Source organism: Anaerorudis cellulosivorans, assembly GCF_025943985.1.
Classification (GTDB): domain Bacteria; phylum Bacteroidota; class Bacteroidia; order Bacteroidales; family Dysgonomonadaceae; genus Anaerorudis; species Anaerorudis cellulosivorans.
In genome coordinates this window covers 1-57,671 of sequence record NZ_JAPCWE010000016.1, presented here as the reverse complement: position 1 = coordinate 57,671, position 57,671 = coordinate 1, and the positions used below count along the sequence as shown (strand labels likewise).

Genomic DNA, 57,671 nt, shown 5'->3' with positions numbered 1-57,671 from the left:
ACGCATTGCCATCCTGAAAGATTACCATGCTGCTATTAAAGCCGTGAAACCAAATGCTTACGTCATTTTGGAACATTTCTGTGACGACAGGGAAGAGAAAGAATTGGGCGATGCCGGAATGATGGTATGGCGAAATATGAATTGGAATTATTGTCAGTCCGCAATGGGATGGCAAGATGGCTCCGATTTTTCGGGTGCCTACTACAGTACCTCGTCGCGTCCTGCGAACAGTTTGGTAAGCTATATGGAGAGCCACGACGAAGAACGCGCCGCGTACAAACAAATACAGTGGGGTAACGGAATTCTGAAAACCGACCTCACCGCCCGCATGTCGCAACTCGAAGCCAACGCAGCCTTCTTTTTCACCGTTCCCGGTCCGAAAATGGTATGGCAATTCGGCGAAATGGGTTATGATATATCCATCGACTATAACGGACGCACAGGTAAAAAACCCGTCAAATGGGATTATCTCGAGGTGCCCCAGCGCAAAAAATTGCATGACACGTACGCCAAACTGATCCAATTCCGAAATGACAACCCCGAACTGTTCAATTCGACGGCAACCATGAGTTGGAAAGTATCCGAATCGGATTGGGAAAAAGGGCGATTCCTGACACTGTCGTCGTTTGGCAATGCCAAACAAATAGTGGTGATCGGCAATTTCACGAATGAAGCTATCACTACCTCAACTACATTCCCCAAAACCGGGACCTGGCACAATTACATGAATCCGTCGGAAAGCCTCAACGTATCATCCACAACAATGGATATCACGCTGCCGGCAAACAATTTCAAAATGTTTAGCACATTTCAACCCTGATAGTTTTTTAAAATAGTATAGTGCAATGAAAAAAATCGTACATCTTTTTATTCTTTTATTTTTAATTGCCTTAGGGCTTAATGCACAAACCCTTCAATCGCCGAACGGCCAATTGAAAGCTACGTTCAATATCGACAACGGAATTCCTACCTATCAATTGGTTTACAAGGATAAGCAAGTATTAAAACCCGGCAAAATGGGGTTGGAACTCTTCAACGAGAAGGATTTAATTCACAATTTCTCGGTGATCGATACAAAGACCTTATCCTTTGACGAAACTTGGCAACCTGTTTGGGGTGAAGAAAAAGAAATACGGAATCATTACAACGAAATGGAAATCACCCTCCTGCAAAAAGAAACCGAGCGAAAAATGATCATCCGTTTTCGTCTTTTTGACGACGGATTGGGATTTCGTTATGAATTTCCCGAACAAGCCAATCTTACCCACTTTGTAGTGAAAGAAGAACGAACCCAGTTTGCCATGACCGGAGACCATACCGCTTTCTGGATACCGGGAGATTACGATACGCAGGAATATGACTATACTACATCCAAATTGTCAGAAATCCGAGGGTTAATGAAACAGGCCATTACGCCAAATGCATCACAGACCCCTTTTTCCGACACCGGCGTACAAACAGCGTTGATGATGAAAACCGATGACGGCTTGTACATTAACTTACACGAAGCTGCACTGGTAGAGTACTCGTGCATGCACCTTAATTTAAACGATACAACATTTGTTTTTGAATCACATCTCACTCCCGATACTCAGGGCAGAAAAGGTTATTTACAAACACCTTGTGTATCTCCTTGGCGGACAATCATCGTGAGCGACGATGCTCGGGACATCCTGCTTTCGCGTATCACCTTGAATCTCAACGAGCCCTGCAAATTGGAAGATACCTCCTGGATTAAACCCGTGAAATACGTTGGCGTATGGTGGGAAATGATCACCGGAAAAAGTACGTGGGCATACTGCGATCTTCCCAGCGTTAAACTCGGCATTACCGATTACAGCAAAGTCAAGCCAAACGGTAAACACGGTGCAAATAACGAAAATGTAAAAAAACACATCGACTTCGCTGCAAAACATGGTTTCGACCAAGTTTTGGTAGAAGGATGGAATATCGGGTGGGAAGATTGGTTCGGTAAATCAAAAGATTATGTCTTCGATTTTCTGACTCCTTATCCCGACTTTGACATCGACATGCTGAACGACTATGCACACAGCAAAGGGGTGAAACTGCTGATGCATCACGAAACATCAAGTTCCGTCCGCAATTACGAACGTCACATGGAAAAAGCGTACAACCTCATGAATCAATATGGGTATACTGCGGTGAAAAGTGGTTATGTAGGCAATATTCTCCCTCGTGGCGAATACCATTACGGACAATGGCTGGTAAATCATTATTTATACGCCATAAAACAAGCAGCCGAACACCACATCATGGTCAATGCACACGAAGCCGTACGCCCGACCGGATTATGTCGTACCTACCCAAACTTGATTGGCAACGAATCGGCTCGCGGAACAGAATATCAAGCCTTTGGCGGGAGTAAACCGAATCATACAACCATTCTTCCCTTTACGCGTTTAATTGGCGGTCCAATGGATTATACGCCGGGGATCTTTGAAATGGATATTGAAAAAATAAACCCCGATAACAAATCACATGTTAATGCTACCCTTGCCAATCAGCTGGCTTTATATGTAACCATGTACAGTCCGCTGCAAATGGCGGCCGATTTGCCGGAAAATTACGCCCGATTCCCTGATGCTTTTCAATTCATTAAAGATGTCGCCATCGACTGGGATGAGACAAAAGTGTTGGAAGCCGAACCGGGAGAATACATTACTTATGCCCGAAAAGCCAAAGGAAAAAACGAATGGTTTGTTGGGTGCACAAATGGTTATGACAGACGGGAATCAAAAATAGCGTTCGACTTTCTGGAAAAAGGGAAAAAATATGAGGCTACGATCTATTCAGATACCAAAGCCTCGCATTATAAAACCAATCCGCAGGCCTATCAAATCAGAAAAATAAAAGTTACGGCTACATCGCGGCTCACCCAGTATTGTGCACCCGGTGGCGGATATTCCATCCATATCAGAGAACTATAAAAGGGGGAAATCAATAAAAAATTAAGTGATAGCCGTGGCTGTTACAATATTCCTTTAATTTCCTCAAGAGAATGCACAGTGAAGGTCGGTTTAAAATCCGTCGGCCTTTCGTTTTTGGAATCGGAATTGAGCCATAGCTGATCAATCCTGCTGTTATATGCTCCAACAATATCCGCATCCCAACTGTCACCTATCATGAGCGTTTCATCACGACGCGAGTTTGTAACTTTCAACGCATAGGTAAAAAAGTCGGGGTGCGGTTTATTAATACCCGCATCTTCCGAAAGAATCACTTTCGAAAAATAAGGCCTAAGGCCTGAATTTTCGATCTTTTTGTATTGAACTTCGCTAAATCCGTTGGAAAGAATATGCATCCGATATTTTGGCTTAAGATATTCCAATAAATCGATTGTCCCATCAATCAATTTTGTTTTATGTGTGGTACGCTCTAAAAAATCGTCACTCACTTTTTTAGCATAATACGGATCATCAATTCCAAAACGACGAAGCGGAAAAAGAAATCGTTCTACAATCAATTCGTCTTTACTGATTTTTCCTTCACGATACAATCCCCAAAGGTAGTTATTAGACGGCATGTATACCCGGTAAAAATCCTCGAAAGTCTCATAAAATTGATTATAGCGGTAATCGCGATAAATCTCTTCCAGACATTCTTTCCCATTTTGATGAATATCCCATAACGTATCGTCCAGATCTATAAACAGATTCTTATATGCCATATTCCAAACAGCCCTCTAAAATTTAAACACGCACGGAGTGACTTTCGATCACCCCGTGTATGCTATTGTCAAATCTGTAAAAAATCAATACACTTCAATAACCAAAAATTTTGTCAAGCTCCAGAAACGCTGCGTATCGGTAATATGGAAAGTAAGATTCCCATCCGGCCCTTTCACAAATTCATAAGTTCCTTCGGGATGAGTTGACCAAAGTTTGGCTTTCTTAGCATACAAAGGAATTTCCGTTACATCGCGAATATCGATTTTTATAAAATAATCTTTGTTGAAGGTATCTTTCATTACCTTTGTCGGCTGAAGGAACCCTCCCGACAAAATTTTCTGATCCTTTAATTCGTTAGCGGTTCCAAAAACATAATAAGCGGTGTGCAACGCTTTATCCTGTTCCTGAATGGTTGCCGATTGAGCTTCTGCTTCGCTTGCAAGCGCGGTAATGTCGCTCGATAGTTTTACAATGGTCGAATCGCGTTCGGCAAGCAAACTTTGTAATTCACTCACACGAGCAGCACTCTCCTCCATTTCTTTATTCAGCCGTTCAATCGTATTTTTCAACAAAGCGATCTGTTTATTGCTGCTGTTGTATTTGCTTCTCAATTCAGCTAACTGTGCCTTGTTTCGTTGAAGAATCTCATTAATCATCTTGAAATTCTCGTTGATACGTGTTTTGGTATCCTGACTCATTTCTCCGCTTTGCGACGACTGGGTAGAAAGGTATTTTTCGGCTTCTCTGATTTTGTTGAAGTTTTCTTCTACCTCGCTGATTACAGACATCATTTCTGCTACTTCCTCATTAGCTGACGAAGATAGCTGCAACAAGGAATCTCTTTCAGCTTCCAATTCCTTATATTCTTTCGATTCCTTTACATTGGTACATGCGAACATCATTCCCATGCCAAGAAATAAAATTCCAACTTTTTTCATAAAAAACAATTTTTTATTTCTAATTAATAAACGAATAACTCTGTAAATAGTTTAATCACGGTCACTTTGGCCACTTACTACAATCACAAATTCTCCTCTTGGTTCATTATCGGTAAAATGATGAATCAGCTCCGAAAGGGTTCCCCGAACGGTTTCTTCATGCATTTTGGAAATTTCGCGCGAGACTGAAGCATAGCGCTCTGCACCAAAATATTCTGCAAACTGCGTTAACGTTTTCACAATACGGTAAGGCGATTCGTAAAACACCATTGTCCGTGTTTCTTCCGAGAGCGTCTTCAAGCGGGTAAGTCGCCCTTTCTTTTGTGGCAAAAAACCCTCGAAGCAGAAACGGTCACACGGGATACCCGACACAACCAATGCCGGCACAAAAGCAGTAGGTCCCGGCAGACATTCCACATCGATATTTTCTCTTATGCATTCGCGAACAAGCAGAAAACCCGGATCGGAAATTGCCGGGGTGCCGGCATCCGAAATCAATGCTATATTTTCCCCGCCTAGTAAACGTTGGACGATTTGCTGCAGTGATTGATGCTCGTTAAATTTGTGATGCGACTGCATCCCGGTTTCTATGCCGAAATGCTTCAACAAAAAGCTGCTCGTGCGCGTATCTTCTGCGAGCACCAGATCACATTCCTTCAGTACATTGATCGCTCTCAATGTCATATCTTCCATATTCCCTATCGGTGTAGGTACAATAAACAACTTTCCCATAATTTTTTCCCGGAAAAGGAGGATTACTCAAATCCCTTTCTTATGGCATATAGAAAATCCATTACTGTTTGGTCTTCAAAATTCCACGAAGTATGCTTACGTAAATAAGCTTCTGCCTCCCCATAATTTTCAAACGAATTGAGCATTTCCATCATGGCATTCATTGCTCCGCGATCATTGTTGAAAAGTTCACGCTGAAACAAAAAACGATCATTCAAACTGATGCTCTTTATCAAATCGAGTACTGCAGGTTTGGCCGGTATAGCATCGTTCAACGAAGGGGTTTCCTTCTTTTTTATCCCAGTCTCGCTTTCTTTTTTTTCCGGCCATTTGTATTCGGTAAACATAGGACCTTCGCTATATGTGCTATGAGGCAGTTCCTGTTGCATACTTTCAACTTCAGCTTCTTCTTCATGCTTTTCAACCTCCTCTTCTTGCACTGCTTTAGACCGTTCTGCAGAAATCTCTCGTATCATGCCCGTTTCTGCCGCTTTCTCAATAGTTTTTTTATTGTTTTCAGCTTCGGAAAGAAACAGTATCAGCTTTTCCATTTGTGCCCGCATCTCATCGATCTGTAAGGATTCGAGTTCATGCAACAAACGCATAATGGTTTCAGTCTTGTCAAATGCCTCCCGAAAGAACGAAAAAGGGATAGCACCCTCATCTTTCGCAGCAATAACTGTCTTTTCCAAACTTTTTATAGTTGACAGAAGATTGTCGATGTATTCTTTTTTCTTTTCCAATGCGATAGCGTTTTTATTACTGTATATTACGAATGTATCGACCGATTGTTTCACCAACAACAAAAGTAATAATTATTTGGAAAGTGAGATAAAATCAGCAGGTAAATTTATAAGATATAACATTTTTGCACTCCTGGTAATGGATGTATAAAGCCAGCGATAAAAATTATCGTCCATTTGCAACCCTCTCACATATCCGAGGTCGAGAAACACATTTTTCCACTCGCCTCCTTGTGCCTTATGGCAGGTAACGGCATAGCCATACTTTACCTGAAGAGCATTAAAATACGGATTTTCTTTTATCTTGTTGTAACGGATTCGTTTTTGTGGAATATCGCTATAATCTTCCATAACAGCGGCGAACAACACGTCGTTTTGTTCGCGTGTCAAGCCGGGAACTTCGGTATGTAACACATCCAAATTGATTTTTGCTTCAAATTCCACATCATAATCCCTATGTCGCAATATTGCATTGCAAAACCTGAAGCCATACATCTCTTCATAACTTCGAATGCGCACGACTTCCACAAACTCTCCGTTTGCAAGAAAATTGATATCTTCGAAATCATTCACCCAATAATAATTATTCTTGGTGATCATTAACAAATCGCCGTTCGACAACTCCTCCTCACGATAAAGAATCGTATTCCTGATACCGTTGTTATACGCATTCACTCGCTTATTGGAACGCGAAATCACGATGGTATCGTCTATACCGTCACGCCGATAAGCATCTGAGATCTCATCAATCAATTCTGCTCCGCTCAATGTTCTCACATCAGGAAAAAGAGTTACTTCCAATTTCGGATAATCATGCGTTTTCCCAATCTTCAATGTTTCCCTGAGCATGGTAGCATTAAAAAGTATTCCCGATTCTTTCTCCTGACGAGCAATTTCGGTCAATGTTGCCTCTGTTACGTCCAAACCATACGATCGAAGCGCCTCTTTATTTAAAGCCGGACTCTCTTCCTCTTTCACCGGCGGCAATTGGGCTGTATCGCCAAGCAACATCAGCCGGCATCCTTCACCTGAATAGACAAATTCGATCAAATCGTCCAGCAGCCGACCCGAACCAAAGAGAGAAAAATCGTTCGCATTATTGCTGATCATAGAGGCTTCATCAACAATAAAAAGGGTATGCTTGTGTAAATTTTCTGCCAACGAAAATTTGGCAACTCCACCCGAAAACTTTTGTTGCCGATATATTTTTTTGTGAATGGTAGAGGCAGGATGACCGGCATAACCCGAAAAAACTTTTGCCGCTCTTCCCGTAGGAGCTAAAAGAACCGACCTAAGATTAAATTCGTTCATGGTTTTTACCAAACTTCCTACCAATAGCGATTTTCCGGTGCCGGCATATCCTTTCAACAAAAAAATTCGATTCGTATTGGAAGAAAAAACAAAATCCACAATTTTTTCAAGAGCATCAGATTGATCACGCGTAAATGTAAACGGAAAATTGGCATTAATTTTATCAATAAAGAACCCTTCTATCATTTTTTACGTTTTTTTTTATGTAAAAGTAGTACAATTGTCATTCTTTTTCTAAATTTGTAGTCGAAAACTAGAAATCAACATTCAATAATACAAATAAAAAAGAAAAAGTCCATGAAAGTTGTAGTAAAAGCGACCTTGATAGTTGCAATTGTTCTCTTAGGTTTCCTTTGCTGGAGAAGTATACAGGCACCGATCGAATTCCAAAAGGAAGTACAGAAACGAGAAAAAGCCGTCATTCAACGGTTGATCGATATTCGCACGGCGGAAGTAGCCTATCGCGAACAGAACGGCAAATACACAGCCAGTTTTGATACGTTGGTCGATTTTATTAAAAACGGTAAAGTTAAAACAATAAGAAGTTACGGTGATCTCACAGAAGAGCAGCTGGAAAGCGGAATGACCGAAGAAAAAGCAATGAAAATCATCCGTTCAGGCAACGAAAAAGCAATCAAGGCCGCAGGTTTATGGGATGAAAAAAACAATCAGCCTCAACTATTGCGCGATACCATTTATTTACCGGCAAAGGAAGTTCTTTTTGCTAATCGTCCCGATTTTAATCCGGATTCGTTGCCCTACATTCCTTATAGTAACGGATTAAAATTTGAGTTAAGGACAGGAAAACTTCAAACAGCATCGGGTTATCCTATCGAAGTTTTCGAAGTAAAAGCTCCATATACTGCATATTTGGGTGATCTCAACAAAAAACTTTTACGCCAAAAAATTGAGGATGCCTTAAACAGACCGGGAGAGAATAATTATCCGGGATTGAAAGTCGGTTCTCTTACTGTCCCCAATAATAATGCGGGGAACTGGGAATAACGTTTTCCGGATTATCTATTATGTTTCTACCTGAAAACATCGATTTTGCATTCCCCGAAAAATATATTTTATCCATCCGGATCATTCCGGATGGATTTTCTTTCTCTATTCATTGCCCGACAGACCATACCGTTTTTTATTATAAAGAAACCTCCTTCAATAATAAGTTAAGCTACAACGAAAACATCCAGAAACTAATTTTCGATTTCGGATTCTTTACTCAACCATTTCAGTCCACTCGGGTGATTGTTGTTTCCAACGAATACACCCTCATACCCGAAATATTTTACGAGAAAAAGAAAGTTAACGATATTTTCAATTTTAATATTACAACTAATAAAAAAACGGTTTTAAGCGAAAAGCCCGAGAAGGTTGCAGAAAATGATTTTTACGTTCTCTTTTCAATGGACGATGAATTACATTCGTTTATGTGCCGTAATTTGTGGAATCCGATTTTTACGCATCACATCTCGCAACTGCTTCCTTATTTTTCCCGGCACAATAATGAAGCAGAGGAGAAAAGATGCTACGTTAATTTTCATGAAGAATTAATGGATATCTGCTGTTTCAGGAAAAACAAACTGCTTTCGGCAAATACTTTTCCTGTTAATGCAACATTTAATCCCTTATATTTTATTGTTGCTGTATGGGAAAAACTCCCGCTGGATCAGTCGGCCGATTTTTTATACTTAACCGGCAATACCGAATCTCATAAAGAAACCGTCGATGCGCTGAAAAAACTGATTAAAAAGGTGCAAATCCTTTCGTTTTCCCCCAACATAACGGTTCCCAAAGAAGAAATTTCCTCTGTACCTCTTGATATAAAAATCCAATTATGCGAATAATCAGCGGAAAATACAAATCCCGGCGCATTGAGGTATCTCCCGATCTTAAAGCACGCCCCACTACCGATTTTGCAAAGGAGGGCCTTTTTGACATTTTGAACAATCTCCTGGACTGGGAAACAACAACGGCTCTTGACCTTTTTTCGGGCACGGGGAGCATCGCGTTGGAAATGGTGTCAAGAGGATGTCCGCGGGTGATCAGCGTAGAAATGAGCCGGAATCATTATGATTTTATTGTCAAAACAAAAAAAACATTGGGTGCCAACGAATTGTTCCCTGTTCGCGCCGATGTTTTCAAATTTCTTGCTACCTGTAACGAAAAATTTGACCTTATTTTTGCCGATCCTCCCTATGATCTGCCCACCGCCGATACCATACCCACTCTTATTATCGAAAATAATCTGCTCAAACCCGAAGGTATTTTTATCATGGAACACTCCGATAAACACCATTTCTCGCACTTGCCGTTTTTCAAAGAAGAACGAAAATACGGCAGGGTTCATTTTTCCATTTTCGAAAACAAATAAAAAACGAAGGAATTTTGTTTGCTGTATAAGTGAAAAATCCTTAACAGATGCGCTGTGGTACGAATATTAAGTGTATTTTTGGTACGTGTTTTTTAAATTATATCATTATGAATAAACAAAAACTATCAAAATCAACTTCGTTAAAGGCATTTCGTTTTAAGCGATTTGCCCGAAAATCGTACAGCGTTTTTAACAGTATGCACAAGGTAGTGAGCATCGGAGTGCTTTCGGGATGTGCTTTAATGAACGCCCATGCAGCTTCGGTGAATCCTGTCGAACAAACCCGTATCAAAACATCTACCGACAGTATGTTGATACGAGAACTCGATGAAGTGGTGGTCACCGCATCAAAAACCGACCTTCCACTGAGTCAGGCAGCCAAGCAGGTAATCGTCATTACACAAAAAGACATTGAGGTTGCGCCCGTCCGAAGTACGGAAGATCTTCTAAATTATGTGGCAGGAGTTGATGTCCTGCAACGCGGACCGCACGGCGTACAGGCGGACATTTCACTTCGCGGCGGATCATTCGATCAAACCGCCATTCTCCTCAACGGAATTAACCTTACCAATCCTCAAACCGGACACTACAGTTTCGACATTCCCCTCAATCTTTCAGACATCGAACGTATCGAAATCATCCAAGGACCCGCATCGTTGGCCTATGGTGCCGGAGCTTTCGGAGGGGGAATCAACATTATCACCAAAAAAGATACGCTGTCAAACGCGTACGTCAAAACAGAAGGCGGCATGTATGGCCTATTTGGTGCCGAAGCACGCGGCGCAATGAGAACCCCGTCCGCCGTACACCAATTATCCGCAGGGTATGATCGCTCCGACGGATACATTGCCAACAGCGATTATCAGCTACTGAACGTGTTGTGGCAAAGCCGCTTCGACATTAAAAACAACACACTCGATGTCCAATTGGGATATAACGACAAAGATTACGGAGCCAATACGTTTTATACGGCAGCATACCCCAATCAGTTCGATGATACGGAAACCATTTTCGCATCGATAAAAGGGGAAACCAACGGGCAACTGAAAGTGATTCCCGTACTTTACTGGAATAGACATTACGACTGTTTCCAACTCTTTCGCGACGGTACATCCAACATTCCCGATTGGTACAAAGGGCATAACTACCATCGCAGCGATGTGTTCGGCGCCAATCTCAATATGCAATATGCTTCGGCATGGGGCATTACAAGCTTCGGGGGCGAGTTCCGCAACGAAAGCATCCTCAGCAATGTGTTGGGAAAACCTATGGATGAACCCATCGGAAAATATACCAAATCCGATAGCCGCACCAACATCAGCTATTTTGCCGAACACAATTTCGTAACCGACAAATTTACCTTATCGCTCGGCGGACTGCTGAATCACAATACGGCCATTGCCGATAAATTCACGTTTTACCCGGCCGTCAACGCATCGTTCCGACCAACTCCTTCCGTAAGCATCTATGCTTCATGGAACAAGGCAACGCGCATGCCTACGTTCACCGAGCTTTACTACACCACGGCAACCCACACCGGGAATACCGATCTGGAAGCCGAACGTTCACAAGCATGGGAAACCGGCATCAAATTCAGAAACCGCATTGTAAGTGCGGAGGCATCGGCATTCTACATGCGTGGCGACAGCCTGATCGATTGGGTAAAACCCGATCCCGACGCCCTGTGGGAATCGAGAAACCATTCCCGTATCAACAAAAAGGGTGTTGAAACCAATCTTTCGCTCGATTTGCAGGAGTGGTTCGGCAATCATCAACCGTTCAAAAATTTCAGAGCAGGCTATACCTATTTGCATCAAAATTTGGTGGAAGATGAACTGATATCGAACTACACACTTAACCATCTGCGACACAAATTCACGGCAACCCTTTATCACGAAATCGTCAAGAACCTTTCCGTGAGTTGGAATTTTCGTTGGCAAGACCGTATAGGCTCATATGTGCGGTATGTGGATGGAAAACCCGGCGAAAAAACAGCCTATAAACCCTTTTCGGTGTTGGATGTCAAAGTGGATTACGCGATGAAGCATTTTCGCTTCTTCGCCAATGCAAACAATATATTCGACGCCTCATTCATCGATTTTGGCAATGTGCCCCAACCCGGTTTTTGGTTCACTGCCGGCGTGAGCTACACAACACGCTAAAGCTGTATAAAGCGATTTTTATTTCATAAAAATCCGACTATAAAAGGAAGACAGGGGAATTTCCATATTTTTTCGTTAACGAAAAAATTGGATTTCCCCTTCTTTTTCATTGAATTTATCCATGCAGAAAATGGCAAAAACTTTGAAAATCTATCTGAAAATACTACTTTTCGTGTTCGAAAAGCAAAATCATATGATTCATACATTATGACAACTCGATTTATTATTCTCACATTGGCAGTGTTGGCAATATGCCTCACCATTTTTGGACAAATTGTTCCCCAAAAAGATCCCAACTACGATGAAAACAACGTTCCTAAATTCGATTTACCCGATCCGTTAACAACATTCTCGGGTAAAAAAATAAAAAAATCGAGCGAATGGATCGAGGAACGCAGACCCGAATTGCTCACATTTTTTTCTGAAAACGTGTATGGAAAAGTGCCGTGCAAAATTCCCATTTACCAATGGAAAGTAGTAGAACAAAGTGGTAATGCCCTTGATGGCAAAGCCTGCCGCAAACAAGTTGATCTTATCTTTAAAAAAGACAATCATACCCTGCGCTTCAATATCTTAATGTATTTACCCAACGAAGCAGAAAAAGCACCCGTATTTTTAGGATATAATTTTTATGGCAATCATACGATTACCAACGATACGAATATTTTGATATCCGATGCATGGACACGAAACGACAAATCGTTGGGAATAGACAATCATCGGTTGACCGAAGATTCACGGGGAGTTCGCGCCAATCGGTGGCCGGTTGAAAAAATCATTGATTCCGGTTATGGGCTGGCTACGATTTTTTATTGCGAGGTTGATCCCGACAGAGACGATTTTTCAGACGGAATACATCCATTTTGCTATATTGAAGGCCAACAATGTCCGGCATCCGACGAATGGGGTTCTATCTCGGCATGGGCGTGGGGATTGAGTCGTGCAATGGATTATTTTGAACAGGACAACGATGTAGATGCATCAAAAGTAATCGTTTTTGGACATTCGCGATTAGGAAAAACAGCACTTTGGGCAGGGGCACAAGATGAACGTTTTTCCGCTGTCATTTCCAATAACTCGGGATGTGGCGGAGCAGCGCTTTCAAAAAGACGTTTTGGAGAAACAATAGCACGCATCAACGCTGCTTTCCCTCATTGGTTTTGCAAAAACTTCAGAAAATACAACGATAACGAGGTGGCGCTTCCCGTTGATCAACATGAGCTGATTGCCCTTATTGCGCCACGTCCCGTTTACGTGGCCAGTGCCGAAAAGGATCTCTGGGCCGACCCACGAGGAGAATTTCTGGCTGCTTATTTTGCCACTCCGGTTTATGAACTTTTTGGAAAAGACGGAATACCCTCACAAGAGATGCCGCCTGTTAACCAACCAATTCACAATACCGTGGCATATCATATTCGAACCGGCGAACACGATGTAACCGATTTCGATTGGGAACAATATATCAAATGGGCCGACAAACAGCTCCTGAAGAAATAAGAGAGAGATTCAACTGATCCTGCCCCAGTCGTACCGATTGCCCGACAACCGATTCAGCTGTTGTCTTAATACCAAATGTTCGGATTGTTCCAAATTGGGATCATTTGCAATGATTTCTTCGGCAATTTCGCGCGCACGAAACAAAATATCGCTATCGCGCACGATATCCGAAATTTTAAGGTTGAAAGGAATGCCGCTCTGCTGTGTGCCCTCCAAATCGCCGGGACCCCGAAGCTTCAAATCGGCTTCGGCAATCAGGAACCCATCGTTGGTTTCCGTCATGATTTCGATGCGTTTGCGCGTATCGGCCGACAATTCGTAAGGTGTAATCAGGATACAATACGATTGGTCGGCACCACGCCCTACCCTTCCACGCAACTGATGCAGCTGTGCCAACCCGAAACGCTGGGCACTTTCGATCACCATGACCGAAGCATTGGGAACATTCACGCCAACCTCGATCACTGTTGTAGATACGAGTATTTGCACTTCGTTTGCCAAAAAACGACGCATCACTTCATCTTTTTCGGCAGGTTTCATACGGCCGTGCATCTTGCAAACCGTAAATTCTGGGAACGACTCTTTGATATGCTGATAACCTTCTTCCAAGCTGCGCAAATCGAGATTCTCGTTTTCTTCAATCAACGGAAAAACCACATATACCTGCCGTCCGGCATGAATCTGATCGCGAAGAAAAGCATGCAACGCTCCGCGTTTCGTATCGTAGCGATGAATCGTTTTGACAGGTTTGCGGCCCGGCGGCAACTCATCGATCACCGACACGTCGAGATCGCCGTAAACCGTCATGGCGAGCGTGCGCGGAATGGGTGTTGCTGTCATTACGAGTACATGGGGTGGGTGATCGTTTTTCTTCCACAACTTGGCGCGTTGCACCACACCGAAACGATGTTGTTCGTCAATCACCACAAACCCGAGATTCTGAAACTGCACCACATCCTCAATCAACGCATGAGTACCGATGAGAATATCGATTTTGCCCGTTTGCAGCTCCTCCAAAATCGACTCTCGTTCCTTTTTCTTCGTCGAACCGGTGAGCAGCGCCACGTTTACATCCATGTCCGCCAGCAATTCGCTAAACGTGGCAAAATGTTGAGAGGCAAGAATCTCGGTCGGTGCCATGAGGCAGGTCTGAAACCCGTTATCGATCGCAATCAACATACTCATGAGCGCAACCAGCGTCTTCCCGCTTCCTACATCTCCCTGCAAAAGACGGTTCATTTGTTTTCCGGAACCCATATCCCGACGGATTTCCTTAATGACCCTTTTCTGGGCATTTGTCAGCTCAAAAGGTAGGTATTTTTTGTAAAAAGTATTCAGGTTCTTGCCTACCCGTTTAAAGACAAAGCCGTTTAATTTGGATTTTCGATCGGCCGCATACCTAACGATACTCAGTTGAATGTAAAACAATTCCTCGAACTTTAACCGATACTCCGCATCGCGCAGCAAAAGGGGATTCTTCGGGAAATGAATGTTTTCAATGGCATCATGAAAAGGGATAAGATGTGCAGCCTGTACCACATCGGACGAAAGCGAATCGGGCAACCTTTCCCGGATCATGCCGAACGCACTCTCGATAATTTTCTGCATCGCCCGAGAGTTAAGATAGTGCGACTTCATTTTTTCGGTGGTATTATACATGGCCACCAATCCGACGGGGCGATCCGCTTCATTTATATACGGATCAATCTCGGGATGGGCAATATTCCACCGATTATTGAAAAGCGTAGGCCGACCAAAAACGATATATTCGGTATTCGGTTTATATTTGTTCTCGATATATCGGATTCCTTGAAACCATACCAAATCGACGAATCCCGTTCCGTCGGTAAAATGAGCAACCAACCGTCTCTTCCGCCCTTCGCCGAATGACTCGAACGCCGTTATCCGGCCTTTGAGCTGAATATAAGGCATCGAACCATCAATCTCGTGAATATAATACAACCGACTCCGGTCAATATAACGATAGGGATACCATCGCAGCAGGTCTTCTATGGTAAACACATCGATCTCCTTGTTGAGGATCTCGGCACGTTTGGGACCGACACCCGGAACAAATTTTATATCGGTTTGAAGTATCGTTGACATTCGAATAAAGATAGAATAATCGATGATTTAAGTAACAAACTTAGATAAAAAAGGTGAGATTTTATTGATACACGATAAAAATCATCGCTGCACCTTCTCCGTACCAAGTCCGTACCATCTCCGCTCCATGCTTGCATCAGGCTTGCGTCATCCTCACACAAAGGCTGTTCCGCCTCCGCATGTGAATCCCGCTCTACATGCGGCATATACGCAGGTTTGCTTTACACAAATATCACGGAATCCGATGTTGCCGTCCCTGCCTTGAAGCGAAGGAAGAGCGAACAAGGAGCGAAGGAAGAGCGAAGAATAAGCAACAAGAAACCCGCAAAAACGCACTTGTCGAACAAAAACTTCGTTAAAACGAATATCGAGAATTGCCCTCCTTTCTGTCTCACCTGTTTGAGCAAACAAAAACGTTGTTGATCCCAATGCCCAAATGCCCAAAACAAAGAGTATGAAGGAAGATATTCAAAAATAATGAGGAATCCATAAAAACGGATTCCCCATTACTATTCATGAAAAACAAAAATCGTCCAAAGATGTTACCACGCAAAAAGGGGATATTTTCTCATCATGTCGTTCACTTTTTTGCGCACGGCTGTAATGGTCTTTTTATTCTCAACATCGGACAATACCGTATCGATCAACTCCACAATCTCGCCCATCAACGGCTCTTTCAACCCACGAGTGGTAATTGCCGGCGTTCCGAAACGCAATCCCGAAGTCTGAAAAGGACTGCGGTCGTCATAAGGCACCATATTCTTATTGGTGGTGATGTCGGCCGATACCAGCGCCTGTTCCGCAACCCTTCCGGTAAGATCGGGGAACTTCGTGCGCAAATCGATCAACATGCAGTGATTATCTGTTCCGCCGGAAACAACTTTGTATCCTTTATCCATGAAGGCTTGTGCCATAGCTGCCGCGTTCCTTTTCACCTGCAATTGATATTCTTTGAAGGAATCTTCCAAGGCTTCGCCGAATGCAACTGCCTTAGCGGCAATCACATGCTCCAACGGCCCCCCCTGCGTACCGGGGAAAACAGCAGAATCCAAAAGGGCAGACATCATTTTCACTTGACCTTTGGGTGTTTTGATACCCCAAGGATTCTCAAAATCTTTTCCCATCAAAATCACACCGCCACGAGGGCCACGAAGTGTTTTGTGCGTAGTGGAAGTTACGATGTGTGCGTGCTTGAGCGGATTTTCGAGCAATCCCGCAGCGATAAGTCCGGCAGGATGAGCCATATCCACCATAAAAATAGCCCCGATTCCATCGGCAACCTTTCGGATACGTGCATAATCCCACTCACGCGAATAGGCCGAGGCACCTGCGATGATCATTTTGGGGTGTTCTTTACGGGCAACAGCTTCCAATTCGTCGTAATCAACCCGTTGATCTTCCTGACGCACCGTATATTCCAAGGGATGGAACAGGATGCCGGAAAAATTTACCGGCGAACCGTGCGAGAGGTGTCCGCCATGAGACAGACTCAATCCGAGGAATTTATCGCCCGGATTCAAACAGGCCAAAAATACGGCCATATTGGCTTGTGCTCCCGAATGAGGTTGTACATTCACCCATTCGGCATCGAATAATTTTTTTAACCGATCGATGGCAAGTTGCTCCGTCATATCCACAAACTCGCAACCGCCGTAATATCTTTTGCCGGGATAACCTTCGGCATATTTATTGGTCATCACCGACCCCATTGCTTCCATCACCTGGTCGCTTACAAAATTTTCGGAGGCAATCAGTTCGATACCTCTCAACTGACGCTGCTTTTCTTTTTCGATAATCTCGAAAACCAACGAATCTCTCTTCATCTTGTATGTTTATTTAATGAAATGCAAAAATACGGAAGTTTGTTGAAAAATAGTGTGATTTAAAATTTTTTACACTCCCTGTTTCTCACTCTCGGCGTCGTTTCCCTTTTCCAGTAGATCGGGGCGCAACCGCTTGGTACGCTCCACTGCCTGTTCCATACGCCATTCGGCAATTTTTCGTTCGTGTCCCGAAAGAAGAATTTCGGGCACTTTCCATCCTTTATACTCTGCCGGACGAGTGTAAACAGGCGGAGCAAGAAGATGATCCTGAAACGAATCGGACAAGGCCGATTGTTCATCGCCAAGCACCCCCGGTATAACCCGCACCACGGCATCGGCAATCATGGCCGCAACCAATTCGCCGCCGGTAAGCACAAAATCGCCGATGGAAATTTCCCGTGTGATCAAATGCTCACGCACCCGATAATCGATGCCTTTGTAATGACCGCAAAGGATAATGATGTTCTGCATCAGCGACAATTCGTTTGCCATCCGCTGAGTAAACGGTTCGCCATCGGGAGAAGTATAAATCACTTCATCGTAGTGGCGCTGCGACTTCAGGTGCGAAATTGCTCGATCAATCGGCTCGATCTGCAAAACCATCCCGGCCTCGCCTCCAAAGGGATAATCGTCCACACGACGATGCTTATCGGTGGAATAGTCGCGCAAATTGTGTATGACAATTTCAACCAACCCTTTATCCTGAGCTCGTTTCAAAATGGAACAATGTAATGCTCCATCGATAATTTCGGGCAAAACCGTAATGATATCTATCCGCATGTTTGTGATGCCTCTTGGAGTAATTTTATTCCAAAAATACACATTTTCGGCGTAATTCCCCGTAAAAAAGGTGCCGGCATCAATTTCCGCTGCCGGTACTGCCGCTTGTCCCTGTCTGAGAATTGCTTTCTCCGGCTTTCACATCATCGTTGCTAATGGTCCGTTGCACTTTTTTGATGGAAGTTTTCAAATCGCCAAAGCGATACGTTACACTCAAACGAAAGGAACGCATGGGTTGCATAAATGAACTTTTCTGCATAAAACCTTCCCCTTTGGTTGTTGAACTAAATTCAACAAACTCGGCAAAAGGATTGCTTGCAGAAAGGTTGACGTCGAGTTTTTTGTTGAGGAAACTCTTCATCACATTAAACGAGTAAAAATAAAATGCCGACTGGGAAGTTTGCAACTGCACGCGTCCTGAAAAAATACCGCCATTGGCCCCCACACGAAAATCCTTGGGGAAAGTTAACATCAATCCGCCAAATCCTTGACCGGAAAAGCCATTGTTCTTTAATTGATTATCAGTCGTACTCCGAATATCGGTATAGTTTACATTGGCATTGGCATATAAACGAATAATTGCCGAGGGAGTCCAACTGCCATACAGATTCAAGCCGAGATTCTGATTTTTACCTATATTGTCATACGTATTATGGGTCACGCCGTCTTTTATGAAACTATAGTATGAAATGGCATTTTTTGTAAAAGAATAATTGAGCGACGCATTGAGGTTCACTTTTTGAGAGAACGAGCCGAAATTGATATTGAAACTATGGCTCTGTTCCGCATCCAGTTTGGGATTTCCGTAACTGATATTTGTCGGGTTAAGATCGTTGACATAGGGATTGAGGTACCAGATACCCGGGCGCGAAATGCGCATGTTATATCCTACCCTGAGGGTTTGAGTCATCCCGAGCTGATAGGAAAAGGTAAGCGAGGGGACCAAATCAAAAAAATGAGTTTGAATCGTGGTATCTTTTGCACTAATAAAATGAATATCCTGATCGGTATATTCACCCCGTAAACCTGTTTTTACGCCAATTTTTCCGGTTTTAAAGCTATACCCGGCATACCCCGAAACAATATGCTGATCATGATCGAGATCATTCTTACGCGACAAATCCACTTTCCACGTATTGTCCTCAACATCAAAATACGTATTATCACTCTCACTCGTATTTTGTCTGAAAATATATTTCAACCCCGTTTCAACACTATGTTGATTCGTAAGGGGATTCACATAGTCAATTTGTCCGGTATGCTCCTTTCCACCGGCATCGTTTATACTCTTTCGACGATAACCTTCAGGATAGAAATAATCTCCGGTTACATTCGTAAACAGATTTTCGTATTCGCCGTCATTCGGGTTTTGTTGAAAACGATACGAAAGCGTCAACATCTCTCCCTTCTTTTTGAAATTCCGCTGATAATCGGCTGATAATTCAACTCCTCCATATTTCTGTTTAGAAAATGAATGAGCAAGATAACTGTAATTTTGAGCCCCTTTTGACAGTGCATTTTGCAAACCGGTGGAAGAGAAATCCCCTCCGAAACGCGATACCGATAAATTGAACAAATTCAACGTATCGGGCTCATAACTCAATGCGCCGCTGAAAAACAAACCACCGCCATCGCTTTTATTGGTGCCATCCTGAGTAAGTACATTTTCAGGGTTCGGTGTAAAATCTTCCCGTATGTAGTTCGATTCCGATTCCGGTCTGCTGTGATGATAATAACTGGCATTGCCGGTAAATCCGAATTTCCCGTACTTTAAGGCCAGATAGGTATTGCCACCATATCCGCCATACGTATCGCCATTGGCTCCCACCGAGCCGGAGTAACCGTCGTCTACTCGCTTGTCGGTGATAATATTGATGATGCCTCCCACTCCCTCTGCATCGTATTTTGCACCCGGATCGGTAATTACTTCGATGTCTTTTATACTGTTTGCAGGCATGCTCTTGAGTACCTGCGAAGGATTGTTCGTAATCATGTTCGACGGTTTGCCGTTGAGATAAATCTTAAAATTGGTCGATCCTTTCAACTGAATTTTATCTTCTCCATCAACCGTCACCATCGGCACTTTTCTCAGCAAATCGAGCACACTGGATGTTGATGCCTCAGGGTCGTCTTTGGCACTGTATGTAAGTTTATCGATCTCAACCTTTACCAAAGGACGTTGGGCAACAACACTGACCTCATCGAGCTGTGTAGAACTTTCCGAGAGAACTATCTTGCCCAAATCAGCTGGCATACGAGCAGATACGTCCACATACTTTTTCAACGGATTCATGCCCACAAACTGAAAAGTAAACACGTATTTCCCCGCCGGAAGAGAAACCGAAAAATTTCCCTTCTCGTCGGCGGCCAATTTTTTAACGACTTTTTCTGAAGCACCTTCCTTTGAGATGGATATAGTGGCGTAAGGAAGTGGGTCGTCTTCATCGGGACCCGCCAATTGTCCTCTCACCGTAACTTGTTCTTTCGCTGCACCGGAAGAAGAAACTGAAGTTTGAGCAAACAACGTAATTGATGTAAAACAACACAACAAAAAGAAAAGTAATCGTTTCATAAAAGTAAGAGTTAGTGGGTTTATTCCTTCGTTAAATCACGGCCAAAAATAATCAAAATAACAGAGCCGATAATTCATAAACCAATTGAAATAGATGATTATTACAAAATCTTAGTATTGACATTGACGTTTTGATTATTTTTCACATGAAATCATGGATTATAAAGCATAAAATAGCATTCGATTTTCATTGTCTGTTCATAAATTGAAAATTATCATGTAAATTTGTGTTTTAAGAACCACATTAAAATGTAAATCATGACAAAAAATAGACTGGCTATATTTATTGTCTTTTCTCTTATGATGGCGGGCTGCAATAACAACCAACCGCATTTCATTTCGGATGCCGATTATCGGCAAAGGGTCGAAAAAGACCTCTCCGAAAAAATGGAGGCCATCGGCAACGCCGGTATTTTCCCCGATTTCTCCGATAAAAAGTATTCGCTTCGCGAACGGGAGGCAATGAAATTTTTCTATGCTTACATGCCCTTGAGCGACATCGCCGACTATTCCCCCGAATTTTATCTGAATAATATTCGTCAATCATTCAAGGTGCAGGAAGAAATGCCTTGGGGAAAAGACATTCCGGAAGATGTGTTTCGTCATTTCGTACTACCCATCCGGGTTAACAACGAAAATATGGACTCGTCACGCATGGTCTTTTACAAGGAATTGAAAGAGCGGGTTCGCAATCTTCCCATGTATGATGCCATTCTCGAGGTGAATCACTGGTGTCACGAAAAAGTGACCTACCAACCTACCGATGCACGTACAAGTTCGCCTTTGTCAACAGTACGCACGGCATATGGCCGTTGCGGCGAAGAATCTACGTTTACTGTGGCTGCACTTCGCGCTGTTGGAATTCCTGCCCGCCAGGTTTACACTCCCCGATGGGCACACACCGACAACAACCATGCTTGGGTAGAAGCATGGGCCGACGGCAAATGGTATTATCTGGGAGCATGCGAACCCGCCCCCGTTCTCGATATGGGATGGTTTGATGCTCCGGTAAAACGTGCCCTTCTTTTACACACCAAAGTATTCGGCCGATATACAGGTCCCGAAGATATTATGCAACAAACCCACGCTTACGCTGAAATAAACGTCACTTCAAACTATGTGGATACAGCCAAAACCACTATTCGAGTGGTGGATTCTGATGGAACGCCGGTTGCCGATGCTCATGTGGAATTTGGTATTTATAACTATGCCGAATTTTATCCGGTTCTCTCCACGCAAACCAACGAAAACGGCGAAGCTTCCATTTCTACCGGCTTGGGCGACTTGTCGGTTTGGGCATACAAAGACGGGAAAATGGCATTAGAAATCGTATCGGCAGGGAAACAAGACCTTTACACCATTGCTTTGCAATTCAAGGAAGGAGACGAATTTGTACAAGAGTTCGATATTGTTCCTCCTCCCGAGGTAAAACCGGAAAACAACGTTTCGCAAGAAGCAATCGAAGCCAACAACAAACGCCTTGCCCGTGAAGATTCCATCCGCAATGCCTATATTGCCACTTTTATTTCGCATGACGATGCCGTAGCTTTTGCCAAACAAATCGATGCTGACACCACGTTAACGGCAACATTCCTGACAAAAAGCCGCGGTAATTGGCGCGAAATCCAAACCTTTCTGACCGATGCGTCGAAAAACGGCAATGTAGCTATAGCATTGAAACTTCTGGAGGTGATTGCCGAAAAAGATCTTCGCGACACCCCTGCTTCGGTGCTGAAAGATCACCTCGATAACGTGACTCCGGAAAATTCAGATATCTTTTATCGTTATGTTTTGAATCCCCGTATCGATAACGAATTGATTACTCCCTACCGGGGATGGCTGCAACAACATATCCCTGCAGAAATAAAAGAAAAAGCCGCCGCAGACCCCGCATCGCTGGTGGAATGGGTAAACCGGATAAAAACTGCCGACGAATTCAATCCCCAATACATCCCCATTTCGCCGATAGGTGTCATGGAACTCGGCATGGCCGACTCAAGATCGAAAAATATCTTTTTCGTTGCCGTTTGCCGTAGTTTAGATATTCCCGCCCGACTGGAAGAAATTACCGGAGCACTTCAATATCACCACAATAAACAGTGGCACGAGGTGAATTTTGATGCCGGCGAAGCAAAGACTGCTGCTCCAAAAGGCTTTTTGCAGCTCAACTACACTCCCTCTCAAGCATTGAAAAATCCGCTGTACGATACCCATTTCACTATCGCCAAAATTGCAGGTGGCAGTATGCACCGCCTGAATTTCCGCAATACGGAAGGCGCAGAATCGACCGTAAGCTTGCAAAGCTTTTTTCAACGACCTGTGGCCATTGAAGAAGGCTACTACATGCTTATCACCGGGACACGCATGGCAAGCGGAAAAGTTCTTGCACGCATTACAACTTTCAACATTAAAGAAGGAAAAACCACACCCGTGGATTTGATTTTACGCAAAGACGATCAAGATATCCAGGTTATCGGCGAAATGGATCCCGAAGCCTTGTTTTTTCCGGAAAACAAATCCAAACCACAATCGATTCTTGCTACTACCGGCCGAGGGTATTTCATCGTGGGGATTCTGGGTTACGGTCAAGAACCTTCTACCCATTTTCTGCGAGACCTTGCACGACTGAGAGCCGATTTCGAAAGCTGGAACAGGAGCATTATTCTTTTATTTCCGAACGAAGACCAATGGAAGCGGTTCGATAAAGCCGATTTTGCGGAATTGCCTACAACCCTTACTTTCGGCATCGATAAAGACGGCAGCATTACCAATCAACTGGTAAAGAACTTGAATTTGGCATCGGCTAACAATCTACCTATCGTAGTTATAGCCGACACATTTGGCAGGGTTGTTTACGTTTCACAAGGGTATAAAATCGGGATTGGCGACGAACTGATCCAAATCATAAAGAGGCTGTGAAGCTATGCTCCCTATTATTCTTGCGATAGTGTCCGGCATAGCCATAGGGTATCTTGTCCGAAACGTTCCTGCTATACGATACACCGGGAAAATCATCGGAATCCTTATCGCGTTGCTGCTGTTTTCCCTGGGTTTATCCGTCGGGACAAACGAACAAGTGATCACTAATTTTCGCTTCATCGGACTGGACGCTTTTATGATCGCTACAGCATCAACGCTGGGAAGTGTACTCTGTGCAGCTTGGGTGTATCGAAAATTCTTCCGAAAAAAATAAAGAATCATGAGGGATTCCCTGATTTATTTGCTTGTCTTTGCTTTGGGCATCGTGCTTGCCCTTGTGGGATGGGTACCCGAATTGTTTCTCCCGGACGATATGGCAAAAGGCATACTATACCTTCTTTTGTTTTTCGTAGGAATCCAAATCGGATCGAGCAAACATCTCTTTTCCGTGGTTAAATCGCTTGGTTTTAAAATCGTACTGGTTCCCGCAGCCACTACCATCGGAACATTTGCTGCCGTCATATCGGTGAGCTATCTTCTGCCCCACCGCTCGCTCACCGATTGCCTTTGCGTAGGATCGGGCTTCGCATACTATTCGCTGTCGAGCATCCTCATTTCGGAATATCGCGGAGCTGAATTGGGGACGGTTGCCCTGTTGGCCAATATTATTCGCGAATTCTTTGTGCTTGTGTTTGCCCCGTGGATGGTGAAGTATTTCGGCAAATTGGCACCGATTTGCGCCGGCGGTGCTACCACAATGGATACCACCTTGCCTATCATCACAAAATATTCGGGAACGGACTATGTAGTCGTAGCTCTTTTTCATGGGATGATTATCGATTTTTCCGTTCCCTTGTGGGTGAGTTTTTTCCTCTCCTTATGAAAATGATCGGTTTCTCGATAAAATCCAACGTGTGCAAAACATTTTGCAAGTTAAAAATGTTTCTTTCAATATAGAAAGATAGTATAAAGCATGAAGGTATTCATCAATGTATTAATCATCTATCTTACTTTAAATATTTATGCTTTTTGGAGAGGATGGAAAACGCTGGCCAATCGGGGAAAATGGCGTATCCTCTTCATTGCAGTATTCGGTGTTGAATTTATCCTGTATGTTGCCGGTTTAATCTTCCGGAACCAACTTCCTTATGCCTTTGTGCATTTTACCCGCACAATGGGTACCACCTGGATGCTCTTCCTTTTTTACATCATCCCATTGGTATGGATTTCCGACTTGATTTTTTACCTCAGAAAAAAGAAAATACCCCCTGATCGGTATCTCCCCGAAAAGGAAAATAAATATAAAGCGCGCACCTTTATATTAATTTTGCTGCTGGTTGCGGCAATGCTTGGGTGGGGAAATTACAACTTCAACCATCCGATGGTGGAAGAAGTAAACATTGCCGTGAACAAAAGTGCAAGAAATATTGACTCGTTGCATATCGTAATGGTAGGTGATGTTCATCTCGGATATTTGATCGACAAAAAATACGCAAAAAAATATGTCGATTTGATCATGGCTCAGCATCCCGACCTTATTCTTTTCGTTGGCGATATCATCGATGCTGAAATCGCACCCATCCTTCAACAACATATGGAGGAAGAATTGCGCCAACTGCATGCGCCATTGGGAGTATATTCATGCCCGGGAAATCATGAGTATCGGTACGAAGCAGAAGAAAAAATGGCATGGCTCAACAATGTGGCGGGTATCACGATATTGAGAGATTCGGCCGTGCTCATCGACAGCGCATTTTACATTGTCGGAAGGGAAGATTACAAGGCACCTCAGCGTAAACCATTAAAACAGATTCTTCTGGAACAGCAGGTAAACACAGCACTCCCCATAATTGTATTAAGACACAATCCCAGGGACCTAAATGAAGAAATCTGTGCCGGTGCAGATATCGCTTTGTACGGACATACACACCGCGGCCAATCGTTTCCCGGCAATTTGATTACCGATCTCATTTTTGAAGTCTCTCACGGATATAAAAAGAAAGGGAGCACTCACGTATTCGTTACGTCGGGACTCGGACTTGCCGGGTCGCAACACCGCATCGGCACCCAATCGGAAATAGTGGTACTAAACGTAAAATTTGAGTGAAGATATGGGTAATTGGTAATGATCTGTCTAGAATCTCTTGATTTCATCATCGCCGGCATTTATTCCCTTGTATTTGCTTTTTGCCGTATTAAAATTGTAGCAGATGGTCAACTCAATCTCGCGACTGTCAAAACGGTTTACTTGATATAATTGCATCTGGTGGTTGTAAAGCAGGTTTCTGTGCGTCAATACGCTGTCTTTACTTATGGCTTCTTTCAGATTTGCAGTCGCCCGCAACACCCTTGCCATTCATTAACACTTCCTTCTAACTCGGCGTGTACAAGAATTTGCATGTTGCCGGTAGTAATATATGCCCGACATACCAAATAGTGTTGTCCGAATTTCTCGAACAACACTATTAGAATATTACAATTTTGCAGTTTTTTATTATACACTGAAAAAGAGAGAAACTATTTTAGAATATATATCCAACTCTTAAAGCTGCTAAATGGTGACTGGCTGAACTCTTTACAACTTTATCTACCTGAATAAATTTCGCTTTACCTGAAAATCTTTCTAAGCAGTACGCTAAAGACACAGAGAAATATTGTCTATTATTTGTAGGTAAGAGAACACCCATTGATGGGGAGAAAAAAAATCCCCCTTTCAAATTACTCTGTACATCCACTACTCCTTGATGTTCAGGGAAAAGTCTGGATGATTTCCAAGAGTAATCTCTATTCAAAAATGAGTACCCTAGCTTACATTCAACAAATGGCGTCGTTTTGTTTACTTTGAATTTATACGTTGTATTGACGTAAAGAGGGATTGACACAAGTTTTTTATCTCTATATTCAATAGAACCAACGTCATTGATTAATTCAAGGGATTTAAATAATTTTGCACCTGTGCCGATGCCCACAGTGGCATTTTCTCCTATTTTATAGGATGGGGTTACAAAAAAACTGAATCCGCCCACGTTATCTCCTTTTTTAGTAATTTCAGTAGAGTATTCCAGTTCTAAATGAACTCCTATTTTATTCATTTCTTGAGAGAAAGTGTTAGAAAAAACAAGAGTAAATAAAATAATTATGCTAAAAAGATTTTTTTTCATGTTACAACAGCGTGTTTTTATAGATTATTCCAATAATCAGTTATATATTGACTTCCATATTTGAAACCGTAAGGGACTACTGCCTTCTTTAATAAACCACTAAGACTTTCCCAAAATCCATCTCCGTTTGTAATCGGTGACTTTGAACGTGTCAAAAGAGCGACAGAAGTTTCGTTATTTCTTACCTTTTCAACAGCTTCCCAAAAAGCCGCTTCGTTATCAAACGAAAGAACACCCCCAGATTGTGCTACAATAGTTTGTCCCTCATCGGGTATCGCGATCTGTTTTTCCTCCAGTTCATTATTACAAGAGGACAGTAGTATGCAAGTTAATGCCAGCACTGTAAAAAATTTAGTTTTCATAATTTTAATTTTTAGTGTTCCTTATTCCTATAGTAATTTCAGGAATTCAGATCCATGAATAAATATATTTGTTAGTAATGCGAATCAACATTTCACCTTGCATCAACTTCACAACTATAATGGTTGAATGATCATATATTCCATAAACATTTTGTCTTATCGTTTCATGGGAACAATATATACTCGATAGTAACCTGTTTGATAGTTTGGATTTAAATTTTGGGAACCATTAATATAGGTATCGCCCATAACGGTATTATCTCCAAAATTTAGATAACCTCGTCCTGTAATCTCCACCCATGACATTCCTTTTAACTTGTTTTTCACAAACAAAGTAAAAGGAATTCCCGATGCGTGTCAATACCCCGGAACAATTCTTACCTGTTTTTAAGCCTTAAAACACTGAATATATGCATAAGTAACCAAATCGATTCTTACCTCGAAAAGCGCCGAAAAAGCTACTTGAAAAGCGATATCAGGTTGTCGAAATGATCGAAAGAAGACTTATTTTCCATAATTTTCTTTTTCAGGTATGATTTTTTGGACTTGAGGTTAGCAGGCGTCGTATGCAGCAATGAAGCTATCTGCACAGTATCGGTTTTCATGGCAAGCATGATGAGGAGAAGACGATCGGTTTCGCTTAGCAGTTCCAATCCTTGATGTACATCCAAAATATCTTCGAATATCTGAGAAGAAAACAGTTCGTTCGAAAGGGTGTTAAACTGTTCTTGGCCCTGCTTCAATATTTCGTGATATTCATCTGCCAGTTTAAGATTTCTATCGCCTCTGATTTTCATTTCGAATGTTTTCAACTGATATTGTTGATCGGCATATTGTTTCAGGAAAGCGCCATAAATGTCCAATACATTTTTTTGCTGATCGGTTTGTTTTCGCAACAACAAGGCTTCGGTTTCGGCCATTTTTGTTTCTATTTGCAATTTCGCGTTTCGCAATACTGCCATCGTTTGGCGCTTGCGAAAAAATAGGATCAATCCTGTTATAAATAAAACAAGGACAAACAACAAAGCCGAGAGCAACGTAACATTGTTTTGTGCTTTCAAGGCTTTGGTTTCGACTTTGGCTAAATCGTAACGTTTTTCCAGTTCCAGAATTTTTGTATTTGTTTGCTCGTCCACCGAATGTTCGTAAGCCTCAAACATCTTTTGCCGAAGGGAATCGGCCGATCTGTAATTTTCTTGTGCGGCGGCAATATCGGCAACATTTTTATACAAAAGATAATTGAGACGGTAGCCGGAGTCGGATATGGATGCAATGGCCTGCAAACCGTAATACATTGCACTATCGAGTTTGTTCCCGCTTTTATATCTATCGGACAGAGAATAATAGGTTCGAAAATTATCTACTTTTCCTTTTTGTAACGGCAGCAAATCAATCATGTCTTTTTCACACTGCAGGGACTTCTCGTGTTCTCCCTGAGTATCGTAATATACCGATTGCATGTTCAATATAGTAAAGTCGATGTCGGGAACACGGTTTTTGAAATGGAGCAACGTATCCAAATATAATTCTCCGGTTTCATATCGATCTTGCGTCATTTCATTCCAAAACAATTCGGAATACGCATCAAAAATATGTCTTTGCGAATTTTCCTTTTTGGCATAATCGAGTGCTCTGTAGTAATATTTCCGGGCCAACTCATGATTGCCGTTCTGGTAATGAAGGCTTCCCAAATAATAATAAAGCAGGTAGCCGATTGAAGGATTTTGGTCTTTCGATTTATCGAACAATTCCTTGGCATGTATCAGCGGAACATAAACCGTACTGTCAGTTACTCCCAAGCGCATACAAACGATACCCCGATATACAAGTGATCGGATATGGTTTTCGCTTCCGGATTCGTGGTGATCATAATATCTGACAGTAGTTGCAATCAGCGAATCGGAGGTAAAATCGGCAAAAGATTTATCCTCTGCAATTGTTTTCAATAAACCGTAATATGTCCGATTCCTCGCATCGAGTACTTTGGGATTTATTAATTCCAGACTGTCGATAATCGTTTCGGGGCATTCATCCAACAAAACATTCCATCTAGTCAGTCTTGCATGCATTCTATCGTTTCCCTGTTTATGACAGGCAACAAGAAGAAACGCAATCCCCAATACGAAAATATATAAAATGCCCTGCCTCATTATTATGATGAACAACACAACAAAGTTGGGATGTTTTTCCGAAAGAGTCTCCAACCAACATCTAATATTTGTCTAACTAATATAACCAAAACAGCTGAATTACGAATATTTAACTGCAAATCATTCAGGTACAACAATTGGTGGGACGTGATAAAAAGTGTTCCGAAACGGAAGCCTCTATCAATAATCTGATTAGGAAAAAATGCTGTGCCATTTCTATAAATACGGAATTGCTTTTTCAAGGTGTACGGCATGCGATCCTTTGAGCAAGACATAATGGCCTTCGAGAGGATGTTTTCCCAATTCGTCAATCAATTCTTCCACTGTATTGAAAACGGGGAAAGGGGAATCCGATTCGTTAAAAGCTTCACCGACCAGGTATACTTTGGAAAACGACTGCTCGACAATAAATCTCAACAGGTCGGCATGCTCTTCCTTGGTAATATCGCCCAATTCCTTCATTTCCCCAATGATTACGGCTTTCGGTAATGCAGAAGGGATTTTTACAAAAAAATCCAACGCTGCCCTCATACTGGTTGGATTAGCATTATAGGCATCAATGATCAGATCGTTTTTTTGCGTCCGTTCAAACTGCGAACGATTGTTCTTGGGAACATACTCTTCGAGTGCTTTACTAATATATTCGGCATTAATGCCGAAATATTTGCCAACAGCAACCGCCGCCAATGCATTGTCGAAATTGAATGCACCTACCAGTTGTGTTTTCACATGATAGGTATGCTCAAAAAAGTTCCAATCGAATTCCAAAAAAGGGTGGGCCGAATACAGTTTACCGGAAACAAAAAGTTCGGAATTATTCCTCCCATAAAGTATACGATCCATTCCGGAAGACATTTCGCACAACAGAGCATCATCGCTGTTCACAAACACTTTACCTCCATGCTCGCGGATAAAATCATAGAGTTCCCCCTTAGTCTTCTTTATGTTTTCAAATGAGCCAAATCCCTCGATATGGGCTTTCCCGATATTGGTAATCAATCCGAAATCGGGTTCGGCGATATCGCACAGCAACTTTATCTCCCCGGGATGATTTGCTCCCATCTCTACAACGCCTATCTCATGATTTTCGGTCATAGAAAGTAAAGTCAACGGTACGCCAATATGATTATTGAAATTTCCCGGGGTAAAAGCAACATTGAATTCTTTGGAAAGAATGGCAGAAACCAACTCCTTTGTTGTTGTTTTTCCGTTTGTACCGGTGATAGCGATAATGGGAATCTTGAGTTTCCTGCGATGATAGTTTGCCAGTTTTTGCAGCGTATTCAACACATCCTCAACCACAATGATCCGCTTGTCGGCCGGTATCCCTTCCCATTCATCCACTACAGCGTAAGCACAACCCTCATTCAACGCTTTTTCCGCAAACCGGTTACCATTGAAATTCTCTCCTTTCAAAGCAAAAAAGATGGAATCCTTCGGGCAGTTGCGCGAGTCGGTGGTAATAAGAGGATGTTGTTTATAAATAGTATAAAGCTCCGATATTTCCATAACAACTTTTTACGAAAAAACTACAGACCAATTTTTTTCGCAATGGCTGCAGGCAATGCATTTTTATTCACCACAATGTTTGTTGTTTTGTAACGAACAAAAGATTCCGATGCATACCATATTCCGTTGTAAGGGCCGGTAATACCCCACGAATTTTTCACCATGTAATATTTTTTGCCATTCTGATCGTTGGCTATGCCGTAAATCTGCATTCCATGATCGTCAGTGGTTTGAAAATTATCGAAAGCTTCTTGACGCATCTCTTGGGTAATTGTTTTTTCCTTAAGAATTTCTCCTCCGATTTTTTCTCTCAGGGAACTGCTTTTTTCGCGAGATGAAAGCTCAAGCCATTTAGCCTGATCACTACCTGCATTTTCGGGAGCATTTTCATCGGGAACAATGGCGATGCCTAATCGAGAGAAACCCGGCTCGCTGACATCGGAAGCCCATGCTACCGTATACCCGTTCATGATAGCGTTGTCGATTACCGCTATCATATCGTCCAACGGCAAATTGTATGAATCGGCCCAACGCCAATTATCGGGGACCTCTATTGGAAACTTGGAATAAAAAGGATGATGGGAAAAGGAAGTCAGCGATACATAATCACTCGTCTTTAATCCCAACGATTCGGCGAAACTTTGTGGGGTATATTGTTTGCCGTTACAAATAAATGTTTCGGGAACTTCTCCCAAATAGGCATCCAATATTTTTGTGAAACCTTCAAACCATGCAGTTGATAATGTATTGCTCTCGACAAGACTTTTCATATATCCCTTCAATACCTTATCCATTTCGCTATGATTGTGCGACTCGGAGCCGTAATGAAGACCTTGATATAATGAATCGGGAAGGATTCCAAAATCGTCGATAGTTTCAACCACATCGGCAAACGAACCACCGGGACCAAAATTCAGATTTCCATGCAAACGGGCATACTTAATGGCTTTCTCTTCATAATTTTTGCGAACGATGTACATTTCCGACAAGTCATGCCCACCTTTATTCATTCTCAAAAGTTCAGATTCAAGCAATCCGACACCCGAAAAACTCCAACAAGTACCTGTATTGAATTGATTTTTCACCGATGTAATGGGATTCTCTTTTATCACGGTAAACGTGTAAGTAGCGGTTTTTTCTTGTGCATTTAGCAACAATGTCAGCATCAATGCTGTAAGAAGTGAAGCTATTTTATTCATTATTGTGAGATTGATATATTATTTTTCGGTTTCCCTTCATTATAAATAATAGATGTGCACAAAGTTAACGTAAAATGGGATAAGATGGTAGTTTTTTAGGGCGATTAATGGGTAAAAGTCAAAAAAAACGTACCTTTACCCTGCAAAAAAAATCAATATATCCCTTTCTCGGAGGAAATGTAATGGCAAAACAAAAGTTTTATGTGGTGTGGCAAGGTAAAAAACCCGGTATTTATACCTCATGGAAAACATGCGAAGCGCAAGTATCGGGGTTTGAAAACGCTCTTTATAAAGCTTTCGATTCCATGGAGGAAGCCGAAAAAGCATTTCACGACAATCCATGGAAATATTTTAAAACCCACAAGAAAGCATCTCAGAAAGCCTCACTTTCCTCACCCAACATCATCAAAGAAAGCATAGCTGTGGATGCAGCTTGTAGCGGGAATCCGGGAAAAATGGAATATCGCGGGGTTGATGTAGCTACGGGAGAAGAAATTTTCCATCTTGGTCCTCTCGAAGGAGGAACTAACAACATCGGCGAATTTCTGGGGATTGTGCACGCTCTGGCTTTGCTAAAACAACAAAACAGCAAGATTCCTGTCTATTCCGATAGCGTTAATGCGATAAAATGGGTAAAAAACAAGAAATGCAATACAAAGCTAAAGCTTACCCAGAAAAACATGTACATTTTCGAGCTCATTTCACGGGCAGAAAAATGGCTCATCGAAAATGATTACCCCAATCCGGTCATTAAATGGGAAACCGATAAATGGGGTGAAATTCCGGCCGATTTCGGAAGAAAATAAATAAAAAGGAATTAATCATCCTCTTCATCCTCTTCTTCGGGATTATATGGTTTTGGAGGAGGGAGAGTAGGAAATATCCGGTGTACATTTTTCGCTATTTCATTTGCAAAATCTTCCAAATCCCTGTTCAACGTATGAGCAGCCTGTTGATAGATATCCCGAATATCCACCTCATCCTCATCGGTTTCACAGAACAGCGAATTTATTGGAATAAGCGGCAAGGCATCTACGTTGATTTTTTCTCCGACGGAGAAAAGAAACCCTTCGCGAATAAGGCGTTTGGTAAGTTCGGGATTGCCTCTGAAACCGTGAATAATCCACGGTTGGGCAGGATTAGTTTCCCTTCGTACTTTTATCAGCTCCTCCCATGCTTTGACACAATGGATGATCACCGGCTTTTTGAGATTTTCCGACAATTCGATGTGTTTTATAAACACAGGTATTTGCACATCAAAAGAAGGGCCTTTCAGTTTATCAAGACCAGTTTCGCCAATGGCTACAATTCGTGGATCGGGAGCTATCTCGATAAGATATTTCATCTGATTGTCACTATCTTCGGAATACCAAGGATGTATTCCGCACGAAAAAGCATGGCGTTGGTACGTTTCTTTTGCTACTTCAAATTCTAAAGGATATACATCGAGGATACACGAGTGATAGGGATCGTCATTATCCTCTAAAAATACCTGATGAGTGTGTATGTCGTATAATTCCATAGTTAAAGTTCTTATGCTTCCGGTCTGTCTTTTTATCCTTTGGAGTAGGATCAGGTACGGGATCATAACCCGAACCGCCCCAAGGGTTGCAACTTAAAATACGTTTTGCCGACAGATAAGAACCTTTGAAAGGTCCATGTTTCTTTAATGCTTCTATCGTGTACTGAGAACAGGTGGGTGTGTAACGACAACTGGGAGGGGTAAGCGGAGAAATAGCATACCGGTAAAAATAAACCGGTATCAACAAAATCTTCACCACGATGTTCTTTATTAATTTCAACATTTCTCTCTCTCCTTCAATTGCTTTTCTATCTCTTTCAATGCTTTACGCACACTCCTTTCTATTGTTTCATAATCCGACATTTCATTTTTCAGATAAACAAATGCGATCTCGAGCATTTGATTCTCATTTAAACAACTTCTATCGAAAGCATATTTATTTAGTCGGTATGCTTCTCGTATCAACCGCCTTATTCGGTTTCGAGCCACTGCCGATTTAATTTTTTTCTTGGGAACACTCACAAAGATCGATACTTGTGTGGACGTTACCCGCGGTTGTTCTATAAACACTACCCGTAACGGATATGAAACAAAGGATCGGCCATTTACAAAAAGATATTCAATCTGTTTAGAGCCCCTTATCCGTTCGTCTTTTTTTAAAGTAAAACGCTGCCCTTTGTCCATCAATAAAAAGCATTCCTCCGAAAGCAATTATTGCAACAAAGATAATAGTTTTTATAATTTTTCAATACGCTTTCGGGACAAATTTATAAAACAAATTATTTCTGTAGAATCAAGCCATTTTCTTGAGCTCTTTCTTTGCTATTTTGTCTGTGTATGGTTTTTCTGATTTTCTTTCAGAAAGAGCTCTAATGCAGCCGTCATAGAAGGTATACCCGGAAGAGGAGCTTCGCAGTCGAGCCTCAATCCGGCATCTCTCACTGCTTTGGCTGTAGTACTGCCAAAACATCCAATAGCCATATCTCCTTGCTTGAAGTTCGGAAAATTTTTGAGTAACGAATTCACGCCCAATGGACTAAAGAAAATAATCATATCACAATCCAGTTTCTCTCCCTCTTCAAAATCGTTACTTACTGTACGATACATAACACTTTCCGTATAATCGATTTTCTTCTCGTCGAGAAATTTGGTAATTTCCCCATTATGCTGATCAGGAACAGGCAAGAGAAATTTTTCTTTTGCATGTTTTGTCAAGGCATTACTCAATCCTTCCATCTTTCCTGTAGAACTGAAAAATATTTTTCTTTTCCTGTAAACAATATATTTTTGCAAATATAATGCTACTCTTTCGGAGATACAGAAATATTTCATGGTTTCGGGTATAGTAATCCGCAACTCCTCACATAAAGAAAAAAAGTTATCGACAGCTGTTCTTGATGTAAAAATTATAGCAGTAAAATCAGGAATATTAATACGTTGTTGCCTGAATTCCTTTACAGAAACTCGTTCTACTTTTATAAAAGGACGAAATTGAATTTCCACATGATACTTATCTGCTATTTCATAATAAGGAGACTTATTATCTGCAGGTTGTGGCTGTGAAATAAGTATTTTTTTAACTCTCCGTACGCTCATAATCCAATATTACCTACGACAGTAATTAGTGAAACTAAGCCCGTTAAAAGTAAAAAATAGGGCAAAATTTCAATGCTGCAAAGATACACAATAAAATAAAGAAAACCTATTTTGTTTTTAACAAAAATGTTTAGAGCTGCAACCATCACACCCATTCTGCTTATAAAAAAAACAACGAAAAGCAAAACAAAAGCAATAGGGGCTATTTCCGGAAGAAAAATATAGAAAAAGGCAGGGAAGAAGCATAAGATGCCCATCAGCTCCACTATCTGCAAATATTTTTCTAACCAACCTTTGATATTGGCAGGAGAAAAAACAGTTCCTAAAAAATAGTAAACCAGATAACGGAAGAAAATGAAAACGCTTAATAGTAAAAAAACCTCTAAAAAAAGCAGCCACCGATTTGGCTGAAACATTTCAGCTATACCCCGATTCCAAAAATAAACGAAAAAAATCATTGAAAAGACAAGTACAGTCTGAAACAAAAGGAACAATTCGCCCCATATTTCTCTGATTGTCACTTGCTCTTTATATACAGAAGCAGTACGTTTACGAAAACTTACCAAATTCTTGAAATTGGCAAAAAGTATTTTTCGTTCGGAGCGATAGAAAAGGGAAAACAAAAGAAAACAAAAAACGAAAAGCAAAAAGAAAATACTGCTTTCGAGTTGAGGGAAAGCTCGCGGTATGCCTACATAGGCTGCATCGACAACAGAAGACAACGCATGCAATGTGCTTGCATCCGGTTTAAAAAAAAGCCCTGCCGAATCGTTTGGGACAACCTGAAAAGGTGAAAACCGGAACAACAACGAATCGGAAATTGTCAACCTATCGGGAATTGTGTCAATCACCGCCTATGTGCATATTTTCCGCAAATTTACAACTCTTTTTTTAGATAGAAAACAAATTCAAAAAACCCATCCGATACTATGATTCTCTTGCTTTATACTTTCATCATCGAACGAACAGACAGCATGAATATGAATATGAACAACGGCAACGAGCATAAAAATGCTCGTCCCCTATTACAGTCCAAAAGCCTCTTTAATCTGATCCACGTAATCCAGTTTTTCCCACGTAAAGAGTTCTACTTCAATCTCGATAGGCTCCGGCATATATCGTGACGAAAAGACTTTTTTTACCCACTTGGGTTCGCGGCCAAAGTGTCCATAAGAAGCTGATTCAAAATAAATGGGATTGCGAAGCTTCAGTCGTTGCTCTATAGCTTTCGGACGCAAATCGAACATTTCACCGATTTTCTTTGCAATTTCGGCATCCGACATTTTTATATTACTTTTCCCGTACGTGTTTACGTAAATGCTCATCGGTTGAGCAATACCGATGGCATAAGAAACCTGTATAAGCACCTCCGGCGATACACCCGCTGCAACAAGATTCTTGGCAATATGACGCACTTCATAAGCAGCCGACCGATCAACTTTGGAAGGATCTTTCCCCGAAAAAGCCCCTCCTCCATGAGGTACTTTTCCGCCATAGGTATCCACAATTATTTTACGTCCCGTAAGTCCGGTATCGGCATGCGGACCTCCCAAAACAAATTTTCCCGTAGGATTTACCAAATATCTGATCTTGTCATCGAATAATCGATGAATATCTTTTCGGCATTTATAATTTTCGCGAACACGGGGGACAAGAATCGTCATCACGTCGTGCTTAATTTTCTCCTGCATAGCCTTATTGGCTTTTTCTACAGCATCAGCCGATTTATCGATAGGAAGAATAAATTCATCATGTTGTGTTGAGATTACAATCGTGTCGATGCGCAAGGGTGTGCCGTCTTCTGCATATTCAATAGTGACTTGCGATTTGGCGTCCGGCCTCAAGTAGGGCATCAAATCCGGTTCATTCTTTCGAATGTTGGACAATTCCCGCAACAATGCATGACTCAAATCCAACGGAAGAGGCATATAGTTGTCGGTTTCGTTGATAGCGTAACCAAACATCATTCCTTGGTCGCCTGCACCCTGATCCATGGGATCGGTTTTCTTTTCGACTCCGCGATTGATATCTTCCGACTGCTCATGAATGCTCGATAAAACGCCGCAAGAATTGGCTTCAAACCTGTACTCACTTTTTGTATAGCCGATACGGGCGATCACTCTACGAGCCACTTCGGCCAAGTCAACATAAGCTTTGGATTTTACTTCTCCTGCCAGCAGCACCTGACCGGTAGTTACCAATGTTTCACAAGCTACTTTAGAGTCGGGATCATACGCCAGAAACTCGTCAAGCAAAGCATCCGATATCTGATCGGATACTTTATCGGGATGTCCTTCGGACACAGATTCGGAAGTAAATAAATAATTCATTTTTTCGCTGTTCTAAAATTAAATGGTTTTATCAAAACAACGGAATAAAAAGAAACTGAAGCAAACGAGGGAAAAATGCGAAGAATCTTTTAGCATTTTTTTTTGTGGTTGCAAGCAGCTCAAATCTTTCCACATTGTTTTTTAACGATGCAAAGTTAATAAGAAAAAACATCTCTGTCGGCAGAAGAATTGTTAAACTGTATTATAATGATACATTTCAACTCAAAGCATACCGGTATTCCATTCATCTACAACACTTTCATCGTTTTCAATGTTTCTCCCAAATTCACTTCGGGAGTTAAATGAACCGTCTTGAAGCCCAACTCTTTTGCCGTTTTTATATTCTCGGCATTGTCGTCAATAAGAAGCGTTTCCTCGTCTTTCAAATTATACCGGTCCAACAAAATCCGATAAAGTCGCGGATCGGGTTTAACCAGTTTTTCCTCTCCCGAAACAACAATACCATCAAACAATTTAAAAAAATCGTATTTTCGCAGAGCGATAGGAAGCGTTTCGGCAGACCAGTTGGTCAATCCATATACCTTATATTTCGCTTTCAAGGGTCTGATCAATTTTACATTATCTTCAAAAAGGCCACCCAACATTTCTTCCCAACGGCCATAATACATCCCTATTTCTTCCTTATATTCAGGATATTCCTTCTGAAGCATCCGAGTAGCTTCATCCAGTGATCGTCCGGCATCTTGGAGAAGATTCCATTCGTACTTGCAGATATTTTGCAAAAAGAAATCCATCTCTTCTTCCGTCTTGAATACTTTTCTGTATAAATAGCGAGGGTTCCAATCAATAAGCACGCCTCCAAAATCGAAAACAATATTTTTAAGTTGTTGCATGAAAAAATACCTCCAATAATTTCTTCAAAGATACAGGATATGCTCCATTCAACCGTACATATCGCAAACGTTAATTGTTAAAAAACAAAAACTCGCACCGGTGAATCAATTATCTTTTATTATTTTTGCCTCACGTATACTGTTTAAAAGATATTCCATGTGTCTCTTGTTGAATCGAAAAAATACCCGGTATAAACTTCTTTCCTTATTATTTGTCGCTTTCATTTTGTCCTCCTGCGGAACAGAGCGGATGGCAACACGAGGCAAAGACGAGGCAACATCGATACGAAACGAGGTTATTAATTACAGCATGCAGTACCTGCATAAACCTTATCAAGCCGGCGGTAAAGGTCCTTATGCTTTCGACTGTTCCGGATTCACAGCCTATGTATTTAAAAAATTCGGATATAAATTAGGGGCAAGTTCCGAAGAACAAGACCGCCAAGTAGCCACAATTCAACGAAGAGAAGATTTGCAAGTAGGGGATCTGGTTTTCTTTGAAGGACAAAACCGTAACGGAAAAGTCGGGCATGTGGGAATAGTAACCAATATCACGTCGAAGCGAGAATTCAACTTCATCCATGCTTCCACCAACAATGGCGTTATCATCTCTTCATCAAGCGAGCCGTATTATGATTCTCGCTATTTAAGAGGGGGCAGAATACTGAAAGAAACGGCAAAACAGCGTGCGCCCGTTTCTACACAAGCCCCCAAAAACAGTCAAACGAAAAGACCAGCAGGTAAAGCAATAGAAACAGATTCTGCGACAATCATTATTCACAGCCGCCCTCCATACCCCAAAGAAGCAACTGCACCTCAATCACCCAACAAAAAGGAAGCAAAATTCAAAAAAAAATCCCTTGCCGTCTTAACCAGACAAACTGCAGTGCCACCTCCCGAAGAGGAATCCTAACTAGCACACCTTTAATTTAATAGGATACTTCAATGTAAATAAGGGTTTTCTTTAACGAATCTATCCTTTTTACAATTCATTTTTCATCTTTTTCCACAGGTTATTCAACTTAATGAGCCGCGTAGAAAAATAAATCATATAAAAGCCGGTCACAATAAAAGCAATACCTGTCCAAACAACAATGCTTACTCCTGCAAAAAGCGGATTCCACAACATCATAAATGAAAAAATCAGTGCCAATACAGCAACCAGCATCAGCCAGCCCCAATCCATTATTCCATACTGCCGCATTTCGTAAGCCGAACTTATACCCAAAATGGAATAAAACAACAACATGAATCCCACATAAAAAGGTAGAGTCGCCATAGAAATGGCAGGGTTTAAAATCATCAATAGTCCGATGATTATACTCAAAAGTCCTAAGGCAAAAGACCATCCCCATGATTTATGCTTATTGGAAAAAGCAAAAATCATTTCGAATATCCCGCTAAGGAAGAATCCCACAGCAAAGACGATAGAAAGCATAATGTATGATTCTAACGGCGTTGTGAGTGTCCAAATTCCCAACACAATCAATAAAACGCCCACAATCAAAGGCAGGTACCAATGCTTGATTGCATTTTCAATGGTTTTGTAAATTGTATTCCCCATAAATCAGTCTCCTTATATTTTTGGTAAAATTAAAAACAGACTCAGTTAAAATAATGAAAACAGATTTGATTTATCTTTATAAGGTTTTCAACCCACTTTTTGTTCTTGGAATCAAGCATAAAAATAGTTGGTTTACCCTTCATGGCCGGTTGAATCTGCAGATAATAAAAAATGCCGAACAGATTTGTTAAAAGAAAAGGTTATATGTAATTTTGTATTCTCGAAAATAAAAACCAAACAAAAATATGATAACTGCAGAACAACTGAAAGAGATTCAGGAGCGCGAGCAAGCGCTAAGGAGGTATCTTTGACATCGATACAAAAATTATCCAACTGGAAGAAGAAGAATTGAGAACACAATCGCCCGATTTCTGGAACGATCCGAAATCAGCAGAAGTACAGATGAAAATCGTCAAAGAGCTGAAAAGATGGATCGAGTCGTATCATGAAGTAAAATCGGCGACTGAAGAACTTGAACTTGCCTGCGATTTTGTTAAAGAAGGTATCGTCACCGAAGAAGAGGTGGATGAAAGCTACAACAAAGCACTAAAACTAATTGAGGATCTCGAATTGAAAAACATGCTCCGAAACGAAGAAGATCAACTTGGGGCAGTGCTTAAAGTAAATGCAGGTGCAGGTGGAACAGAAAGTCAAGACTGGGCATCGATGTTGCTTCGCATGTATCAACGCTGGAGCGAAAACAAAGGTTACAAAACAACCATTACCAATTGGCAAGATGGAGATGATGCCGGCATAAAAACCGCGACCCTGCAAATCGAAGGCGATTTGGCTTATGGTTTTCTGAAAAGCGAAAACGGTGTTCATCGCCTTGTACGTGTGTCGCCATACAATGCACAAGGCAAACGCATGACCTCGTTTGCATCGGTTTTTGTAACCCCATTGGTTGACGACAGCATCGAAATTGAAATAAATCCTGCAAACCTGAGCTGGGATACTTTTCGTTCATCCGGCGCAGGGGGACAAAACGTAAACAAGGTGGAAACCGGTGTGAGACTGCATTATATGTACAAAGATCCGGATTCCGGTGAAGAACAGGAAATTGTAATTGAAAACACCGAGAGTCGTTCACAAATGGGAAATCGCGAAAATGCTCTTCGCTTATTGCGATCGCAACTCTATGAAATAGAACTCGAAAAACGTCGTGCGGCACAAGCAAAAATCGAGTCAGAAAAAAAGAAAATAGAATGGGGATCACAAATCCGGAGCTATGTTTTTGATGATCGCCGGGTTAAAGACCATCGGACCAACTACCAAACATCCGATGTTACCGGGGTTATGGATGGAAATATTGATGGCTTCATTAAAGCTTATTTGATGCAATACGGCGGAGAATAATGATCCATTTGTTTTCAGCAGAAAGATCGAACAGCAAAAAAACGTATTTTACAAAATCATGCTAAGAAACGCCGTTTCTTTTTATACACCCCCGACTTTTTGCTTCCCGGAATTGTCTATTTTTTCTTTGAGGTATTCCGAAATTATATTGCTTCCCGCAGAACCATCGGGAGATTCACCATTTTTATATTCTGTAACGGAAGAAGGTTCAGCTATTTCGGAAACTTCTTCCCCGGTTTTCCGGACGATCAATTGCTCACCTACCGAAATTTTGCTCGAACGAAGTCCATTCCAAGATTTCAATTCCGAAACGGTAACCCCATTTTTTTGGGCAATTTCACCCAATGTATCTCCTTTCTTTACTCGATAATACTGATTGATTTCTCTTGAAATATTTTGAATAGAATCTTCATTTATTTCGCCATATTGTAATTGGGATTCGGAAGAAGATACCGCCTTTTTCCCTACAATTAAGCGTTTCCCTATGGAAAGAACAGTAGATTTCAATCTGTTCCATGATGTTATCTGGGCCACAGTCACACCATTTCTTTTGGCAATCTTGCTTAAGTTATCCCCTTTTTTCACGCGATAATAGACCACACCATTACTGCCAACCGGCGATTCCCCCCCCATGATGTACTGATCCGTTTCGAGTCGATGCGTAAAATACACTGAACGCTTACAATTCAGTATCTCGTCTTTTTTATCGATGAAAGCGATCATTTTATTTGTGGGTAAGACCAATGCGTAAGGCTTGTAATTGCCCGGAACAATATCACGTTTAAACTGAGGGTTAAGCCGACGAAGTTCATTTACAGGGATATCCAATATTTCGGCTATCTGTCCGAAATGAATTTCTTGATTTACGTGTACTGTATCCAACGCCTGAAAATTGTTCAGTTTCACCGGACAAATATGATGCTCGGCATAATATTTCATGATATAATTGGCTGCAATAAAAGCCGGCACATATCCGCGTGTTTCGCGAGGCAGGTAATAATAAATTTCCCAATAATCCTGTTTACCTCCACTACGAGCAATGGCTTTATTTACATTCCCGGGTCCACAGTTGTAAGCAGCAATTACCAAATTCCAATCACCGTAAATACTGTACAAATCTTTAAGATAACGTACCGCCGCCTCGGTCGATTTATAAGGATCGCGACGCTCATCTACCAAACTATTTACCTCGAGTCCATAACCTTGTCCTGTTTTCAGCATAAATTGCCAAAGCCCCGTCGCCCCCATTCGGGAAACGGCAACCGGGTTCAAAGCCGATTCGATAACGGGAAGATATTTCAGTTCCAATGGAATATCGTAACGATCGAGCATTTCCTCAAACAACGGAAAATAATAATCGCCCAAGGTTAACATAAAGGCTACCTGCTCGCGGCGGCGCATAGCATACATTTCGATATAGGATCGGACAACACGGTTGAATGAAAGTTCCATCTCTGAAGGAAGACAATATAACCTATTCCTATAAACCGTATCGGGACAAACCACATTCTGACCACTGTTGCATTCATTTTCCGAGGCGGAAAAATCAATCTGCCAATCGTGCAGTAAATCGGCAAGGCTTGTCGTCATGCTTTCGGGAGGCACAATAGCCTTATCTTCTATTGTGTCCTTCACCTGTTGGAAGGACTGGGAGTACAAAACCGGAAAAACGGCCGTTACCATTACTGAAAAAATAAAAAGTCGTTTCATCTTCATGTTCTGTTTTTTAAAAAATAAAAAATGATGAATTGCCCCTCGTGAAGGCGATTGCAATGGTTGTGTTAAAAATTAAAACTGCAATGTATACCAAACGCATTTGCCGCGTAATAACTGTTTTTTTGTATAACGGCAGGTTCTACACGCAGGGAAAGATCGGGGGTTATATCAAACTCAAACAACTGTGCATCAACATATGCATCCATAATACTTAAACCATACAAAGCTACTGTACCAATAATACTTAAATCTCGATAACGACGATAATAATTTTTCCCCCTCCTCAGTACATCCTTCAACCACGTCGTATCCACACTTTCGGGATCTTGTCCATAACGCAGGAAGTTGTGCCAGCTATTGGTTTCGGGATCCTCATCCATAATATCTTTATATGCCTGGAAATAATCCTGGTAATAGCGATTATTCCACGAAATAGCATACGAAAGACCGATAAATCCACCATAAAGAATGGGTAATTTCCAGTATTTCCGATTGTAAATCTGTCCCAAACCCGGGAAAATAGCAGAAAAAATAAGGGTTTTTCTCGGATCAGGCTTGAATTCTTCCTTTTTATCGATAATAGTATCGGTTTGCTGCTGTATTACCACCGATTGATCTCTAACAGGAATAGTATCCTGGGGTTCCTCTTCGATAAAATAAGTCAACTGCGACTCATCGGAATGCAGAAGAGAGGAAACTTCTTGAGCTTGCGAAGCATAAATACCAAAAAGTAAAAAAAATCCCACTATCTTCCAGCCTTCCATTCGCTGCAATTTTTATTTTTTCTTTAGCTGATCAAAAATCCCGATAATCCGTTCCAATTCGTTTGGCGATTTAAACGAAATGGTGATTTTACCTTTGCCTTGTTTATTGCATGTAAACTGAACATCCGTTTTAAAATAATCGGAGAGGTGTTTTTTTAAAGCTTCGAAGTCGCCAACAGCAGATTTTTTTCCTTTTGAGGAATTCGACTTCTGAGCCCGTGGCGGATTAATAATTTCTTCTACTTCTTTTCCTTCATTGATTTCCTTAACGATAGCTTCTACTTTGCGCACTGACAAGCCATCTCTTAAAATCAGGTTATATACGGCCAATTGTGAAACCGGATCATTGATAGTTACCAATGCGCGGGCATGCCCCATGTCAATTTTGCGGTCTTTAATACCCATTTGTACTTCTGCAGGCAGCTTCAGCAGTCGCAAATAATTGGTAATGGTTGTCCGCTTTTTCCCTACCCTTTCGCTTAATTGCTCTTGGGTCAACGAAAACGAATCGATGAGATTCTGATAAGCCAACGCAATTTCGATCGCATTAAGGTCTTCCCGCTGGATATTTTCGATCAGTGCCATTTCCATGAGTTCATCATCATCAGCAGTTTTAATGTATGCAGGAATAGAATCCAATCCCGCCATCAACGAAGCCCGATAACGCCGTTCCCCCGCAATAATCTGATACTTTTCATCATCAACTTTGCGTAAAGTAACGGGCTGTATTACTCCGATCTTGCTAATAGATGCCGCTAACTCACCCATTGTCTCTTCATCGAATATGCGTCTTGGTTGATCCGGATTCGATATAATCTTCGACAATGCAATCTCATTGATGGATGACGACCCACGAGTAACGGCATCATCCATCGTTATCAATGCGTCCAGTCCTCTTCCCAATGCATTCTTTTTTGCCATGCTCACTTTATTAAACGATTATCTTGAGGCACAAAATTAAGCATTTTTCTCGATTAACTCTTTGGCCAGTTGAATGTAATTCACTGCACCACGAGAACCTGCATCGTACATCAGTGCAGGCTGCGCATGACTTTGCGACTCGCTTAATGTGATATTTCGCTGTATAACTGTCTTAAAAACAAGTTCTTGAAAATGATGCTTCACTTCTTCATAAATCTGGTTATGCAGACGCAAACGTGAATCGTACATGGTTAATACGAAGCCCTCAATTTCCAATTTCGTATTCAGTTTCGACTTGATAATCTTAATGGTATTAAGTAGCTTGCTCAATCCTTCCAATGCAAAATATTCGCACTGAACGGGAATAATTACCGAATCTGCCGCCGTTAATGCGTTGACGGTGATAATCCCTAACGAAGGCGAACAATCGATAAGAATATAATCATATGCATCTCTCAAAGGGTCAAGTAACTCCCGTAAACGTTTCTCTCTGTTCTCCATTTGCACCATTTCGAGTTCCGCACCTACCAGATTAATGTGAGAAGGAATGATATCGATATTTTCGAACGGCGTTTTAAGTACAATATCAAAAGGGCTTATCTTACCAATAAGCCCTTCGTATATTGTATTTTTTGTATTTCGTATGTCAATTCCCAATCCCGACGAAGCATTGGCCTGTGGATCGGCATCTACCACCAACACTTTTTTTTCAAGTGCAGCTAGCGACGCCGCCAGATTAATGGTTGTGGTGGTTTTACCCACTCCGCCTTTCTGATTTGCCAACGCAATTATTTTTCCCATATGCTGAAATTCAATTTAATTAAAAAGCAAATTAAACAATAAATCAGTAAATACGATGTTAATTAAAAGATTATTTTTGTTGAAAAGTAATAAAACGAAATTTGCTTGTGACAAAAGTACATAATTCACCATAAACCGACAAATTGGAGCGCTTTCTATCCAACCGATTTGCATTTTCAATCGTTTTCTCGTTTTTTATAGGATTTTTCTTCTAAAAATATCCGTATTACAATTATTATTTTTACTTTTGCAGTCTCAATGACCAAGATATTCTTACATATTACTACCATAATGAACGAAGCAACGTATTTAGTCCGACGATGCTTTTGATCAGCTATTTTATAGACTATCTTCATTGTCTATAAAATCCCCTTTTATCTTTCGCAAGATTGCGACACAAAATAAACCCAATTTATTCACAATTTATTTTCGTAAAAGTAAAATGAATGTAAAAATTCAAGTGGCCAACAGCAGCCACGCAAAATACGCACAACAAATATGCGATTTAATATATGAATCGGCTCAAGCACGTGGAACAGGCATTGCCAAACGTTCACCGGAATACGTAGCCGAAAAGATAAATGCAGGAAAAGCCGTGATTGCTCTTGATGGCGACAAACTGGTGGGTTTTTCCTATATCGAATCATGGGGACATGATAAATTTGTGGCCAATTCGGGATTAATCGTTCATCCCGACTATCGGAATCAAGGAATAGCCAAAAGAATAAAGAAACGGATTTTCGATCTTTCCCGAAAACTGTATCCTCATGCAAAGATTTTCAGCATCACGACAGGACTTGCTGTCATGAAAATGAATACCGAACTTGGATTCAAGCCGGTTCCTTTTTCGGAATTGACCGATGATGAAGAATTCTGGAAAGGATGCCAGGGTTGTCGCAATTTCGATATTTTGCAGCGCAACAATTATAAAATGTGTCTCTGTACCGGTCTTTTGTTTGATCCCGAAAAAGAAATGAAGCCAAAAAGAGAACGCCCTTTTGCAAAAAAGATGGTAAAACCGATTCTGAAGAAAAAGACACCAAACAAACTCTTCAAAAAATAAATATTCTCATCAAAAGCTCGTTAGCTTGCAAAAAACAAAAAAATGAAACAAAAAGTAGTTTTGGCATTTAGTGGCGGACTCGACACCTCGTTCTGCGTGCCATATTTGATTAACGAAAAAGGCTTGGAGGTACATACCGTCATCGTCAATACGGGCGGTTTTTCCGAGGAAGAAGCCAAACGTATTGAAGAACGCGCACTACAACTGGGTGCAACCACACATACCTGCATCAATGCCGTAGAAGATTATTACCAACGAGGCATCCGATATCTGATTTTCGGTAATGTGTTAAAAAATAACACGTACCCCCTTTCGGTAAGTTCCGAACGATTTTTCCAGGCATTGAACATTGTTGAACATATCAAGAAAACCGGGGCCGAGTATGTTGCTCACGGAAGTACGGGCGCAGGTAACGATCAGATCCGTTTCGATCTGGTTTTCGAAGTGCTGGCTCCCGAAGTAAAAATCATCGCTCCTATTCGCGAACTCGGCTGGTCGAGACAACAGGAAATCGACTACCTGCGAGAAAAAGGATTTGATTTTTCGTGGGAAAAATCGAAATATTCCATCAATCAAGGTTTATGGGGAACCAGCGTTGGCGGAGTAGAAACGCTGAAATCATCAGGTGTGCTCCCCGAAGAGGCCTATCCATCGCAAGTAACCGATCATGGAGTTGAGCGTATCAAAATCGGTTTCCATAAAGGAGAACCGGTTTCTTTCAATGGAAAAGAAATGAATCCTGTAGATATCATCCGCACCATCAATAAAACGGCATCGAAATTTGCCATCGGACGCGACATCCACGTTGGCGATACCATTATCGGCACGAAAGGCCGCGTGGCTTTTGAAGCACCTGCTCCATTGATCCTCATCAAAGCCCACCATCTGTTGGAAAAACATGTACTGACCAAGCACCAGTTGTATTGGAAAGAACAGCTCGGCAACTGGTACGGACAACTCATGCACGAGGCACAGTATCTTGAGCCTGTGATGCGCAACATTGAGGTTTTTCTCACAGATACACAGAAATTCGTAACAGGAGAAGTGGAAGTTGAGCTGCGTCCCTATCATTTTTCCGTATTGGGATGCGAAAGTCCCTACGACCTAATGAACCCCATCTTCGGCGATTATGGCGAAAGCAACAAATCGCTCACCCCGCAAGATATCATTGGTTTTACCAAAGTCGTAGCCAATCCGTTGAAAATTTACCATACCATTCATCAAAATGATTAACGTAAGTATAGCCGGAGGAACAGGATACACAGGAGGCGAACTGTTGCGCCTCCTGCTGAATCATCCTCAAGTGAAAATCGATTCGATAACAAGTACCACATCAGTCGGGGTTCCGGTCACTAACATCCATCGCGACCTGTTGGGAGAAACCGATCTTTGCTTTACCAACAAGGTCGGATATCCGGATGTGATCTTTCTTTGCCTTGGACACGGAATTTCCCGCACTTTTCTTCGAGAGAATCCCATTGAAGAATCGTGCAAAATCATCGATCTTGGAAGCGATTTCCGCAATGAGCCGATATTTGGCAGTCGCCAATTTGTTTTCGGGTTATGCGAGCTTAACAAAGAAAAAATCCGCAAAGCGCACAATATTGCCAATCCCGGTTGTTTTGCCACCTCCATTTTATTGGCACTGATACCCCTGGCAGCCATCAATAAGCTTTCGGAAGCAGTTCACATTCATGCCATCACAGGCTCTACAGGCGCAGGTAAGAAACTTTCCGAAACCACCCATTTCAGTTATCGTGCCTCCAATATTTCGGTTTATAAGCCCTTCACCCATCAACATCTCAACGAAATACAACGCACCTTGGCCGATGCGGGTAACCCTATTCTCCCCGAAATCAATTTCATCCCCATGCGGGGCGATTTCACCCGCGGCATCTTCACCAGTATATATATGAAATGGGACGGTTCGATGAGCGAAACAGAAATCATCGATTACTATAAGCAGTTTTACGAAGCATCTCCTTTCGTCTTTGTCTCCGATGAACCCATCAGTCTCAAAGAGGTAGTAAACACCAATAAAGGATTGGTACATATCGAATTTCACAATGGATACATTCATATCACCTCTATTATCGACAATCTGCTGAAAGGAGCATCGGGACAAGCCGTTCAGAACATGAACCTGATGTTTGGGCTGGACGAAAGCGCCGGATTGAAGCTGAAAGGAAGCGCTTTTTAACAAACCGTTATTTGAGTCCAATTACATAAGTCTTATTTATTGAAGATGAGCAAAAAATCAACCTAAAAATCAGGTTTTTACAAAATTAATTTTCAGTCTTTTGGACTTTTTAAAGCAGACTCTTATTTTAAAAGCAAAAACATAAACAAGAATGAATTTATTTGACGTATATACCCTCTGGAACATCGAACCCGTAAGGGCAAAAGGATGCCGTTTATGGGATAAAAACGGAACCGAGTATCTGGACTTCTATGGCGGACATGCTGTCATTTCCATCGGACACACGCATCCCGAATATACGCGTATGCTCAAAGAACAGATCGACAAACTCGGTTTCTATTCCAATTCGGTAATCAACAGTCTGCAGCAAGAAGTTGCCGACAAGTTGGGCGAGCAGTGCGGCTATCCCGATTATGCGCTATTCCTGTGCAATTCCGGAGCCGAAGCCAACGAGAATGCATTGAAACTTGCCTCGTTTCATACCGGCAAAAAACGCGTCATTGCTTTCCGGGAAGCTTTTCACGGACGCACTTCAGGTGCAGTAGCCGTCACGGACAATCCCGCCATCCAATCGCCTTTCAACACTGGTCATGAAGTCACCTTTCTGCCGTTGAACGATATCGATGCCGTTGCCAAAGAGCTCGACAAAGGCGATGTGGCTGCCATCATTATCGAAGGCATTCAGGGAGTGGCCGGAATATTTGCCCCCGACAACGAATTTCTCCAACAACTCGAAGTGGTATGTAAAAAGCATGACACCGTGCTTATCTTCGATGAAGTGCAGTCGGGATACGGCCGAACAGGTAAATTCTTTGCCCATCAGTTTGCCGGGATCAAAGCCGACATCATCACCACGGCTAAAGGTATGGGAAACGGTTTCCCCATTGGAGGAGTAATTATTTCTCCGAAATTCAAACCCCAAAAAGGAATGCTGGGAACTACCTTCGGCGGGAATCATTTGGCATGTGCCGCAGCCATTGCCGTACTGAAGGTTCTTAAGGAGGAATCGCTGATCAACAATGCCAAAGAAATGGGCGAGTATCTGCAAAAAGAACTTTCAACCTGTGGGGGCATCGAAGAGATTCGCGGCCGCGGCCTGATGATCGGTGTGCAACTCAAACCCGATCAATCCGAACTGCGCAATAAACTCTTGTTTGAGAGTCATATTTTTACCGGCGGAGCAAAAAACAACGTCATGCGCTTGCTTCCTCCCCTTTCCATATCGAAGAATGAAATCGATATTTTCATTCGGGAATTTAAAAAACATACAGAAAAATGAGAAATTTCACCTGCGTTCACGATATCGGCAATTTAAAAAGCGCCCTCGAAAAGGCAACGTATGTCAAAGAGAATCCGTTTGCAGATCAGCAAATCGGAAAAAACAAAACGTTGTTGATGATTTTCTTCAACTCGAGTCTCCGTACCCGGTTGAGCACCCAAAAAGCCGGCTTCAATCTCGGCATGAACGTTATCGTACTCGACATCAACCAAGGCGCATGGAAACTGGAAACCGAAAGAGGAGTAGTAATGGATGGGGACAAAACCGAGCACATCCTAGAAGCCATTCCTGTAATGGGATCGTATTGCGACATCATCGGTGTACGCTCTTTTGCCCAATTCAAAAGTAAGGAAGACGATTACAACGAAGTCATTCTCAATCAATTCATTCAATACTCGGGCAAGCCCGTCATCAGTATGGAGGCAGCTACACGACATCCATTGCAAAGCTTTGCCGACCTCATCACGATCGAAGAATACAAAAAAACACCCCGTCCGAAAGTTGTTCTCACTTGGGCTCCGCATCCCAAACCTCTGCCGCAAGCCGTAGCTAATTCGTTTTGCGAGTGGATGAATGCCACTGACTACGAGTTTGTGATTACCCATCCCGAAGGTTATGAACTAGATGAAAAATTCGTTGGTAAAGCCCGCGTGGAATACGACAAGGAAAAAGCATACAAAGATGCCGACTTCATCTATGCCAAGAATTGGTCGGCATATCGCGACCCCAACTACGGCAAAGTCATCAACATGGACAAGTCGTGGACGGTTGATGCGCGTAAAATGGCACTGACCAATAATGCCTATTTCATGCACTGCCTGCCGGTACGCCGCAATATGATCGTTACCGACGAAGTGATTGAAAGTCCGCAGTCGTTGGTCATCCCCGAAGCTGCCAACCGCATGGTTTCTGCACAAACAGTGTTGAAAGAAATATTGAAGGACAATTTCTGAGATCCTGCACATCGTTTATCGGACAACCAACTTCACCTCTATTTTGTAAATACGGAAAAATGACAGTAAATAGCCAATCATCGCACCACGCTTTAGCTTCAAACTCTGTTTTGAAGGATATAGCTATTGTAAAAATCGGAGGGAACATCGTCGATAATCCTGAAGCACTGGAAACTTTTCTGGCCGATTTTCACCGGCTGGAGGGAAGGAAGCTGCTTGTTCATGGAGGAGGCGTGATGGCTTCGAAAATGGCAAAACAGCTCGGTATCGAAACAAAGATGGTGGATGGACGGCGCATCACCGATGCCGAAACACTGAAACTGGTAACGATGGTGTATGCCGGCTGGATCAACAAAAGCATCGTAGCCTCTTTGCAGAAGCAAGGATGCTATGCCCTCGGCTTGTCGGGTGCCGATGCCGACACCATCCCCGCCAAGAGGAGGTCGCCCGAACCCATCGATTTTGGTTTTGTGGGCGATCCGGACGCAAACGACATCAATACGAATTTTATTTCCCTGCTGATCGAAAACAAGATAACGCCTGTTTTCTGTGCCATTACACACGACGGGAATGGTTCTCTGCTCAACACAAATGCCGATACCGTTGCATATTCGCTGGCTAGTGCCCTATCAAAAAACTATCGTACCACCTTATATTATTGCTTCGAAAAAGAAGGAGTGTTGAAAGACGTTGACGATCCACAAAGCCGAATCGCATCGATGGACAGAGCCGAATACGAAGCCTACAAAAACGAAGGGATAATTGCAGGCGGAATGATTCCCAAACTCGACAATTCGTTTAAAGCCATCGAAAACGGCGTTTCGGAAGTCATCATCCTTCATGCGAAAAATTTATTGACAAAGCAGGGAACGCGACTTAATCTCTGAATCTCCTTCAACGGAAGGGAAACGAAAAATCATTACGACAACATAAAAAAGAAAAGATTTGGAAAGAATCGACTATAATCAATCTCTTTTTCCGGAGGGTACAGCTGCGGATTTTCTTCGCAAGGTGGTTTCTATTCCTTCTTTTTCGGGAGAAGAAAACCTTAGGAGCGATTTTTTGGAAACCTTTTTTGCAAAAAAAGGAATACCAACGCAACGGATTGTCAATAACCTGATTATCTGTCAGCCGCATCACGAGGAAAAAAAGGTTACCCTTATGCTCAATTCGCACATCGATACTGTACGTCCGACATCTGGTTACACTTTCGACCCGTTTAATCCTCCCTTTTCCGACACCCGGATATTCGGATTGGGCAGCAACGATGCGGGCGCTTCCGTGGTATCGATGATCGCAACTTTTCTTCATTTCTATAATACAGAGCTGCCGTTTAACCTCATGCTAGTGCTCTCGTGCGAAGAGGAGAATTCCGGTCCCAACGGTATGCGGAAAATGTGGCCGGAAATAAAAGATACAGTGGATTTTGCCATAGTAGGCGAACCCACAGGCATGAAAGCCGCCATTGCCGAAAGGGGACTGCTGGTGATCGATGCCGAGGCTAAAGGTGTAAGCGGACATGCGGCACTCAACGAGGGGGTGAATGCCATTTATATTGCCGTGGATGACATCCTTACCCTGCGTACGACAACACTCGACAAAATATCCCCGACAATGGGCGAAGTCAAACTCACGGTAACGCAAATCCATGCCGGAACGCAACACAATGTTGTGCCGGACAGTTGCACTTTTGTCATCGATATCCGCCCGACAGACGTGTACACCAATCAAGAGATCATGGATATTCTACAACCGAAAGTCAAGAGCTCACTTAAAGCCCGTTCATTGACCAACAGAAGCTCAGCCACACCACTCAACCATCCGTTGATGCAATGCGTGCAACAACTGGGTATCGAAACCTATGTATCTCCCACCACATCGGACTGGATGCGGATATCGTGTCCGGCTATCAAAATGGGACCCGGCGATTCATCGCGTTCTCATCACCCCGACGAATACATCACAACGGAAGAGCTGAAGCTAGGAATTGCCGGCTATATCCGATTTATTGAAGAACTATCAAAAATCATTTCTCCTACAAAAAGAGATCATTCGTTTCAAAAATAAATTCACACAAACTTTACTAACCTATTGGGCAAATAAAGACTATTGACATCGAAATTATACCAATTAAATATACTATCTTGAACACTTGAAAGCTATTCAAAAAACAATAAAACATACTGACAGTTTAAATCTGAAAAGGACTATGGCAAAAATTTGGGATAAAGGCTTTGATGCCGACAAAGCGGTATCGGATTTTACGGTTGGGAAAGACCGCGAACTCGACCTGCGGCTAGCAAAATACGATGTCATCGGTTCGATGGCGCACATCAAAATGCTGGCAAAAATCGGTCTTTTGACAGCAGAAGAAGAAAATGTGCTACATGACGAACTTGAACGTATTCTGGACAAAATCGAAAAAGGCAATTTCCGTCTCGACGACGATGTAGAGGATATTCATTCGCAAGTGGAAGCCATGCTTACCGAAAAGCTTGGCGAAACGGGAAAAAAAATCCATTCGGGACGTTCGCGCAACGACCAGGTGCTGGTGGACATTAAACTTTATCTTAAGGACGAAATCATGGCCCTGAAAAACGAGATCCTGCAACTTTTTGAGCTGCTACAGCAACTGAGCGAACGCTACAAAAACGTATTGCTTCCCGGCTACACACACGGCCAAATCGCCATGCCTTCATCCTTCGGATTGTGGTTCGGCGCTTACGCCGAAACCTTGGTAGACGACATGCATACGCTGGTAGCCGCATGGCGTGTTGCCGACCAAAATCCACTGGGTTCTGCCGCAGGATATGGCAATTCTTTTCCCCTCGACCGCGAAATGACTACCGGCGAACTGGGTTTTGCCACTTTACACTATAACGTCATTGCCGCACAAATGGCACGCGGGAAAACCGAGCGCATTCTTGCTCAAAGCATGGCCTCTATTGCCTCCACCCTCAACAAGCTGGCAGCCGACAACTGCATGTATCTCTCCGGCAATTATGGTTTCATTTCGTATCCCGACAACCTGACCACCGGTTCGAGTATCATGCCACACAAAAAAAACCCCGACGTATGGGAACTTATTCGGGCACACAGCAACCGGCTTCAAAGCCTGCCCAACGAAATTGCTCTCATGACCACCAACCTGCCTCACGGTTATCATCGCGACTATCAACTGTTGAAAGAAGTTCTTTTTCCCGCCATCGATACCCTGCACCAATTATTACAAATGGCTCATTTCATGCTGCAGCATATTTCGGTGAACAAAGAAATCCTCTCCGATCCGCGCTATGATTACCTTTTCACGGTCGAAGAGGTTAACCGCCGTGTGCTGCAAGGTGTGCCTTTCCGCGAAGCATACCAACAAGTTGGACACGAAGTGGAAAACGGTACGTACAAAGCCAAAAAGGAAGTGCATCATACCCATGCCGGCAGCATCGGCAATCTCTGTACCCCACAAATCAGGGAAAAAATGATGCAGGCAGCCTCTCAGATCAACGGGTAGATCGGCTGCACTGCATTTGAAAATCAGAGTCCGCTGAAATCAATACCTTCGAACACCAGCGACGGGATGCGCCAAGAAGAATTCAATCGCGGATCATTACCCGTTTCGATGAGCGAATTCCAGAGCGAAATCATATTGCCCGTGATATTCATCTCATTTACCGGCTGACTCAATTTTCCGTTTTCGATCAGGAACCCTTCGATACCGTAGGAAAAGTCGCCCGTCGAACTGTTGCAATTACCCCCGTTGAATCCGGTAACCAAGATCCCGTTGTCCACATGGGCAATCAGCCCGTTCAGATCGGTGCTGCCCGGTTGAAGAATGAGAATGGACGGATCGGAAATGGTAGGTTCCATTTTCATTTTGTTGGCATAATACGTATCGATGAAATAGGTTTTCAGCACACCCCTGTCGAAAACAACACGCGGTTGGGTTGCTACCCCTTCTCCGTCGAAATATCGTGCACCCATTGCTCCGATGATATGGGGTTCGTCTTTCAACAAGAACTTGTCGCTCCCCACCTTTTCATTCAGTTTATTCAATAAAAACGAATTCTTTTGTTGCAACTGTGATCCGTAAAGTGCACTAATCATCGGACGTAACAATTGAGAAGAATTCAGCGGGTCGACCACCATCGTATATTCTCCCGATTTGATTTTCTTTTGCCCAAGTTTGCGCAGCGTGCGCTCCAAAGCCTTTTGTCCGATGCCTTCCTTAACGAGTTTATCTAAAAACAGGGATGATTCATACCAGTAGGACGACGGTCGCGCCTCCCCTTCGTCTTTCACCGAAACACTGCACGAAAGGGAATACCATGAACTTTGCATTTCTCCTTCGAAACCATTGCTGTGGATGCGGTAAGTGAAACTTTCGCCGTCGTTATACGAAGACTCCACCGAAATGATGCGCGCATCCTTTCCTATAGCCTCATCTCCGACAGCTTTTGCCAGTGCCACTTTTTCGTCGGGACTAACTGTTGGAAAATTAGGGTCGTACAATTGAAGATCAGGCTTTCCCCCTTTATAATATCGCGATGGATCGGGCAGTTGTCTGGCCTCATCTTTTGCCAGATAGCGCGTGGCTTCGATCCCGTTTTTTATAAAAACTTCAAGTTCTTCCTTATTCAGGCGATTTGTAGAAAACGTTCCGTAACGGCCATCCACATACACCGAAATGCCCATCACGCTTTCCGAAGCCTGTTGCAGGCGGTCTACTTTACCGTCACGTAGCTCGAAAGAGCTATCCGATCCTGCATAAAGATTTACCTTTACTTCACGGCATCCGTTCTTCAAGGCATAATCCAAAGCCCATTGAACTAATTTTTTATCGTTGTTTGATATCATAATTTTCTTAATTTAACGAATAAATAGTTGCATTTCAAAAACCCTAACTTTCTCCTCCAACCGTTAGTTTGCTAACGAGTGCCGAAGGCATACCGCAAGTCACAGGACACGACTGCCCGTCTTTTCCACATGTCCACGTTCCATTGTCTATCGTGGGATTGTTGGCAACCATCGTAATGTCGGCTAGCGCTTTTGGCCCGTTACCAATAATATTGATATCTTTGATGGGCTGTGTAAGCTTACCCTCTTCGATAAGATAACCCGATTTCACGAAGAACGTAAAATCGCCTGCGCCGATCTGAACCTGTCCGTTGGTGAATTTATCCACAAAAATTCCCTTTTTTACTGAAGCGATAATATCCGCCTCAGTCCTATTTCCTGCCTCCATATAAGTTGAGCGCATACGGGGAATGGGGACACATTTAAACGATTCGCGCCGTCCGTTCCCTGTAGAAGGAACACCATAGTAGTTGGCACTGATGCGGTCGTGCAAATAGCTGGTAAGTATGCCGTTCTTCACAATGTAGGTCTTTTGGCCGTAAGTGCCTTCATCATCGATATTAACTGCTCCCCGATTAAACATGATGGTACCATCGTCCACCACATTGATATGTTCATTACAAATCTTTTTATTCAGTTGATCAGAGAAAATGGAAATGTTCTTGCGGTTGAAGTCGGCCTCGAATGCATGCCCGATTGCCTCGTGCAGCAGGATGCCCGATCCACCTGCTCCCATCACCACCGGCATTTCCCCACCTTTGGGCTTTACGGCTTTGAACAGGATAGCTGTGCTCTCAACTGCTTCACGGGCAATAATATCGATCACCTCGTCCGTCAAAAACTCAAAACCTTTTCGGTAAGAACGGGAAGCATAACTGTTCTCGATCCTGCCGTTTTCTTCCATAATACACATAGCCGACAACGCAACCATCGGACGATAATCGTAATACTGTACGCCCTCCGAATTACAAAAAAGAATATGTGATGTATCATCGGTCAACGACGCCGACACTTTCTGAACACGGTTGTCCAATGCAAAAATCCTCTCGTTCAATCGTTGTAGATACGGCATTTTGTCTTTCAACAAAACATACTCCCACGACGTTGTGAACGGATAATAATTGGTTTTGATCGGTTTCTCGGTCAAAGCCACCAGATCGGTTTTTTTAGTCCCCGAAGCAATGCGTGCTGCCGTACGCGCCGCTTTCAGCATTTCATTAAGAGTAATGTTCTCGATATAGGCATACCCCGTTTGGTCACCGGAAATGACGCGAACGCCCATTCCATAATCGATATTGGAACTGCAGCGGTTTACTTCGCTGTCCTGTAAACCCACATAGTTGCTAAAGGTATGTTCGAAAAAAAGATCGACATAATCGCCGCCTTTCTCCAATGCTGCGGACATCACCTTTTGAAGATCATTCTCGGTTACTCCGAAATGATCCATCGCTGCCTTTAGCGCCGATTGTTTCCCGGAAACGCCAAAAGGAGCAGCAAACGAAGGTGCAACTGCTGATCCCAGCAAAGCAAGGCTCCCTGTTTGAATAAATTTCCGTCTATCCATAAATGAATTCATTTATAATAAGGTTATATACTGCGTAAAGGTATTCAATATTTGTGGAAAACATCAGAATTATAAAACAAATAATTCCATTTTATTACCTTTGTAAGGAAAAATGGTGTAATTATGCTGTTATAAAAAGTAAATTACAGTGTTTCAAACAAACTTTTTATTATTTTGTTTCACTACTGTCCCGTTAAGATTTGAGGTCTCGAAATAATTCGAGTTGACCGTCGTCAGACGAGACATTTAAATTTGGTTTGTTGAACAATTCACGAACCGGTATCTTCTCAAACAACATAGTTCCTAT

General features: G+C 42.3%; 52 protein-coding genes and 1 pseudogene (1 of these 53 running past the window's edge). 22 read left to right on the top strand and 31 right to left on the bottom strand.

Features of this window, described 5'->3' with window-relative positions; all coding sequences use genetic code 11:
* Positions 1 to 820 carry the end of an alpha-amylase family glycosyl hydrolase gene (locus tag OLM34_RS09520; protein ID WP_264406903.1) on the top strand. The gene continues 1,499 nt to the left of window position 1, outside the view, so 820 of the gene's 2,319 nt are visible here — the last part of the coding sequence; the start codon falls outside the window, past its left edge; the stop codon is at positions 818 to 820.
* Between the two features lie 25 nt (positions 821 to 845).
* On the top strand, positions 846 to 2,948 hold the full coding sequence (locus tag OLM34_RS09515) for a glycoside hydrolase family 97 protein (protein ID WP_264406902.1): 2,103 nt from the start codon (positions 846 to 848) through the stop codon (positions 2,946 to 2,948).
* Between the two features lie 41 nt (positions 2,949 to 2,989).
* Here the strand turns inward: OLM34_RS09515 and OLM34_RS09510 are convergent, their stop codons facing one another.
* From OLM34_RS09510 to OLM34_RS09490, 5 genes are all read right to left on the bottom strand, one after another.
* Positions 2,990 to 3,688 (bottom strand): YjjG family noncanonical pyrimidine nucleotidase, encoded by a 699-nt coding sequence (locus tag OLM34_RS09510; protein WP_264406901.1) that lies wholly within the window; start codon positions 3,686 to 3,688, stop codon positions 2,990 to 2,992.
* An 84-nt stretch (positions 3,689 to 3,772) separates the two neighbouring features.
* On the bottom strand, positions 3,773 to 4,627 hold the full coding sequence (locus tag OLM34_RS09505; RefSeq protein WP_264406899.1) for a Cbp1 family collagen-binding glycoprotein adhesin: 855 nt from the start codon (positions 4,625 to 4,627) through the stop codon (positions 3,773 to 3,775).
* A gap of 51 nt (positions 4,628 to 4,678) precedes the next feature.
* On the bottom strand, positions 4,679 to 5,359 hold the full coding sequence (gene rsmI / locus OLM34_RS09500; protein WP_264406898.1) for a 16S rRNA (cytidine(1402)-2'-O)-methyltransferase: 681 nt from the start codon (positions 5,357 to 5,359) through the stop codon (positions 4,679 to 4,681).
* Positions 5,360 to 5,382: 23 nt separating this feature from the next.
* Positions 5,383 to 6,102, bottom strand: coding sequence for a hypothetical protein (locus tag OLM34_RS09495; RefSeq protein ID WP_264406897.1), 720 nt, complete (start codon positions 6,100 to 6,102; stop codon positions 5,383 to 5,385).
* Positions 6,103 to 6,174: 72 nt separating this feature from the next.
* Positions 6,175 to 7,599, bottom strand: coding sequence for an ATP-dependent DNA helicase (locus tag OLM34_RS09490; RefSeq protein WP_264406895.1), 1,425 nt, complete (start codon positions 7,597 to 7,599; stop codon positions 6,175 to 6,177).
* A gap of 111 nt (positions 7,600 to 7,710) precedes the next feature.
* Between OLM34_RS09490 and OLM34_RS09485 the strand changes: the two genes are divergently transcribed.
* From OLM34_RS09485 to OLM34_RS09465, 5 genes are all read left to right on the top strand, one after another.
* Positions 7,711 to 8,418, top strand: coding sequence for a hypothetical protein (locus OLM34_RS09485; protein ID WP_264406893.1), 708 nt, complete (start codon positions 7,711 to 7,713; stop codon positions 8,416 to 8,418).
* A 20-nt stretch (positions 8,419 to 8,438) separates the two neighbouring features.
* Positions 8,439 to 9,263, top strand: a complete 825-nt coding sequence (locus OLM34_RS09480) for a DUF3822 family protein (protein ID WP_264406892.1) — start codon at positions 8,439 to 8,441, stop codon at positions 9,261 to 9,263.
* Positions 9,254 to 9,790: an RsmD family RNA methyltransferase gene (locus OLM34_RS09475; protein ID WP_264406891.1), complete on the top strand. Its 537-nt coding sequence runs from the start codon at positions 9,254 to 9,256 to the stop codon at positions 9,788 to 9,790. The genes OLM34_RS09480 and OLM34_RS09475 overlap by 10 nt, the downstream gene beginning before the upstream one ends.
* 107 nt (positions 9,791 to 9,897) lie before the next feature.
* On the top strand, positions 9,898 to 11,952 hold the full coding sequence (locus OLM34_RS09470; protein WP_264406890.1) for a TonB-dependent receptor plug domain-containing protein: 2,055 nt from the start codon (positions 9,898 to 9,900) through the stop codon (positions 11,950 to 11,952).
* A gap of 207 nt (positions 11,953 to 12,159) precedes the next feature.
* Positions 12,160 to 13,449 carry a glucuronyl esterase domain-containing protein gene (locus tag OLM34_RS09465; protein WP_264406889.1) on the top strand — a complete coding sequence of 430 codons (1,290 nt, stop codon included), beginning with the start codon at positions 12,160 to 12,162 and terminating at the stop codon, positions 13,447 to 13,449.
* Between the two features lie 9 nt (positions 13,450 to 13,458).
* On the opposite strand, the gene recG is transcribed toward OLM34_RS09465, so the two are convergent.
* From recG to OLM34_RS09440, 5 genes are all read right to left on the bottom strand, one after another.
* Positions 13,459 to 15,555 (bottom strand): ATP-dependent DNA helicase RecG, encoded by a 2,097-nt coding sequence (gene recG / locus OLM34_RS09460; protein WP_264406887.1) that lies wholly within the window; start codon positions 15,553 to 15,555, stop codon positions 13,459 to 13,461.
* Between the two features lie 153 nt (positions 15,556 to 15,708).
* Positions 15,709 to 15,999 (bottom strand): hypothetical protein, encoded by a 291-nt coding sequence (locus tag OLM34_RS09455; RefSeq protein ID WP_264406886.1) that lies wholly within the window; start codon positions 15,997 to 15,999, stop codon positions 15,709 to 15,711.
* 98 nt (positions 16,000 to 16,097) lie between these two features.
* Positions 16,098 to 17,378, bottom strand: coding sequence for a serine hydroxymethyltransferase (glyA, locus tag OLM34_RS09450; protein WP_264406885.1), 1,281 nt, complete (start codon positions 17,376 to 17,378; stop codon positions 16,098 to 16,100).
* A gap of 69 nt (positions 17,379 to 17,447) precedes the next feature.
* Positions 17,448 to 18,158, bottom strand: coding sequence for a tRNA (guanosine(37)-N1)-methyltransferase TrmD (gene trmD, locus OLM34_RS09445; RefSeq protein ID WP_264406920.1), 711 nt, complete (start codon positions 18,156 to 18,158; stop codon positions 17,448 to 17,450).
* A gap of 79 nt (positions 18,159 to 18,237) precedes the next feature.
* Positions 18,238 to 20,730 (bottom strand): TonB-dependent receptor, encoded by a 2,493-nt coding sequence (locus OLM34_RS09440; RefSeq protein ID WP_264406884.1) that lies wholly within the window; start codon positions 20,728 to 20,730, stop codon positions 18,238 to 18,240.
* Between the two features lie 258 nt (positions 20,731 to 20,988).
* On the opposite strand from OLM34_RS09440, the gene OLM34_RS09435 reads away from it, so the two are divergent.
* From OLM34_RS09435 to OLM34_RS09420, 4 genes are all read left to right on the top strand, one after another.
* Positions 20,989 to 23,649 (top strand): transglutaminase domain-containing protein, encoded by a 2,661-nt coding sequence (locus OLM34_RS09435; RefSeq protein WP_264406882.1) that lies wholly within the window; start codon positions 20,989 to 20,991, stop codon positions 23,647 to 23,649.
* 4 nt (positions 23,650 to 23,653) lie between these two features.
* Complete coding sequence (locus tag OLM34_RS09430) at positions 23,654 to 23,923, top strand: lysine exporter LysO family protein (RefSeq protein WP_264406880.1); 270 nt, start codon at positions 23,654 to 23,656, stop codon at positions 23,921 to 23,923.
* A gap of 6 nt (positions 23,924 to 23,929) precedes the next feature.
* Positions 23,930 to 24,532, top strand: a complete 603-nt coding sequence (locus tag OLM34_RS09425) for a LysO family transporter (protein ID WP_264406878.1) — start codon at positions 23,930 to 23,932, stop codon at positions 24,530 to 24,532.
* Between the two features lie 90 nt (positions 24,533 to 24,622).
* Positions 24,623 to 25,756 carry a metallophosphoesterase gene (locus OLM34_RS09420; protein WP_264406876.1) on the top strand — a complete coding sequence of 378 codons (1,134 nt, stop codon included), beginning with the start codon at positions 24,623 to 24,625 and terminating at the stop codon, positions 25,754 to 25,756.
* Between the two features lie 27 nt (positions 25,757 to 25,783).
* On the opposite strand, the gene OLM34_RS09415 is transcribed toward OLM34_RS09420, so the two are convergent.
* The 7 genes from OLM34_RS09415 to OLM34_RS09385 all read right to left on the bottom strand — a co-directional run bounded on the left by OLM34_RS09415 (position 25,784) and on the right by OLM34_RS09385 (position 32,030).
* Positions 25,784 to 26,005 carry a hypothetical protein gene (locus OLM34_RS09415; RefSeq protein WP_264406875.1) on the bottom strand — a complete coding sequence of 74 codons (222 nt, stop codon included), beginning with the start codon at positions 26,003 to 26,005 and terminating at the stop codon, positions 25,784 to 25,786.
* Positions 26,006 to 26,171: 166 nt separating this feature from the next.
* Positions 26,172 to 26,810, bottom strand: a complete 639-nt coding sequence (locus OLM34_RS09410; protein WP_264406873.1) for a hypothetical protein — start codon at positions 26,808 to 26,810, stop codon at positions 26,172 to 26,174.
* A gap of 17 nt (positions 26,811 to 26,827) precedes the next feature.
* Positions 26,828 to 27,172, bottom strand: a complete 345-nt coding sequence (locus OLM34_RS09405) for a hypothetical protein (RefSeq protein WP_264406871.1) — start codon at positions 27,170 to 27,172, stop codon at positions 26,828 to 26,830.
* 156 nt (positions 27,173 to 27,328) lie between these two features.
* Positions 27,329 to 27,478 carry a hypothetical protein gene (locus OLM34_RS09400; RefSeq protein WP_264406870.1) on the bottom strand — a complete coding sequence of 50 codons (150 nt, stop codon included), beginning with the start codon at positions 27,476 to 27,478 and terminating at the stop codon, positions 27,329 to 27,331.
* 152 nt (positions 27,479 to 27,630) lie between these two features.
* On the bottom strand, positions 27,631 to 29,322 hold the full coding sequence (locus OLM34_RS09395; protein WP_264406869.1) for a hypothetical protein: 1,692 nt from the start codon (positions 29,320 to 29,322) through the stop codon (positions 27,631 to 27,633).
* 216 nt (positions 29,323 to 29,538) lie between these two features.
* Entirely contained in the window at positions 29,539 to 30,831 is a 1,293-nt protein-coding gene (locus OLM34_RS09390) for a UDP-N-acetylmuramoyl-tripeptide--D-alanyl-D-alanine ligase (RefSeq protein WP_264406868.1), read from the bottom strand.
* A gap of 20 nt (positions 30,832 to 30,851) precedes the next feature.
* Positions 30,852 to 32,030, bottom strand: coding sequence for a C1 family peptidase (locus OLM34_RS09385; protein WP_264406867.1), 1,179 nt, complete (start codon positions 32,028 to 32,030; stop codon positions 30,852 to 30,854).
* A gap of 182 nt (positions 32,031 to 32,212) precedes the next feature.
* Here OLM34_RS09385 and OLM34_RS09380 point away from each other — a divergent pair, with 182 nt between their 5' ends.
* The gene (locus tag OLM34_RS09380) at positions 32,213 to 32,836 is read left to right on the top strand and encodes a ribonuclease H1 domain-containing protein (protein ID WP_264406866.1); all 624 of its coding nucleotides are present in this window, start codon (positions 32,213 to 32,215) and stop codon (positions 32,834 to 32,836) included.
* Positions 32,837 to 32,847: 11 nt separating this feature from the next.
* On the opposite strand, the gene OLM34_RS09375 is transcribed toward OLM34_RS09380, so the two are convergent.
* The 7 genes and pseudogenes from OLM34_RS09375 to OLM34_RS09345 all read right to left on the bottom strand — a co-directional run bounded on the left by OLM34_RS09375 (position 32,848) and on the right by OLM34_RS09345 (position 38,332).
* Complete coding sequence (locus tag OLM34_RS09375) at positions 32,848 to 33,552, bottom strand: TatD family hydrolase (RefSeq protein WP_264406865.1); 705 nt, start codon at positions 33,550 to 33,552, stop codon at positions 32,848 to 32,850.
* 52 nt (positions 33,553 to 33,604) lie between these two features.
* Positions 33,605 to 33,835 (bottom strand): annotated as a pseudogene (yidD, locus tag OLM34_RS09370) (membrane protein insertion efficiency factor YidD); the annotation flags it as partial.
* Positions 33,829 to 34,236: a ribonuclease P protein component gene (rnpA, locus tag OLM34_RS09365; protein ID WP_264406864.1), complete on the bottom strand. Its 408-nt coding sequence runs from the start codon at positions 34,234 to 34,236 to the stop codon at positions 33,829 to 33,831. The pseudogene yidD and the gene rnpA, both read right to left, overlap by 7 nt.
* A gap of 138 nt (positions 34,237 to 34,374) precedes the next feature.
* Complete coding sequence (locus OLM34_RS09360; protein WP_264406862.1) at positions 34,375 to 35,148, bottom strand: uroporphyrinogen-III synthase; 774 nt, start codon at positions 35,146 to 35,148, stop codon at positions 34,375 to 34,377.
* The gene (locus OLM34_RS09355; protein WP_264406861.1) at positions 35,145 to 35,999 is read right to left on the bottom strand and encodes a DUF4271 domain-containing protein; all 855 of its coding nucleotides are present in this window, start codon (positions 35,997 to 35,999) and stop codon (positions 35,145 to 35,147) included. The genes OLM34_RS09360 and OLM34_RS09355 overlap by 4 nt, the downstream gene beginning before the upstream one ends.
* A 174-nt stretch (positions 36,000 to 36,173) precedes the next feature.
* Positions 36,174 to 37,478 (bottom strand): methionine adenosyltransferase, encoded by a 1,305-nt coding sequence (gene metK, locus OLM34_RS09350; protein WP_264406860.1) that lies wholly within the window; start codon positions 37,476 to 37,478, stop codon positions 36,174 to 36,176.
* A 248-nt stretch (positions 37,479 to 37,726) separates the two neighbouring features.
* A complete protein-coding gene (locus tag OLM34_RS09345) occupies positions 37,727 to 38,332 on the bottom strand; it encodes an HAD family hydrolase (RefSeq protein WP_264406859.1) in 606 nt (201 codons plus the stop codon).
* Positions 38,333 to 38,582: 250 nt separating this feature from the next.
* On the opposite strand from OLM34_RS09345, the gene OLM34_RS09340 reads away from it, so the two are divergent.
* Entirely contained in the window at positions 38,583 to 39,245 is a 663-nt protein-coding gene (locus OLM34_RS09340) for a C40 family peptidase (protein ID WP_264406857.1), read from the top strand.
* Between the two features lie 69 nt (positions 39,246 to 39,314).
* On the opposite strand, the gene OLM34_RS09335 is transcribed toward OLM34_RS09340, so the two are convergent.
* Entirely contained in the window at positions 39,315 to 39,896 is a 582-nt protein-coding gene (locus tag OLM34_RS09335; RefSeq protein WP_264406855.1) for an HdeD family acid-resistance protein, read from the bottom strand.
* Between the two features lie 245 nt (positions 39,897 to 40,141).
* Between OLM34_RS09335 and prfB the strand changes: the two genes are divergently transcribed.
* A protein-coding gene (gene prfB, locus OLM34_RS09330) for a peptide chain release factor 2 (RefSeq protein WP_264406853.1) occupies positions 40,142 to 41,252 on the top strand; the annotation gives its coding sequence in 2 pieces (ribosomal slippage) (positions 40,142 to 40,204 and positions 40,206 to 41,252; 1,110 coding nt in all).
* 81 nt (positions 41,253 to 41,333) lie between these two features.
* Here the strand turns inward: prfB and OLM34_RS09325 are convergent.
* From OLM34_RS09325 to OLM34_RS09310, 4 genes are all read right to left on the bottom strand, one after another.
* Positions 41,334 to 42,968, bottom strand: a complete 1,635-nt coding sequence (locus OLM34_RS09325) for a lytic transglycosylase domain-containing protein (protein WP_264406852.1) — start codon at positions 42,966 to 42,968, stop codon at positions 41,334 to 41,336.
* A 65-nt stretch (positions 42,969 to 43,033) separates the two neighbouring features.
* Positions 43,034 to 43,732 (bottom strand): DUF5683 domain-containing protein, encoded by a 699-nt coding sequence (locus OLM34_RS09320; RefSeq protein WP_264406850.1) that lies wholly within the window; start codon positions 43,730 to 43,732, stop codon positions 43,034 to 43,036.
* A gap of 12 nt (positions 43,733 to 43,744) precedes the next feature.
* Positions 43,745 to 44,653 (bottom strand): ParB/RepB/Spo0J family partition protein, encoded by a 909-nt coding sequence (locus tag OLM34_RS09315; RefSeq protein WP_264406849.1) that lies wholly within the window; start codon positions 44,651 to 44,653, stop codon positions 43,745 to 43,747.
* A gap of 36 nt (positions 44,654 to 44,689) precedes the next feature.
* A complete protein-coding gene (locus OLM34_RS09310) occupies positions 44,690 to 45,454 on the bottom strand; it encodes a ParA family protein (protein ID WP_264406847.1) in 765 nt (254 codons plus the stop codon).
* 442 nt (positions 45,455 to 45,896) lie between these two features.
* On the opposite strand from OLM34_RS09310, the gene OLM34_RS09305 reads away from it, so the two are divergent.
* The 8 genes from OLM34_RS09305 to argH all read left to right on the top strand — a co-directional run bounded on the left by OLM34_RS09305 (position 45,897) and on the right by argH (position 54,457).
* Complete coding sequence (locus tag OLM34_RS09305) at positions 45,897 to 46,517, top strand: GNAT family N-acetyltransferase (protein ID WP_264406845.1); 621 nt, start codon at positions 45,897 to 45,899, stop codon at positions 46,515 to 46,517.
* Between the two features lie 42 nt (positions 46,518 to 46,559).
* On the top strand, positions 46,560 to 47,750 hold the full coding sequence (gene argG, locus OLM34_RS09300; RefSeq protein WP_264406843.1) for an argininosuccinate synthase: 1,191 nt from the start codon (positions 46,560 to 46,562) through the stop codon (positions 47,748 to 47,750).
* Positions 47,743 to 48,717 carry an N-acetyl-gamma-glutamyl-phosphate reductase gene (gene argC, locus OLM34_RS09295; RefSeq protein ID WP_264406841.1) on the top strand — a complete coding sequence of 325 codons (975 nt, stop codon included), beginning with the start codon at positions 47,743 to 47,745 and terminating at the stop codon, positions 48,715 to 48,717. Before argG ends, argC begins: the two co-directional genes overlap by 8 nt.
* A gap of 151 nt (positions 48,718 to 48,868) precedes the next feature.
* The gene (locus OLM34_RS09290; protein WP_264406839.1) at positions 48,869 to 49,996 is read left to right on the top strand and encodes an aspartate aminotransferase family protein; all 1,128 of its coding nucleotides are present in this window, start codon (positions 48,869 to 48,871) and stop codon (positions 49,994 to 49,996) included.
* Positions 49,993 to 50,949: an N-acetylornithine carbamoyltransferase gene (locus OLM34_RS09285; RefSeq protein WP_264406838.1), complete on the top strand. Its 957-nt coding sequence runs from the start codon at positions 49,993 to 49,995 to the stop codon at positions 50,947 to 50,949. Before OLM34_RS09290 ends, OLM34_RS09285 begins: the two co-directional genes overlap by 4 nt.
* A 59-nt stretch (positions 50,950 to 51,008) precedes the next feature.
* Positions 51,009 to 51,836 carry an acetylglutamate kinase gene (gene argB / locus OLM34_RS09280; protein ID WP_264406837.1) on the top strand — a complete coding sequence of 276 codons (828 nt, stop codon included), beginning with the start codon at positions 51,009 to 51,011 and terminating at the stop codon, positions 51,834 to 51,836.
* Positions 51,837 to 51,894: 58 nt separating this feature from the next.
* On the top strand, positions 51,895 to 53,016 hold the full coding sequence (locus OLM34_RS09275; RefSeq protein WP_264406836.1) for a M20/M25/M40 family metallo-hydrolase: 1,122 nt from the start codon (positions 51,895 to 51,897) through the stop codon (positions 53,014 to 53,016).
* 142 nt (positions 53,017 to 53,158) lie between these two features.
* Positions 53,159 to 54,457, top strand: a complete 1,299-nt coding sequence (gene argH, locus OLM34_RS09270; protein WP_264406835.1) for an argininosuccinate lyase — start codon at positions 53,159 to 53,161, stop codon at positions 54,455 to 54,457.
* 23 nt (positions 54,458 to 54,480) lie between these two features.
* Here the strand turns inward: argH and OLM34_RS09265 are convergent, their stop codons facing one another.
* A complete protein-coding gene (locus OLM34_RS09265; protein WP_264406833.1) occupies positions 54,481 to 55,800 on the bottom strand; it encodes a TldD/PmbA family protein in 1,320 nt (439 codons plus the stop codon).
* Between the two features lie 43 nt (positions 55,801 to 55,843).
* Entirely contained in the window at positions 55,844 to 57,364 is a 1,521-nt protein-coding gene (locus tag OLM34_RS09260) for a TldD/PmbA family protein (RefSeq protein ID WP_264406831.1), read from the bottom strand.
* Positions 57,365 to 57,671 lie beyond the last annotated feature (307 nt).

Excerpts from the sequence above, each read along its gene's own strand:
- rnpA (WP_264406864.1), bottom strand. The coding sequence starts at position 34,236 with ATGGACAAAGGGCAGCGTTTTACTTTAAAAAAAGACGAACGGATAAGG.
- OLM34_RS09435 (WP_264406882.1), top strand. The coding sequence starts at position 20,989 with ATGACAAAAAATAGACTGGCTATATTTATTGTCTTTTCTCTTATGATG.
- OLM34_RS09375 (WP_264406865.1), bottom strand. The coding sequence starts at position 33,552 with ATGGAATTATACGACATACACACTCATCAGGTATTTTTAGAGGATAAT.
- argH (WP_264406835.1), top strand. The coding sequence starts at position 53,159 with ATGGCAAAAATTTGGGATAAAGGCTTTGATGCCGACAAAGCGGTATCG.
- trmD (WP_264406920.1), bottom strand. The coding sequence starts at position 18,158 with ATGCGGATAGATATCATTACGGTTTTGCCCGAAATTATCGATGGAGCA.
- OLM34_RS09470 (WP_264406890.1), top strand. The coding sequence starts at position 9,898 with ATGAATAAACAAAAACTATCAAAATCAACTTCGTTAAAGGCATTTCGT.
- OLM34_RS09310 (WP_264406847.1), bottom strand. The coding sequence starts at position 45,454 with ATGGGAAAAATAATTGCGTTGGCAAATCAGAAAGGCGGAGTGGGTAAA.
- OLM34_RS09320 (WP_264406850.1), bottom strand. The coding sequence starts at position 43,732 with ATGGAAGGCTGGAAGATAGTGGGATTTTTTTTACTTTTTGGTATTTAT.
- OLM34_RS09430 (WP_264406880.1), top strand. The coding sequence starts at position 23,654 with ATGCTCCCTATTATTCTTGCGATAGTGTCCGGCATAGCCATAGGGTAT.
- OLM34_RS09290 (WP_264406839.1), top strand. The coding sequence starts at position 48,869 with ATGAATTTATTTGACGTATATACCCTCTGGAACATCGAACCCGTAAGG.
- OLM34_RS09400 (WP_264406870.1), bottom strand. The coding sequence starts at position 27,478 with ATGTCATGGGTGGAGATTACAGGACGAGGTTATCTAAATTTTGGAGAT.
- OLM34_RS09315 (WP_264406849.1), bottom strand. The coding sequence starts at position 44,653 with ATGGCAAAAAAGAATGCATTGGGAAGAGGACTGGACGCATTGATAACG.
- OLM34_RS09340 (WP_264406857.1), top strand. The coding sequence starts at position 38,583 with ATGGCAACACGAGGCAAAGACGAGGCAACATCGATACGAAACGAGGTT.
- rsmI (WP_264406898.1), bottom strand. The coding sequence starts at position 5,359 with ATGGGAAAGTTGTTTATTGTACCTACACCGATAGGGAATATGGAAGAT.
- OLM34_RS09475 (WP_264406891.1), top strand. The coding sequence starts at position 9,254 with ATGCGAATAATCAGCGGAAAATACAAATCCCGGCGCATTGAGGTATCT.
- OLM34_RS09345 (WP_264406859.1), bottom strand. The coding sequence starts at position 38,332 with ATGCAACAACTTAAAAATATTGTTTTCGATTTTGGAGGCGTGCTTATT.
- OLM34_RS09405 (WP_264406871.1), bottom strand. The coding sequence starts at position 27,172 with ATGAAAACTAAATTTTTTACAGTGCTGGCATTAACTTGCATACTACTG.
- OLM34_RS09510 (WP_264406901.1), bottom strand. The coding sequence starts at position 3,688 with ATGGCATATAAGAATCTGTTTATAGATCTGGACGATACGTTATGGGAT.
- recG (WP_264406887.1), bottom strand. The coding sequence starts at position 15,555 with ATGTCAACGATACTTCAAACCGATATAAAATTTGTTCCGGGTGTCGGT.
- OLM34_RS09425 (WP_264406878.1), top strand. The coding sequence starts at position 23,930 with ATGAGGGATTCCCTGATTTATTTGCTTGTCTTTGCTTTGGGCATCGTG.
- OLM34_RS09360 (WP_264406862.1), bottom strand. The coding sequence starts at position 35,148 with ATGAGCGTACGGAGAGTTAAAAAAATACTTATTTCACAGCCACAACCT.
- OLM34_RS09325 (WP_264406852.1), bottom strand. The coding sequence starts at position 42,968 with ATGAAGATGAAACGACTTTTTATTTTTTCAGTAATGGTAACGGCCGTT.
- OLM34_RS09420 (WP_264406876.1), top strand. The coding sequence starts at position 24,623 with ATGAAGGTATTCATCAATGTATTAATCATCTATCTTACTTTAAATATT.
- OLM34_RS09505 (WP_264406899.1), bottom strand. The coding sequence starts at position 4,627 with ATGAAAAAAGTTGGAATTTTATTTCTTGGCATGGGAATGATGTTCGCA.
- OLM34_RS09440 (WP_264406884.1), bottom strand. The coding sequence starts at position 20,730 with ATGAAACGATTACTTTTCTTTTTGTTGTGTTGTTTTACATCAATTACG.
- argG (WP_264406843.1), top strand. The coding sequence starts at position 46,560 with ATGAAACAAAAAGTAGTTTTGGCATTTAGTGGCGGACTCGACACCTCG.
- glyA (WP_264406885.1), bottom strand. The coding sequence starts at position 17,378 with ATGAAGAGAGATTCGTTGGTTTTCGAGATTATCGAAAAAGAAAAGCAG.
- OLM34_RS09285 (WP_264406838.1), top strand. The coding sequence starts at position 49,993 with ATGAGAAATTTCACCTGCGTTCACGATATCGGCAATTTAAAAAGCGCC.
- OLM34_RS09415 (WP_264406875.1), bottom strand. The coding sequence starts at position 26,005 with ATGGCAAGGGTGTTGCGGGCGACTGCAAATCTGAAAGAAGCCATAAGT.
- OLM34_RS09490 (WP_264406895.1), bottom strand. The coding sequence starts at position 7,599 with ATGATAGAAGGGTTCTTTATTGATAAAATTAATGCCAATTTTCCGTTT.
- OLM34_RS09305 (WP_264406845.1), top strand. The coding sequence starts at position 45,897 with ATGAATGTAAAAATTCAAGTGGCCAACAGCAGCCACGCAAAATACGCA.
- OLM34_RS09410 (WP_264406873.1), bottom strand. The coding sequence starts at position 26,810 with ATGAAAAAAAATCTTTTTAGCATAATTATTTTATTTACTCTTGTTTTT.
- OLM34_RS09260 (WP_264406831.1), bottom strand. The coding sequence starts at position 57,364 with ATGGATAGACGGAAATTTATTCAAACAGGGAGCCTTGCTTTGCTGGGA.
- argC (WP_264406841.1), top strand. The coding sequence starts at position 47,743 with ATGATTAACGTAAGTATAGCCGGAGGAACAGGATACACAGGAGGCGAA.
- argB (WP_264406837.1), top strand. The coding sequence starts at position 51,009 with ATGACAGTAAATAGCCAATCATCGCACCACGCTTTAGCTTCAAACTCT.
- metK (WP_264406860.1), bottom strand. The coding sequence starts at position 37,478 with ATGAATTATTTATTTACTTCCGAATCTGTGTCCGAAGGACATCCCGAT.
- OLM34_RS09395 (WP_264406869.1), bottom strand. The coding sequence starts at position 29,322 with ATGAGGCAGGGCATTTTATATATTTTCGTATTGGGGATTGCGTTTCTT.
- OLM34_RS09335 (WP_264406855.1), bottom strand. The coding sequence starts at position 39,896 with ATGGGGAATACAATTTACAAAACCATTGAAAATGCAATCAAGCATTGG.
- OLM34_RS09385 (WP_264406867.1), bottom strand. The coding sequence starts at position 32,030 with ATGAATAAAATAGCTTCACTTCTTACAGCATTGATGCTGACATTGTTG.
- OLM34_RS09465 (WP_264406889.1), top strand. The coding sequence starts at position 12,160 with ATGACAACTCGATTTATTATTCTCACATTGGCAGTGTTGGCAATATGC.
- OLM34_RS09380 (WP_264406866.1), top strand. The coding sequence starts at position 32,213 with ATGGCAAAACAAAAGTTTTATGTGGTGTGGCAAGGTAAAAAACCCGGT.
- OLM34_RS09485 (WP_264406893.1), top strand. The coding sequence starts at position 7,711 with ATGAAAGTTGTAGTAAAAGCGACCTTGATAGTTGCAATTGTTCTCTTA.
- OLM34_RS09390 (WP_264406868.1), bottom strand. The coding sequence starts at position 30,831 with ATGGAAATATCGGAGCTTTATACTATTTATAAACAACATCCTCTTATT.
- OLM34_RS09265 (WP_264406833.1), bottom strand. The coding sequence starts at position 55,800 with ATGATATCAAACAACGATAAAAAATTAGTTCAATGGGCTTTGGATTAT.
- OLM34_RS09480 (WP_264406892.1), top strand. The coding sequence starts at position 8,439 with ATGTTTCTACCTGAAAACATCGATTTTGCATTCCCCGAAAAATATATT.
- OLM34_RS09515 (WP_264406902.1), top strand. The coding sequence starts at position 846 with ATGAAAAAAATCGTACATCTTTTTATTCTTTTATTTTTAATTGCCTTA.